Raw genomic sequence first — 57,671 nt, forward strand, 5'->3', positions numbered from 1 at the left:
GTTCCCTCCCCTTTACAAGGGGAGGGTTAGGGTGGGGTAAAAAATATTTGATACATCAACCATAACTTTCCAAACACCCTCTAAGGAAGCACAAGATAATGGATTTTGAGCGATTCCTACGGAGCGCTTCGCTATCGCACTAACCCAATATTAGCGAACTGACAAGTCAGCGCTTACGCTATCGCAATTAATCACAGTTAAGGAAGCACAAGACAATGGATTTTGAGCGATATTGCTTTTCTCAAAGATGTTCAACGGTGAAGTTATAAGGTGCTTTACATTCTATTAACGCACCCTACAAAATCGGCTGGCCTGCTGGTTAAAGCTTACCAATGAGCTTGTCATATTCTGCGTGAGTTCCGATAGCGAAGCGCTCCGTAGGAATCCAAAACCAAGAAATACCGCTTTCTACCTCAACTCCTAAAGCCCGATAGTCTAATCCTGCTCGAACTGACCAGTATTTTTTACCAATCTTCTTGAAGTGTAATGATGGATGAAATGGATCAGCTTTCAAAAGTTCGTAACACTGATCTGCTGTTTCCTGAACTTGAGGGGATAACTCGTCATAGCATTTCCAAAATCTTCGCGTTGTGTAGTGCATCAGAGTTCTCGGCAATGTCCCGCTTTAAACTCAGCGATTCCTAGGTCGCGCTTCGCTATCGCTTCTTCTGCTAAAGCCTCCAATTTGCCGTCTGCGATGTCTTGTTCTAGTTGCTCGTCCCAATGTTGGTAGTCTACGTCTAAGATCCATTGCCTAAGTCGCTGAAATTGTTCTGGTGTAAGCGTTAAAATAGCTGCTTCAATTTGTTCAATGGTTGACATATCTGATTATAGTTTTTTGACTTCAATCACATTATAGCTTTGCATAGAGGAGCAATTCTAATTTTTACCCTGCCACTGAATATAAAACACACTCTGCACACATCTTTATTATTGATTTGTTTGGATATTGAGCGATTCCTACGGAGCGCTTCGCTATCGCATTAATTCAATATTAGCGATCGCATTTAATAATATTTAAGGAAGTACAAAAAAAGGAAGTAGAGCGATCGCACTCAAACCACAACTAGCGATCGCGAAGCGCGACCTAGGAATCGCTTACCCATGAGATCGCAGTTAATCCCAGTTAAGGAAACGTAAGAGCGATCGCATTAACTCAATATTAGCGAACTGACAAGTCAGCGCTTACGCTATCGCACTTAATCACAGTTAAGGAAGCACAAGACAATGGATTTTAAGCGATTCCTAGGTCGCGCTTCGCTATCGCATTTCCCCAATATTAGCGAACTGACAAGTCAGCGCTTCGCTATCGCAGTTAATCCCAGTTAAGGAAGCACAAGGAAATGGATATTGAGCGATTCCTATGTCGCGCTTCACTATTCACTATCGCACTATCCTAATATTTTTTTAACCTCATTGAGTACCTCATTTAAAAAAGGAGCATCTGATTTAATCACATTATCCTCACTTCCATCATGTTTATGATGAGGAAAAGTAGGGAGATTTAATTTTCGATGATGTTCAGTATTGTCATAACGAAAAATTAGTTTATTTTCTGAATCCATATATTGATAACTATACATTTTTCGATCTATGGAGATTTCAACATAGACAAATTCTCGTAAATGCAGCAAAGAATTATCTTCAAAATCAATTTTTCCTTTGATCAATCCTTCATATATTCCTCTTTTTTCACTTTCAATCTTGAATATTTTGACAATTTCTGAAGATTCAATTAAAAGCTGAATCTGTTGAAAATAATTTTCAATTAACAAAATCAATCTCCTCTATAGACTCTTTCATTTGTTGTAAATGTGTCAACATTCGAGATTCGCCAATCCATTCATCAAAATCAAAATTATGGGATAATTCATCATTATTAAAACGGGTTATAAATTCCTTTGTTGATAATTGATACTTGGTTTCCAATTCTATAATTCGTTCTTCTGTTCTTTTTATTCCTGCTATTACACTTTGTAATCTTTCTGATAAAGCACTTTCAATAATTCGTCTGAGGGAATCTGGATCTTTTGATCTTAGTTTGAGTTCAGCCATTATTTTTTCTCTTCTGATACTGTGCAGTCTAAAAGATGTTCTTGGGGTGAGTAGTTGTTATTCCTTTTTTTATTCTATCACTTGATAATCAAGACGGTAAATACAAGATCGGCGATCTGCTTGCAGCAGCGCTTCGCGATCGCTTACCCATGAGATCACAATTAATCGCAGTTAAGGAAGCACAAGGAAATGGATTTTGAGCGATAGCGAAGCGCTCCGTAGGAATCGCTTACCCATGAGATCGCAATTAATCGAAGTTAAGGAAGCACAAGACAATGGATTTTGAGCGATCGCTTTGATCGCTTTTCTCAAAGATGTTTAACAGCCCCGTTAGACTGTACCTCACAGACTGCTGTTGAAACGAGACTAAAGTCCCAAACAATAGCGAACTACGGTTTCTATGTCCTGCATTTTAGCATCTGAGAGTTTGCCAGAAGGCTGGCTAGGAAAACGCTTTAAATCAAGTGAACGAATTTGAAAGCAAAGAAATACTGTCTCGATTAATAATCTAGTTTCTTCAGGTAGACACCTCACATTTGTTGGATAGTTTTTGGTGATATTTGTTCCTTTTGTACCAACAACTACTGTAACAACTAATGGTAATTGATTAATAGCATCTACAGAAAGCACTAAAACAGGACGCTCTCCTGCTTGTTCTCTACCTTGAACTGGATTAAGATTGACGAAGTAAATTTCAGATCGCTGAACGCTCATAACCTTTCTATTCCATCCAGTTCAGAGATTTCAAACTCAGCATTAATTAGACCTATCTCTCTTTGGATCTCTGGATCATTTGCCATATCAGTTAAGCTTGTCTCAATCAAAGTCCGCATTTTTAATGTATTAATTAGTTTAGGGTCGTTTAGGCTTATTGGTTGGAATATCTCCTGATCACCGTCTACCTGATCAATCAACTCAGGCAATAAGACAATAACCTTAACACGACTGCCGTAAGGAAATGTTAATGCTTGGTCTAAATTAATCTGCCCATTTGTGTTTACTGTCCCTACTAACTCAACAGCTTTCATAAAGCCTCCTTTGTTTTTTGCATCAGTTAATCAAGTCCCCATATTTCTATTTAAGTTAAATTTCCTCCTGGTTGATCAAGAAAATGGAAATTGAGCGATTCCTGCGGGGCGCTTCGCTATCGCACTAACTCAATATTAGCGAACTGACAAGTCAGCGCTTACGCTATCGCAGTTAATCCCAGTTAAGGAAGCACAAGAAAATTTGCCCCTAAGAGAGTGTTACAATGAGACAGAGTGCAAAAAACTAGAATCTGTATCTGTCGTTGAACTTATGCTAACAACCACTCAGTTCGCTCCCATACTTAGGCAATTATCTCACTCCGATAAGCTTTTATTACTTAATTTCCTTGTAGCTGAGTTGCTCCGGGAGTCTGGTATTGTACCGATGTCTATTCAAGATGATGTCCATAGACAAGGTTTACATGACTCTTTTGAGGCTGCTGCCATTTTAGCTCAAGCATTAAAAGAGACACAAGAATTGACTCATGGTTAATAAAGTAAGATTTGCCTTCACTGAGGTAGATCCCAGTCTTGGAGCATTAAGTACACTTCCTTATTTACCACTGACATTAACGTATCAAAATCAATCTTTGAATGTTTCGGGTCTGTTGGATACTGGCTCTAGTGTTAATGTCTTGCCTTATGAAATGGGATTAGCATTAGGCGCAGTCTGGGAAAATCAAAGGTTGTCTTTGCCATTAGGCGGTAATTTAGCTAGATTTGAAGCTCGTGCATTAGTTGTGAAAGCCACTGTTGAACAATTTCCTGCTGTGGATTTGGCTTTTGCTTGGACACAAGATAAGTATGCACCGTTAATACTAGGACACATGAACTTTTTTCTTGCGTTTGATGTGTGTTTTTACAGATCTGACTTGGTATTCGAGATTAGTCAAAGGTAGTTTTATTAAGAATTGTTTCAATATCTTTCTCAGGCTCATCACAATCTTGAATTAACTTGAGAACTACTTTAGCACAAGCGAACTGCTTGCAGCAGCGCTTCGCTATCGCTTACCCATGAGATCGCAATTAATCGCAGTTAAGGAAGCACAAAAAAATGGATTTTAAGCGATAGCGAAGCGCGACCTAGGAATCGCACTAACCCAACATGAACGATCGCAGTTAATCACAGTTAAGGAAACACAATAAAATGAATTTTGAGCGATAGCGAAGCGCGACCTAGGAATCGCTTACCCATAAGATCGCAGTTAATCGCAGTTAAGAAAGCACAAGACAATGAATTTTGAGCGATAGCGAAGCGCTCCGTAGGAATCGCACTTACCCATAAGATCGCAGTTAATCACAGTTAAGGAAGCACAAGATAATGGATTTTGAGCGAACTGCTTGCAATATGACAATACAATAAATAAAAAATAAATTTAATTTCACCCATACTAACTCCATAATGCCTAATTATAGAAGACCTAATGTTTCTGGAGGTACATATTTCATCACACAAGTCACTTATCAAAGAGAATCTTGGCTCTGTACTGATATAGGGAGAAAATCTCTCCGAGAAGCAATAGAAAAAGTAAGGGAAAAATATCCTTTTTGTATTGATGCTTTTGTTTTATTACCTGATCATTTTCATTGTTTGTGGACTTTACCCCCTGATGATAAATATTTGTCGGTGAGATTGCGCCTAATTAAAACCTATGTTACTAAACATTATGGACAAGCATTAGGGGTTAATCGGGAGGTTTCTCAATCACGACAAAAGCGAGGAGAAAGTAATCTTTGGCAACGTCGGTTTTGGGAGCATTTAATTCGGGATGAACGGGATTTTGCGCTCCATTGTGATTATATTCATGATAATCCGGCTCGACATGGATTGTGTGAAAATCCCCAAGATTGGCAGTATTCCAGTATTCATCGGTTTATCGCTCAGGGAATTTATCCAACCGATTGGGGTAAAGATAGCAGAAAGGAAAAACCTCAAGGATATTGGGACGATTAGTAGGGTGCGTTAGCGACAGCGTAACGCACCGAAAATCAGTAAATAATTATACATAAGGTGCGTTACACTCCGTTAACGCACCCTACAAGATCGGCGATCGCACTTCGGAACAACAATTTAAGAAAGGATGACTTTGTTACGCTCATTGCGAGCTTGGTTTACATAAAACTCCATGTCGTTGATAATTTTCATTAAAGTATCCGCTGTAACCGCCTGATTGTTGAAATCTCGAAGTGTTGTCGCGAAACTAAAGAATGCTGTGGACAGCTTAGTGGCTTCCGTAGCAAGCGTTGTCATGGACGTTCCCGCCGTTCCAATTGTGTCTAGCTGTGATAGCGTCTCGTTCTGCGCCCGCAGACGTTCTTGAAAGGCTTCTACCACAATGCGCTGCGTCGTTGCCGCCTTGCCGACTTCATCGCGCATTTGGGTGAGTTGCTCGAATTTAATGACCTTGTCAACAGCCGTCAATATTTTCTTAATTTCCTTTATGGCTAGCTCGATTGACTTCTTCGCGACTGCAACCTCTGGAGCAGCGGCATCCCCCGGGCCAGCATCAAGAAGGCTCGACAGTTCCTCTTCATCTGGCAAGAGTCCAACAAGCTCTTCGGTCGGCCCACCCCGCGCTTTATCAACGGCTGCAGCTAGGGTATCATAGCGCTCTTTGAGGGTTTTGAGACGAGCGGACTCACGATCAACGTCTTGCTGTAGGCGTTCATGGTTTGCTGTCTCGGTGGCTATGGCATCCTTAAGTCGCACCTTGGTTTCTTTCCCAAATGTTGAGAGGCGATCAGCAGAGTCAGAAAGCTTAGTCGCAGCATTCTTAAAGTCTGTGAGGGTGGATGAGACTGCATTACTCAGCTTGCCTTGAAACTGTGCCCGTGCGGTGTTAGCTTGCTCAGTAGAAATTTTGCCCGTGCGTTGGGCTTCGTCAATCTCACCAATTTTTTGTAGATACGATTCGACTGCCTTCATGTTGTTCAACGAGGTTGGCAGCAAGGCAAGAGCGTTGCTGATCTCTTGATTAAGGTAGTCTGCTACAGTGGCGGCGAGCTCAAGGCGATCGGTAAAGTAGGAATATGCTCCATCGCTCACCGCACGAACGCTTCGCTTAATAGTTTGGACAGACTGTGCCACAGACTCAAAGTTCGGGATACTAGCTTTAGAATTGGAAAACTGCATAGTGCTCATGATGACCTTATCCTATGTTTGAAAAGTGTTTGGAAAGCGTGGCTTGTACGCGGAAATATATCGAGGTGAGCTTTCACTAGGAATCGTAGGTTTTTTTGAACTCCTCATAAGCCTTGTCAAAGACTTTCCCAAGATCGGTGCTCATGTCACCCACTTCCTTCCACGGGTTGACAATGCCTTCAAGGTCAGTAACAAAGGTCAGCAACATATCGCTGTCCTTGACTTGATTCCACTTATCAACCGATTGATCAATTCTTGCGATGATGTCAGTCCACAAGAAGTCGAGGTGCTCTAGGGACTGCTGAGCATCTAGGAGACGCATTCCAATATCTGTAAATTGGGTTGCAAACTGATTGAGTATGCCCTGTACCTGCTGTTTCCGCTTGAGATCGTTGGACTTGTCATCCTTTTGCTGGATTTTTGAGTTCATCTCGTTCCGAGCCGCCTCGGCCTTAGCGCCAAAAATGCCGCCTGTAATGGCGAGACCAATAATTCCGCCTGCGGCACCAGTGAATGCAAGCCCGACATACTTGTCGTAGTCTTTCTTCAGTTGATCGATCTCCTTTTCAAGGCTATCAATACTGTCTTGGAGTTCTTTGATCTGACCATCCAAATTGGCTTTCTTAGCCCGCTCTTTCTTGTCTACGATCGCTGGCTCAAGACCATTCACTGTTCTGTTGTCCGATAGGGTGCCACCAGAGATCTCGGTTTTGTAGTCACGCACTGCCATAAGCACCTTGAGCGTCCGTTGCTGCTGGTCGGCGCAGGTTGCCTTTAACCTTTTGATGACTTCTGGCAACGCCGTTTGAATTATAGCGTCCTTGTCACTAGAAATTGGGATTATTACAGTCGGGTCGTTGATGGTTTGCATCTGCTCAATGATATCCATCTTGTTGATGGTATTGATGACTTGGCCACCAATTCTAACGATGTCATCCGATGCGACTTTGAGGCTAGAAGCCTGCTCCTTCACCAGGCCCTCGACTGGTGTCCAGCGGTTAGCATGGTCAGTGATCTTTTGGTACAAATCGATGATTTCGTTAGGCTCAAGTCCAGGGATGCCTGTGCTGTTGCTGCCGATGTCTTTCGTGAACTGTTCGACGCTCTGCGGTAGCTTCCTGGCACCGCGGACATACAGCAAGATTTTGATTAGGTCGTCGGCAGTAAAGATGCCAGCTGCGCGACCGTCCTGAGTTTGACTGCCTGTAAGAAGCATCAGCGTCACGGACGGAACCTGTCCAGCCTCAATAGGTTTAGATTCAACAACAACCATTCTAATTTTTCTCCCAAAATATTCTGCTTACTCAATACCTTAGTCAAATTACGAGGGTGAGATGATAATGCTTTAACCATGAACTCCCGTTCCTCGCTCTTGCTTGGCAAAAACAATCACCCCTAAAAATTCCTTAAAGGTTTCCGACAAGGATTTTTTAAATGTATTGACGGTAGGATAAGGGTTTTAGATTCTAAACTACCTTTTCATCGAAACGCTTATATATGATTATTTTTGCCGTTTTTGCCAAAAATTATCAAGGCTCTTATTTTGGCAATAGTATTGTTACTATCCAGTAATTACTTAGCACATACCCCCTCTATAGTCAACTATTGTCAATACACGGAAAATTTCTTTTTTAAATCCCTATTTGGGTATTATTTAATACAGAGTTTTTCGCATAAGCACGCTTCATTTCAACTTCCAACTTCAACCTTTCATTCTCCATCCTTAACGCCAATATTTCATTCTTCTGCAACTCAATTAACCACCTTTGACTAATTACCTCACCAAAGGCTTTTTTCCGGTTTTCAATCCCAAACCATCTTTGATAAGTCTTTGTATGTTCATCAACTGTATGACCTAAATTATCTGCTGCGGCTTTAATTGGTATTCCCTGAAGATGCGCTCGAATCGCGCAACCATGCCGTAAATCATAAGGTTGAAACTCAATTCCCACCTTTCTAAACCATCTGGATATATCTCTCCGCATCCAATTAATATTTTGTACAGAGGCAATTTTTGCCACCTTTTGTTCTAAAATTTTTAATGGTTTGGGATTATGTAAATCAAATAATTCTATCCATTCAGGTACAAAAGGAATAACTTCTCTATATCCAGTTTTGGTATTTTTATTCACCTTCCAAGTATGATCTATATTTTGGGGAGACATCCACCAATTAATATCTGGTTGGACAAATAATTCCCTTGGTCTTAACCCATAAGTCGCCAACATTCCATATACCCAACGCCACATTTCCCAGGTGTCTATCTCATCACTAATGTTTGTATTTTTGCGGTTGAGGGCAAATTTTTCAAAGAAGTCAAAAGCCGATATTATTTTTTCATCTTCAGGAATTTCTCGATAAGCAGGAGTGACATGATCTCGTTTGACATCGAGTTGAAATCCTAAATTAAAGGTTTTAATCAAAACAGAACTTACCGCAATCAGTTCATTTTTTTTATTTCCCTGAAATGAATTAATAACTTCCTCAAAATTTTCTTTTGTGGCTAAATGGGAGAGAGTCAAGTTTCTTTTAATTACAGATATATAGTTAGCAAAAGTATTTTGACTAGTGATAGTTTTCTGACGAGTTTGATAATATCTTTCATCAAATGTATCTAATAATTCCCCAATTGTTTTTATCTCTTGCTTCTCTCTCGATTTAATTCCTAAATACTTCTCATTCCACTCGAAAGTATGACGAGCAATTAATTTACCCAACTCATAACTTTCTTCAATTGCAGTTTTTAATCCCTCTAAATTTGCGGGTATTCCTAGAGATAAATCATACTGCTTTTTTGTCTTACCTAAACTGTAATCTCCTGGCTTTAAAGGTAAGGTAGCTCGTAATTGGAGAGAATTGCCAGTTTGTTTAATACTAACTCTTATTCTCTCCCTTTTTAAATTAGTATTAGCTTCGACTAACTTCTGTTCAAAAACTGCTTGATACTGTAATTCCGTTGCCTTTATTTTCGTCATTCCCTATACCTACCGTCTGTGGTGTTCTGCGGCTCGAAATCTGCAAACATATCTGCAAACCAGTCCCTTGAGTCTGCATTTGCATCCTCATGTAGAGATGGGGGATAGGTTTCCGATATTACAGTACAGCTATTTTCAAGTAAATAGACCACAAACCGACCTCTCTCCAAACCTCTCTCCTGCAAGGAGAGAGGCTTTGATTTACCCCCCTTCCAGCAACAAAGGTTTTTCTTTTTCCCTCTCCTCTTAGGAGAGGGTTAGGGAGAGGTAGGGAAGGGGCTGGGGGTTAGGTCTAATAATAGTAGTTCAAATACAAGAAAACTGCTGTAAGTGTTAGGGATAAAAATTACCTTGACTCATAGAACCTCGCGGTAAGTGGGAAACTCAGCGGCTTTAGCCCTGAGAGGAAAACGGCACGTGCGATTAAAATCGCTGTGGTTTTTGTGGTACAATTAAATTACGAGTAGGAATAACTATCTACGTGTTGAAGCATCCTAGTATCGGAGAAATCCCGGCTCCCCTGAAACAACGGTTAGGTTTAAGTCCTAACGACAGTATGACGAGCAAGGAGCAAACAAAGGCAGGTTGCGGAGCGTACCGCGTTTTGGCTTAGTGATGGACTCCGAAAGTATTAGAAACAAAAAAGTAGATAGAAACCTAAGCTTGACTTAGAGTGACTAAGTAGACGAAGTTTGACGGTCGTAGCGAAAGTTTTACTCTGTCCGCAGAATCTCAGTGTCTTTAGAGGGTGTTTGAAAAGTCCCTCATGGTGTATCAAATATTTTCAGATCCCCCTAAATCCCCCTTAAAAAGGGGGACTTTGACTCTAGTTCCCCCCTTGCTAAGGGGGGTTAGGGGGGATCTGTAAGTGCCTAAAATCACAACCTAAAACTTTTCAAACAACCTCTTAGACATGAGAGTGTCAATCCCTAAATATTCCCTTATTTATAAAAGCTGAAATGGTGAAAATAAAATGTTCTGATTGAGCAAAATTACTTTAAAAATAAGTTACTCAGGAACATTTACAGCATATCACCTGTTGTCATAGCAGTTATATGGTGCCTGGTGGTGTGATGTGCGCCCCCACTTTAACTGATATTACCCGCGCCTGGGCAATTTTGGAATATTTCCGCACTAATTGGTTAGAACCAGTGTGGTTAGGATGTTCTTTAGAAAGATATGAAGAAATTCAATCTTATGAGGACTTTCAAAAGTGGTTAAATGAAGATGTTAAACATCGAGAATCTGACTTGGGTTTATATTGGAGAATGGGGTTAGATATCGGTTTGGATAGATATGGTGCGGGTGTGGGTAAATATGTGACTTGGGGTTATATTCCCCATGAGGATAAATACAATAAGCCCACTGTTGAAGGACGTAACGCTGCTGTGATTATGAAAAGTGGTGTTTATGATAGTTTTACTGATACTCATAGCTTGATGAATCAAGCATTTGCCCGTGAGAATTTAACCCATTCTTGGTATGATGAGGGTACAGAAGATTGGCATCCAAGCGATCGCACAACAAAGCCAATTAATCACAATCAAAAAGACTTCAATGGGGCATATTCTTGGTCAAGTGCAGTCCTCCACCAAGACTTAGGACGTTTAGAAGCAGGACCCCTCGCCCGTCAATTAGTTGCAGGGGGAAATCATGGGGAATCTTGGCAACATTATGACCCTTTTATTCTCGACACATTCAAGCAAATGGGTGGTGCAAGTGTTCATCTTCGGCAATTAGGAAGAGTCCATGAAATAGTGAAACTATATCGTCAAGCTGAACGGTGTTTAAGAGAGTTCAAATTAAACGATCCTTGGTATATTAAACCAGAAGAAAAAGATGGTAAAGGTTGGGGTGCAACGGAAGCCGCTAGAGGTGCATTATGTCACTGGGTAGAAATCGAAAAAGGCAAAATTAAAAATTATCAAGTTATCGCTCCCGGTACTTGGAATATCGGACCCCGTGACGGTGAAGGACAACTCGGACCAATCGAAAAAGCATTAATTGGAACACCAATTCAAGACCCTAAAGACCCCGTAGAAGTGGGTCATGTCGCCCGTTCTTTTGATTCATGTTTAGTGTGTACTGTTCACGCCCATGACGCGAAAACTGGGGAAGAATTAGCTCGTTTTAGAACAGCTTAATTTAAGATCCCCGATTTCTTCAAGAAGTCGGGGATCTATTTTTCGATAAGTCAGGGTTCTATATAATTGTTATGTGCAGTACAAAAGTTCCCAAATCAGTGGGTTAGTCTGAATTTTAAGGAATAATTGATAATTCCTAATTATCAGATGAAGAATTATCAATTAGGAATTACTAAATACTAAAAATGGTAACTAATTGTGTCTAATTTAGAACTACATCAATATCTTCCTCAACTTCCTGAAGCTGCATTGCAAGAATTTATAGAATGGTGTATGTTGGATCAGTCAACAGCCGCAGGATTAGAATTTAAACCCGATCAAAGTAAGTTAAAGAATTTAGCACCAGCGGATTATTCTAAGCAATTAGTTGACCAATTTATGAAGGTAAGACCTGACCCCATTAGAGCAGGTTTGGTGGCTGTAATTGCAGGGAAACAAGCCGATAAACACGAATTAACAGGTTTAGCTGCTGTGGTTGATTTTGTTTCTCTTTATGTTAAGTATTTAATTCCTAAAGATGGTAGTAATCCAGAAGAAGCTGATGCAATTTTAGCTAAAGCATCACAACATCAATATGAGCAACTTGTGGAAATTGCTAAAAAACATGGTGTGAGTGTATAGATTTGTAGGGTGGGTAATTCCCACCCAGAAAAACGCGGAAGTTAAAGTGATTTTTAGGTAAGTGAATTATAAACTTTTGTCTGAATCAGGATTTACAGGATTTAAGGATTTACAGGATGTTTATTTTTAATATTAGAAATGGGAATTTATGTACTTAACATGAATAAATCATCAATAAATAATCCTGTTAATCCTTTAATCTTGAGCATCCTGATTCTGACAATATGAGACTGGGAATTCATTCCCAGCGGTTGCTAAAGATGAAATTTTGGGAAAGCATCATAAAAATATAGTCGGCTTGAGCCGACTTTCGCTATGAGACTGGGAATTCATTCCCTGGCGGTTGCTAAAGATGAAATTTTGGGGAAACATCATAAAAATAAATGTTGGGTTTCCTTACCTCAACCCAACCTACTCTTCTACATCAAACCAAACAGGAGAAATATCATCAACCTGCCCATTATAATTAATCGTAATTTCCTGCCCTTCCCAAATATATTGATGAGCAACAATATCAATTACATTTTTAGCAAAATTCTTAATATAAACCGCATTGGGATGATAAGAATGATTAAAAAGAGAAGCAAAACCTAAACCTATTGCCCCGCTTTCTCCATGCCAACCAAAATAATAATTTAATAACACCGTTTTAGTAATTAACTTAACTTGCTGTTTAGGAATCACAATCACAGCGGCTCTTTCAATTAAATCTCCTTTAGCAAAATCTTGCTGGGCAAATATACCTCTACCTTTAGTCTCTGTATCACGAAATACTAGCATATTGCAATTATATCTGATGGGTAAGAATGATTTTTGACTAACCACTACAGATAAACGCAGAGAAAATAAACATCAGATCCCCGACTTCTGAGCATTGCTTGATAGTTTATGGAGACGATTACACAAGAAGTCGGGGATCTTGTGCGCTATAGCTACTATAAAGTCAATGATCAAAGATGTAGTCAAAATTTCCGTAAATTTTAATTTTTTGTGCAAAGTTGATAATATTCATGTTATTATAAATATCCCATGCTAACTATCATTGGCTGTGGCAATCTCAATCGGAATGATGATGCTGTCGGCGTAATTATCGTCCAACGTTTACAGCAATATCTCGCCCAAAATCCTCACCCCAACATCCGCGTTTTCGATAGTGGAACTGCGGGCATGGAAGTGATGTTTCAAGCCAGAGGTAGTGAAAAATTAATTATTCTGGATGCCAGTTGCACAGGTTCAGAACCAGGTGCTATATTTAAAGTCCCAGGGAAAGAACTAGAAGCACTGCCCGAACCTAGTTACAACTTACATGATTTTCGTTGGGATCATGCCTTGGCTGCTGGGAGAAAAATCTTTTTAGATGATTTTCCCCAAGAGGTGACAGTCTATTTAATTGAAGCTGCAAATCTGGATTTTGGACTGGAATTAAGTCCTGTTGTTCAACGTTCTGCTGATTTAGTTTTTGCCGAACTAATTACAGTTATCCAACAGAATGTTATGGCTTAATCAACAATCTCAAATCCCCAATTGCATCAGATCCAATCACGATAAACTGGCAACTCATCTACTCTCATTTCAAAGGGTACAGTTTGACTATCGGGAGGACAAACCCGGATTTTGGCACTGCTAACAATGCCATAAAGAACATTTGCCATAGGGACAATTTGTTGCAAAATTTGCCAGTTAGTAACTTGGTCAGGGCATTCAATTACTAAAGTCAAAATACTCGCGTGAGTTGTGGCATACCAACGACAATTAGACAACAAACTATGAATAATGCGATCGCATCCTTCATAAAAGTATTTGCTAATTGAATGCTCCAATTGTTGTCGAAGCATAATATCTGCTGATGTTGGCTGTATAGGGTGCTTATCATCAGCATGGAATTGATGTTCTCTTCTCGCCATTTCCAGTTATTTTCCTATTTATTTACCAATTGCCATTGCATACAATACGTCCTTATTGGTTTCTAGAAAGGCTTGGGTTTCATCATCATAGAAAGCACCAATACCACTACAATCTATTCCCCAATAGTTGCTAAATAAATACACTCTCTGTCCGACAAATCCGGCTAATTGCATAGCCGTTTGATAACTCAAATAGTCGGACACCTATTCCAAACGTTCTCCAAAAACCGTTCTCGGTCAGAATTAAATTGAGGATGTTCTAGCTGCTGCTGGTGACTAGGCTGTAAAGACGTTGTTTGATAGGCATCTTCAACACATTGATTAACTTGAAAATAGTCAGTACCACAGACAAAAGGAATAGGTAGCCTTAAGCGTCTGACTGGTTTTTCTTGCGCTTCTGGTGATATCACACAACTAGTAATAAACTCCTTATTCTCAAATCCCAAATCTGCATTGAGAATAAGTTTATCAAAATCAAAGCCTAGTTGTATGTTGTTTTCATGAAGATATGCAAAAAGCAGCGATAGCACCTAAATGGTGTCCGCTATCCAACAAACAATATCTCAAACTCCTGTCTTGATATTTCCAGCTAGACCTATGATAAACACAACTAACTAAAAAGATGAATCCGTTAATACATTTATTTGGTATAACATAATTATCCAATCCATCATCGCCTAATTCATAAATTAAGGTCAGACAATTATTCTCAACTTCTATATGGTAGATGCCATTTATTATGCCTTCTAACCCACGTATTTGTACATAAATTCCTGTCGGGTATAAAGCCCCCGCAGACGGATTTACCCGCAATTTATAGGGACTATATTGATATATCTTTTCTCAAGTAATAGCACTGGTTAACCACAAAAAAGTATGAATAGGATTATTGCGATTTAATTGCAGCCGGCGATAAAAATGAGGATAAACTTTAAAAGAAGTTGGTTGTGTAGCGGCATCTACATAATTAGGATAGACTAAAATTCATACCCTTAATCAGCAACGCCAGTTTTCAGCAACAGGAATGGTAATCAACTTATTTGTCAAATTGCAAAATTCTGTACTATAATAAAAGTGTGAAGTACATGGGGCTTTAACGGTTTCGACAGGTTGGCGAAAGCTACTCTGTGATTCAGGTCGAGAGCGAGTCATCTCTCGCAAATCAAAGACTCAAAAAAAAAGTAAATGCGAACAATATCGTAAAATTTGCTCGTCGGGAAGCTCTAGTAGCTGCCTAAGAAACCTCTAATAGGTTCGAGCGTCTTTAATTTGACTCCGTTAAGGATTAAAGACCTAACCCCCAACGGATGCTCCAACAAGCGTTCTCTGGTTGGCTTGAAGGCTAAGATTAAATCAGAGCATCCTACGTTCGGGATAATGAACGATTCCCGCCTTGAGGGTCAGAGAGGCTAAACCTGTGAACGAGTGGAGGGTTAATACCCAATTTGGACATGGGTTCGACTCCCATAAGCTCCATTTTCAATTTTCAATAATTTTTAAGCCCGCTAAACACTTTGATGTTAGGCGGGCTTTTTGCTATTTGGGGGATTTCTCAACATGGATATCCCGTTCCCAAATTATTTATTAGTACGGGATAGCGCTGATAGTTAGGCTTGCTTTAAAGCATCGCGTTTTTTCCGATCTGCTGTCAAAATATCTGCCATGACTATGAGTGCTTGCGCCATTTTTTCCAGGTTAGAACTGTATAGTTCTAAATCTTTGATGAGTTTATCTTCAGAGATATGTAACCCGTTAGAGATTGCTTTTAGTGCTTCAGCCCTTTGCTCATCTTTTTTGACAAGTTCAGGATCTGACTGGACTAATAATGCAAATAAACCAACGCCAAATAAACGACTATATTTAAAGTTGGAATTTGCGGCCACCGCTTCTAGTTGCTTTTGCAAATCTGCATCTTGATTGAGGGGACTTGCTTGACTTAAACTAGCAATCAAATCCTTAGCTGGTAAACTGGCAGCTAAAGCTTGCAATCTGGAGGCATCTTGTCGGTAGCTCTGGGGGTCTTGTTCCACAGCCTGACAGATTGCCCGAAAAATTGACTCTTTGTCCTGTTCTGGTTGGTAGCCATCCATGAAGCGGTCAAAAGTTGTGACAACGCCCAAGGCATAAATCGCATCGTAGCTAAAATCAACATTGACTGATAGTAGGTGCATTTCTACCATCAACTCTTCTACTACCCGGCGGTAAATAGTATTAATCGGCCTGGTATGAAGAGTGTAAAAGGTTCTTTTTGTATCAGATACTGTACGGACGTTATTCACAAAGAAAATTTTAGTAAAGACGTATTCCTGTTATCTAGTATGAACTAATCAGAGCTAATTAGCGAAAGTCAGATCAAAAAGGAGTTGATAAATCCTATGGACCAGTGAAAATCTGGTGCCGAGTCTCTAAAACCTGTTTTTCCGTCTCAAAGATTTCAAATACAGTATCCATCATTGTGACTTCAAACACCAGCTTGGCTTCTGGATGAACATTACAAATCCGAAAACTACCATTAACCCTATCAGCTTCACGCATCCCAGCTAATAAAGAAGTCAGCCCAGAACTATCAATAAAATTTACTTGGCCGAGATTGACAACAACATGAGGACTGTGTTTAGAAATACACTCCTGTAGCTTGAGACGAAATTGCCAAGCAGTAGTAATATCTAAGCGACCAGCGGGGGTCAATACCATAACGGTATGACCGTCTTCAGTTGTAAAGGTTTTTTGATCTATATTAATCACTGAACCGATACTTTTTTGCTAAGATTTGCTAATCAACACACTCACAAAGTGAGGAACTATCAATCCATATACAGAGGATGATACCTCACCCTTAGTGTAACTTAAATTCATAGTATTTGATGAAAATAACTGAGGATTGGGGATTGGGGATGGGGAAGAAAAATATTCTCCTCTGCACCTCTGCTCCCCTGTACCTCTGCTTATGCTTGACTTGGTTTCCAGTTTATCCAATCTTGCGGTTTTAGAAAAGTCTCATACAACTCAGCTTCAGGAGAATTAGGTTCTGGTTTGTAGCCATATTCCCAACGAACTAAAGGTGGTAGAGACATGAGAATTGATTCTGTGCGGCCGTTGGTTTGCAGTCCAAAAATTGTCCCTCGGTCATAAACCAAGTTAAATTCTACATATCTACCACGACGGTATAATTGGAAATTACGTTGGCGATCGCCGTATTCCATCCCCTGTCGGCGTTCCGCAATTGGCGCATAAGCAGGTAAAAATGCCCCAGCACAGTCTTGAACTAAAGCAAATATATCTTCCCAACTCCGTGACGGTAATTGACCTACCTGATTACTATAAATAGCTGCGTCCCCATGAGGATCCGGGCCGCGATAGATAGAACCTTGACCATCTTGGTAATCTAAAAATAAACCACCAATTCCTCGTGTTTCATCCCGATGTTTCAGATAAAAATATTCATCGCACCACCGCTTAAACACAGGATAATACTCAGGATGGTGTTGATCACAAGCTTGTTTAAAAGTGTTATGAAAATGTTTTGCATCTTCAGCAAAGGGGTAATAAGGTGTTAAATCCGCACCTCCACCAAACCACCAAACTGGACCTGCTTCAAAATAGCGGTAATTTAAATGGACTGTAGGTACATAAGGATTTCGTGGGTGCAACACCAAAGAAGTACCCGTTGCATAAAATCCATGTCCTGCTGCTTCTGGACGTTGGGCTAAAATTGAAGGAGGTAAATGAGAACCCCAAACTTCAGAAAAATTTACCCCTGCTTGTTCAAAGATCGCCCCATCCCGCAGGACACGCGATCGCCCACCACCCCCTTCTGGACGCTGCCAACTATCTTCCTGAAACGTCCCCAGACCATCTAATTTCTCTAAACCTTGGGTAATTTCATCCTGCAGATTCTGCATAAACTGACTGACTCTAGCCTGGGCATTCACACCAGGGAGAACATCAGATGAATCTTTTGAGATAGTGGGGGTTTGCGCGTTGGTTAACATAGATTCCCGAACCTAAAATTACAATTTCTAAACAATTACAAATTTTTGTTGTCAAAACTTCTCAGCAGCGAAAGTCACAAATCCGGCTTAATCTGCCAAAGAAGTTTGCTATTATCCGTCAAAACACCTTTAAATATCCATTGGCACGGAATTTACTCCAACTTACACATATCATATCTAAAGACCCGTTTTCACAGTTATAGAAATAATCTTATTATTCTCAATACCTTCGCCATTTTTTGCTTTGTTGGATTAAGCGACAGCGCAACAAATACGCATTTGTGGGGTTATGGCTTTGCCACACTATGGCTAACGCCTCCGTACCATTTGCCGTGCGAATGTAACCGTTTCCCAACCCAACCTTTTCAGATATGATCCAATTATGTATAAACAATTGATCAAACCAATTATCTTTGTAGTTACCAGCATAGTAACTGTCTTGCCACAGGTAAGTATTGCTGCACCAAAAGGGTTTCAATCCCCCAGTGGTAATATGTTTTGTGAGCTAATTCCAGGAGCAAAGAATAGTTTAAGGTGTGAAATCAATACTTCGCTAAAACCCAAACCGCCTCAACCTTACCCTGGATATTGCGGGTTTGATTGGGGAATGGGTTTTTTGTTACCTGCTGATGCTAGACCAGAAATTTTGTGTATTAGTGATACTGTCGCTGATAAAAATAAACCCGTTTTGGCTTATGGACGGACTTGGAACAATGGTGGTTTTAAGTGTGTTTCCCAAAAAACTGGTTTAACTTGTACTAATAGTAATGGGATTGGCTTTTTTCTCAGTCGGGAAAAATGGCGAGTATTAGGTCTTTCTAGACCTTAGTTACAAATCTGCCGCTTTTGAAAACCCTTAGCTTGTCCGTAATACACGGTTTTAAACTTCACCTGATTTGTCCCAGGATTGTAGAGAGTATATGTTGCTTCTCCTGGAGTCCGTCCTACATTTCCCACACCAATCACTTGACGAGGGTTAATATTGACAGTTTGTGGAGACAATTGATGATCAAGAGTAGTGATTTCACTGCTAATAGAACCAGCTTGTAACTGATACTGAAAAGTTAACCCAGAACGACCACAAAATAGGTTATTTGCTTGCATTCTTGATAATCTATCTAGCATTTGAATAGGGAGAGTATCGGGAGTAAGTTCATCATTTACACCTGCTGTCGAACCGTGTATTAATAAACAATCTAATTCAAAAAAACCAAAATCCAAGTTTCTCAACCATTGTACTGTCTGACGGGAAACACAATCCCACAACATCTGCACAGTATCACCACCATATTTTGCCAGTAATTCCGGTGCGTCTCCAGTCGGACCTAAACCATGTAAAATCAAACACTGTTCTTCCCACCATCCCTTACAAACCATTGGTTCTAATTCACCCCGTCGCGGTGATTTTACCCTTTCCACTAACTGTTCACATTCTCGCCTTGGACCGACTAAATCACCGATAATATATAATACCTCTATGTAACGGCTTTGCAGCTTAATATCAGCTATCACAGCTTCATAGGCTGGCAAATTTCCTTCAATTCCACTCAATATTGCCCACATAGTCAATTTTGGATTTTAGATTTTAGATTTTGGATTAGTTCTTTTATCTGGTACAAACATGAGTTGGATCTTCTGCCCGTTCAGCATACTCTAAGCCATGCGCTAAACGCCAAGCAAAGATTTCTGGTAATCCCTTTTCGATAATTGCTGCACAGGTTTTTTGATAATCATAGGTAACTTCCCGCAAAGTTACCCCTTGAGTATCAGTTTCATAAATTACATAAGTTGCATTTGGTCGTCCATGTCGAGGTTCTCCAACAGAACCAACATTAACAATCTTTTTCAGCGCAGATGAAAAGTTAATTTTCCGTGATTCTGCTGGATTATTAACCTGAACTTGTAACTCACCAGCATTAAGATTACGAGTATAGGGAACGTGAGTATGTCCACAAAATAGCACATCTGCACCTGTGGAAAGTACCCTTTCTAAAGCGACAAAAGCATCCAATTCAGGTAATAAATATTCATGGTTGCTATGGGGACTACCGTGAACAAAGGCTAAGTTTTGCCATTGGAGACTATGGGGTAAATTGGCCAAAAATTCCCGGTTTTCCGGGTGGATTTCCTGATTTGTCCATTGGTGAGCCTTTAGTCCTCTTTTTTCTGCCAATATTGAAGGATAACTACAATCACAAGCATTCAATCCTTCCACAATATCTTTATCCCAACAACCAGCGCAGGTAGGAATATCCAAGGAGCGAATTTGGTTAATTACCGCATTAGGGTGGGGTCCATATCCCACTAAATCACCAACACAAAATATTTTTTCAGCTTTTTGATTGTCAATATCTAATAATACAGCATCTAAGGCTTCGTAATTACCATGAATACATGACATGACAGCTATTTTCATACTTGTTGACCTTCTAATAAAATTTGTTGTACTTGTTGTTGATATTGAAAAATCATGGACTCAGATAAACAGCAATCTGATAATGTTGCTTTTAAAGCGGTTTCATTTAAGTTTTTTCCGGCTATTTCTATGCCACTAAATCGCTGAGGTCTACCTTCTAAATACCTTGGTACGTTTAATTCTAAAAAGTCTGTTTGGGGAACACCAGAGACAAAATCACAGGAAAGAGAACGTCCATCATTAACATCGAAAATTGCCTTAGCACGGGTAACAATCCCATAAGCGCCGTGAGTTATTTCATACCAAAATTCATCTAAACTATTTTCATCAATTACTTGCCCCGTAGTTTCTACCCGCCATAAATTTTCTACAATTATAGTTGGAACTGGTGCGCCATAGATAATTTCATCTGCCCAACTATCATATTCAGAGTTTTTTAACTCCTCTGGAATAATTGCTATAGCGTGGTAAGTGAGATGATCTAATATTTTTGATATCCTATTTAACTCTAGATAAGAACCTAATTCAACATAAACACTATCTGCTGTGGGAATGTGATATAGAAATTCAATTTCTTGACCATCACCAAATATTTTCAGATCAGGAAATTCAGTAGCTATTTTAGTTTGATCAATGGGAATATTCCCCGTTCCTGGAGAAAAATAAATTACTTTTTCAATAGATTTAATATCTCGAATTTGTTGACAGATCCAGGTAGTTTTTCCAGATCCAAATAATCCAGCGACAACGGTAATAATTGGTAAAGTCATAATCAATATAAATTATAATTTATGAGGTAAAATTCCCACAGAATTAAAAAAACAACTTCTTACTCCAGTATGACAGGCAATATCACCAACTTGCTCAATTTTGATGAGAATTGTATCACCATCACAATCATAAAAAAGCTCTTTTACCTTTTGAATATGTGTAGATGTTGCCCCCTTATGCCACAACTGAGAACGGGAACGACTCCAATAATAAACTTCACCTGTAGCCAGGGTTTTTTGAATTGATTCTGCATTCATCCAAGCCATCATTAAAACAGTACCATCGAGATAATCTTGAGCTATAGCTGGAATTAACCCTTGCTCATTAAATTTCAAATTTCCAATCATGATAACTTATCCCTTTTTATCTGCGTTTATCTGCGTTTATCTGCGTTCAAATATCAATATAATGTAGAGATAAAAAATCTCTTATCTCTACATCACACAAAGCCTATTTAAAATTAGCACTGTGGCGAATTAAATTCATAAATTCTTCACGAGTGCGTGCGTCTTCAGAAAACACACCACGCATAGCACTGGTAACAGTCCAAGAACCTGGTTTTTGCACTCCTCTCATCACCATACACATATGAGTTGCTTCAATTACCACTGCAACCCCTTGAGGTTTGAGTAAACCTTGCAGTGCATTAGCAATTTGTAAAGTCAGCCGTTCTTGCACTTGTAAACGTCGAGCATACATTTCACAAATGCGGGCAATTTTTGATAATCCTATGACTTTACCATTAGGAATATAAGCGATATGAGCGCGGCCAATGATTGGTAATATGTGGTGTTCACAGGAACTGAAAAGATCAATATCCCGGACTAAAACCATTTCATTTGCATCTTCTGTAAATACTGCTCCATTTAGCAGTTCATCTATAGATTGATCATATCCACTTGTAAGAAATTTTAACGCTTTAACAACTCTTTTGGGAGTATCTTTTAATCCCTCACGGTCTGGATTTTCTCCCAATCCAATCAACAAAGTGCGTACAGCTTGTCTCATATCAGCTTCTGTTACAGTTGGTAATTCTTGCTGATATAAGGATGAAATGTCAGCAGTAGAATTTAGCTCTGGACGAATAGATAAAGTCATTTTTTTAGGTTAATTGGGATGATTTATGAGCAAAGTTAATAGTTTCATAAACTATATCTATAAATAGCTATTAACTAAATTTGATTTGATGAATTTGAGAATTAATGAAGACTTTTAAACTAAAATAACAAACATTCGTTAAGTTTTGTATGAATCTCACTAGCCTCCAATTTTCTACCAATAAAAACTACCTGATTTTTAGGTTGATTAGGCCATTCGTCAGCGTGCAAAGTGTAACGAGGTCCACTGAGTTGAAAGATATGACGCAACTCACTATCACTAAACCATAAAATTCCTTTAGCACGAAATACATTTTTCGGTATTTCTTCAGTCAAAAAATGCTCAAATTTATGGACATTAAATGGTTTATTACTTTGGAAAGAAATTGAAACAAACCCATCATTATCTAAATGATCGGAGTGATGATGATGTTCATGTTTATGGTCATGTTTATGGTCATGTTCATGTTCATGTTCATGTTCATGTTCATGGTTATGACGATCTTCATCATCAGTGACAATATACTTATGTATTGGTGTTAAACTCACATCTAAAATCAATGGTAAAGCAACTTCACCATATTGAGTATGTAAAATTTTCGCTCCGCTTTTGACATCATGGATAAAATCTTCTAATTCTTGTATTTTTTCTGGCTTCACAAGGTCTATTTTATTGAGGAGAATAATATCTCCATAGGTAATCTGTCTTAAAGCTGCTTCACTATCGAAATGTTTTTCATCAAAGGCTTCAGCATCTACCACTGTAATAATTGAATCTAGGTTAGTTAAATCCCTCAATTCTGTTCCCAGAAAAGTTAAAATGATTGGTAAAGGATCAGCAACACCTGTAGTTTCAATAACTAGATAATCAATGGGATCTTCTCTTTCTAGAACTCGATAAACTGCATCAACTAAACCATCATTAATTGTACAACATATACAGCCATTACTAAGTTCCATCATAGCTTCATCTACAGAAATTAGTAATTGACTATCAATGTTAATATCACCAAACTCATTGACGAGGACAGCGACTTTTAAATCTTGTTTGTTTTGAAGAATCTGATTTAAAAGCGTAGTTTTACCACTTCCTAAAAACCCTGTAATTATACTTACTGGCATTCCGCGTTTGGGTATTTCAGGAATTGCATTTTTTGCGTTTAAACTGATTGTATTCATCTGAAAATCTGGGTTTTACTTGACAAAAAAAGTACGGTAAAAGTGAATTTTTAAGACAAGTTTTTCCTTGTCATACTGAATAAACTGACCATAGCTAACAAAAATGATAACCGTTATCAAGTTAACACAAAAAAAGTCTGAATGTAAATGATTTTGTCATTTATTTGCCAAAAAATCTTTGCCACTTCCTGAATAGAACCTTAACTCAACATCAAAGCCACTTCTTTGGCAAAATAAGTTAAAATTAAATCAGCACCAGCCCGCTTCATACTGGTTAAAGTCTCTAAAATCACCTTTTTCTCATCAATCCAACCATATTGAGCAGCCGCTTTAATCATGGCGTATTCACCACTCACGTTATAAGCTGCGACTGGTAAATTTGTAGCTGCTTTTACCTGACAGATTATATCTAGATAAGCTAATGCGGGTTTGACCATAATGATGTCTGCACCTTCAGCAATATCCAATTCAATTTCCTTTAAAGCTTCTTTCGCGTTAGCTGCGTCCATTTGATAGGTTTTTTTATCGCCAAATTTGGGGGCAGAATCCAAAGCATCCCGGAATGGTCCATAATAGGCAGAGGCATATTTTGCGGAGTATGCCAAAATCCCTACATTGATATAACCTTCAGCATCTAAAGCCGTGCGAATTTCCCCAATTCTACCATCCATCATATCAGAAGGGGCAACAAAATCAGTTCCCGCTTCTGCTTGGGAAAGTGCCATTTTTACTAACACTTCTAAAGTTGGATCATTGAGAATTTTGCCATTTTCATCAACCAAACCATCATGACCATGAGTAGTAAAAGGGTCAAGAGCTACATCAGTAATAATCAAGATTTCCGGGACTGCTTTTTTAATAGCTTTAACAGTTTCCTGGATTAATCCCTCTGGGTTGTAGCTTTCTGTACCTGTGTCGTCCTTTTTATCTTCTGGGATAACCGGGAAAAGCGCAACAGCATTAATTCCTAACTGTGACACTTCCGCAATTGCTTCCAGGAGTAAATCTAGAGAATAGCGATAACATCCTGGCATAGAAGCAATTTCTACTTTTTCTTCTTCCCCCTCCATAACAAACATGGGATAAATCAGATCATCCACACTTAAAGTAGTTTCCCGTACCATTTTCCGTAAAGTTTCAGTCCGACGGAGACGACGAGGACGCTGAGAAAGATGCAAGAGGTTATCCGTAGACGAGTTTTCAGACGACATAATATAACTCACCAAAAATGATAATCATTATTATAAATCATCTTGTACAAAACCCAAAAACTGCCCGAAAATGGCCAAGAAAAAATCCGCATGAAGACGGCTGAACAAAGATTCTAGTCCAACTTTCACCAAAAATACAAAATATAACTCTTCCTTTGCGCCTTTGCGCCTTCGCGTGAGATAAAAAATTTAGACTCCCGATCAAAAAAACCGGGAATCATCTCCACTAAGGAACATCAATCGGAATCAAACCATTTTCCGGCACATAACCAGAAAAACAACCATCATCAGAAGACACCAAAATCAACCGCAGAGGATAATCTGGAGGGACTTGCAAATCAGCCCAGGGTACTGCTATTTCTAAACAAGAACCTAACGCAACTTGGGCGCGAGTAGCACGAGGATACCATAAATGATCGTCTCCTGCTGCTCGAAACTGCACAGATTGACTGAGTAAATTCACTTCTAAATGATGGTGAAATAGATAATTTAAAGGTGCGCTGTCCGGTACTTCTGCTAGAGGTATGGAACTATTCACCATTGTTCTATCTGGATAATACCAAAGTAGGTGTAAATCTGGTGGTAAATCCTGACCGGGAACAGCGCCAGTTTTAAAATCTACTCGCACATAAAAATTCAAATGGTCTACCCCATACCATAAACGTTGAATAGTGCTGCTATTGTGCATTGTTCCCCTTGCACCACCAACTTCAATGCGTCCGGCTTTATCCCAATCCTGTTCATCACCTTTACCATCTATGATCGGATGAATAAAGCCTTGTGGTTTATGGTCTGCACGGGCTTCATGGATTTCCAGCGGAGTGTGCAGATATGGGGGTATGGGTTCATTTAAGGCTTTGTAAATGCCATAGAGATGTTCCCGAAATAATTGGTCAAAAATGGCATCTTGATTGGAAGAATGTCCTTCTCCAAACCACCAAAACCAGTCTGAACCTTCAGCAGCGTATAATGCTTCCCAAGCTGCGGGATTGTTTTCTTCTGTGGCTTCGGGATGATTTGCTAAGACTTGTCTGGCTGCGGTGAGATAGTCCCAGGCGCGGTTTTTAACTGGATCGCCGATCCATGTGGTAAAATTGCCATCTACCCAAGAACCGCTATGGAGTTGTGCAGCGGGAATAGTTGCGGTGGGTGGGTGTTTTTCAATGAATTCGGAAACAGTGACAAGTTTGATATTGGATTGATTACTCAAACTTTCGTATAATGTTTCTAGGAATTCTTTCCCATCTTGGGGATAAAATTCCCAACAATTTTCCCCATCTAGGGCAATTGTAACTAACCAAGGTTGATCGTCGTTACTTTCTTTTTGTTGTTTAGCAATAGCTTGCAAATGTCCCACTAAATCTGCTGCGGCTTTTTTTGCTGGCATAGACCCGTAGGTAAAGCCAATTAAATCTGATAGTCTATGATCACGGAAAACAATCGCCACTTCACCTGCTGGAGTTTGCAGACGATAGGGACGATAAAGTAATTCTGGTTCTTGGACATTTCCCGCAGCGTCACGATGAAAAAAGTGTTTTAATGACCAACCTAAAACGGCTTCATCTGAACAAATCCATTTAAAGCCTTGTTTAATAATATACGGTAAGATTTCTGGACTAACGGACTGTTCGGAAGGCCATAAACCTCTAGGATCTTGTCCAAACCTATCTATATATAAATCCCAGGATTTTTGTAAATGTCGAGGAATATCTTCCACCCACTGAAACCGCTGTTTGGGTAATGTCATTTGTGGCACAGCTACCCGTCCGGCGTTGGTATCAGCCAATAAAGGTAAAATCGGGTGAGTGTAGGGAGTCGTGGTAACTTCTAATTGTCCACTGTCCTGCATTTTCCGATGTTGGGGAATAATCTGGCTGAGAATTTGCCGTTGTTTGGAATAAATGCGCTGGCGATCGCCTAAACTAAAATTACGTCCTTGTGCTAACCATGCAGCAATTTCTGGATCATTCCAGAATAAAGGATCAATCCAAGCTAAATTATGCCAAGCTAATAAATCACCATAATCTGATAACTGCCAATTTGCTAAACACCAACTTTGTCCTTGTTCCTGTCTTTGATAATATAATTCGGCATAACGAGGATGAGGATCAATCAAAGTATGATGGTTAGCATCAAAGAAATGTTGAACAATAAACTCCTTTTGTTCACGAGTCAACTTTTCTACCGGCGTTAAACTAGCAGTTAAATAAGGGTCAAAAGCCGTACCTGCAACATAATCTTCTATTTGCAAGATTAATGAAGGCACTAAATTCACAGTTTGGTGCAACTTAGGATACTTCTCTAACAATAATACTAAATCCAAATAATCCTTAGTTCCATGTAACCGTACCCAAGGCAAGCGATATTGCTGACTAGTCACCAAAGAACTACCATTCTCAGGAGACTTGTACAACGGTTGATGTTGATGCCAGATAACCGCAACGTGCAAAGGATGAGACATAGAGTTTTTTAAAGAATAGGGAACAGGGAAGAGGTAGGGAAGGTATAGGAAGGTAGGGGAGGTAGGGGAGGTAGGGGAGGTAGGGGAGGTAGGGGAGGTAGGGGAGGTAGGAATAAGATTTTTCCGACTGACAACTGACAACTGACAACTGACAAAATAAATGTGTAGGCTAGAATTACGAAGCTTTTAGTCAGAGGAAGGGAGTATGGATAGTAACAATTGGTTGCAACAGTTAATGATGTTGGGTATTGGCACAACTTCTTTAGTTGCAGACAAACTGAAAGAAGTCAGTGATGAACTGGTTAAAGACGGTAAACTCAATCCTGAGCAAGCTAAGGCGGTAATGGATGATCTTGTTACCCAATTACAGTCTGAACAAGGTAATTGGGATGAGCAAATGCACCGACAAATGCGGAATATGATGCAGGACTTGGGAGTTGCCCGTCAGTCAGAAGTAGATGAATTACGGGGAAGAATTGACCGTTTAGAGCGTCAGGTTCGGGATTTGGAAAATAAGCTGTGGCGCTAAACGGTCATTTCTGATTTAAACTAATTTGTGTTCTATCGGTAATCTGATCATCAGTAATTAAAACAGAGAGGGCTGATTTTGAAAGGAATTTTCCTCAGCGTGGTGTTAATGCTGGTATGTGTTGGTGTTTTAGTATTTACCCAAATTAGTGGTCAAAAAGATACTGCAATCGGTAATTCTTCCCCAACACAACCAACCACCACTGTCACTCAAGAAAACAATACTCTAATCAAGAGCAATACTATGTCTGAAGCTAAAGTTGTTACTACCGACTCTGGATTAAAATATGTGGAACTAGTCGAGGGAACGGGCGCAATTCCCCAAACTGGCCAAACCGTTGAGGTTCACTATATCGGTACTTTAGAAGATGGGACTAAATTTGATAGTTCGCGCGATCGCGGTAAACCCTTTAGCTTTAAAATTGGTGTAGGACAAGTAATTAAAGGTTGGGACGAAGGCGTAATCACTATGAAAGTAGGTGGCCGTCGCCAATTAATTATCCCTGAACAATTAGGTTATGGTGCCCGTGGTGCTGGTGGTGTGATTCCCCCCTACTCTACTTTAATTTTTGATGTGGAATTGTTAGGCATTAAATAGGTAGATAGACACAATATATAAGATTGGCGGACAGGATGCCCACCCCACAAAAGTTATATATTTATTGTGGGGTCGGCTTCTAGCCCGCCATAGTCCTGGTTAAAAAACATATATTACCGTGAGGTTTTATGAATACTGCTTATTTGGACGAATCATCTTCCTTTAGCTTTGACTTTCTTGCACCTCACCCCAGCCAAGATGCTGATTTACTCCAACAGCTATCTTTTATTCCTGGGTTGAAAGAAATTCTCATGTTACGTCAAGTTCACGCTCTAGAACACGCTACGGTTTGGGTATTAGGGGACAATAAAAAACCCTATTCACCACCAGGAACAAGCACTAATACGCAATTAGATGATGAATTATTAGGTGGTTTGTCTACCGAACAGGGATTTTTTCTATATGGTGATGTGAATATTAATGATTTGCGCCGCGCGGTAACATTAGCTAAACATCGTCTTACCAGTGGAGAATGGGATTTAGCTATACATCCCCGTTGTGGCACAAATGTATCTGTGGCTATGTTATTAACTGCTGGACTATCGGTAACTGTACCTTTTATGTTGCCGTTTCGACCAATTGAACAACTTATTGGCTTAGGTTTAGCAGCAATGGCCGCAGCGGGAATTGCACCGGATTTAGGAATGCTCACTCAGCGTTATATTACAACTTCTATCCCTTTTAATTTGGCTGTTGAAAATATTACTATTGCTCGTGATTTTTGGGGAAAGGAAAGTCATTTTGTTAAGGTATCTTGGGAAAAATAGGAGTTAATAAATCAGGAGTTAATAAATCAGGAGTTAATGAACCACAAAGGAACGAAGAACACGAAGGAAGAAGAAAGAAGGAAGAAAATTTAATATTTAGTATTATGAAAAAGCTTTACTTTTTAGTTCCGGGGACAGATGGTAAATTTGCTTGTGGTGGTCTTTGGGCGGAGTTGAAAACGGTTACTTTAGCTCAACAGATTTGTGCTGCTGAAGTAGTTACTTATCGTCAGCGGGAATCAGGTAAATTGTTTTTAGACGATTTATTGCGAGAGGAAAATTTAGATGATGTAATTTTTGTGATTAGTTGGGGATTTGATGTTGGTAAACTTGCATCTAAATTGCAAAAATATCATGTAATTTATCATGCTCACAGTGCAGGTTATAAGATTAATTTACCATCAAGTATTCCCATAATTACAGTTAGCAGAAATTCTCTAGGTTATTGGGGACAACAAGCACCAAATTCTCTAATTTATTATTTACCTAATCAAATTAGTCAGGAATTTACTAATTTACATCAAAATCGAGATATTGATGTTTTAGTTCAAACGCGGAAATCCTCAGAATATTTAATTAAGTCATTAATTCCAGCTTTAGAAAAAAAATGTAAGGTGTTGGTTATTGATAGTTATGTAGAAGATTTACCAGCTTTATTTAATCGCACTAAAGTTTATCTTTATGATTCGGCAGAATATTGGAAATTACAAGGAGTTAGCGAAGGATTTGGTTTACAACCAATGGAAGCATTAGCTTGTGGTTGTCAGGTGTTTTCTAGTGTCAATGGGGGATTATCTGATTATTTAGATCCAGGATTTAATTGTTATAAAATCGCTGGTTATGCTTTGGAATATGACGTAGATAGAATTTTGAAAGTTTTAGCATCTTCTACATCATTGACTTTATCTGAAAATGTATTAGCAGAATATAGAACTGAGAATATTATCCAACGCTTGCGGGTAATTTTAACAGAAATTAATGATTTCTTTACTCATGAAAATAATTACTCAAATCCAATTGCCAATTTGACAAAAATCCGGTTAGCAAAATTGTTTATACAGAGAATTTTTGGTAAAATTAAAAAGAAATATTTACAAAGTAATTAAGGAATCATGAATAGACGATTATTGGTGACAGGGGGAGCTGGGTTTATTGGAGCGAATTTTGTCCATCATTGGTGTCAAGCTTATCCAAATGATAAATTAGTGGTATTGGATGCTCTTACCTATGCTGGAAATCGCCATAATTTAGCATCAGTTGCAGAAAGAGAGAATTTCCGGTTTGTCCAAGGGGATATATGCGATCGCTCTTTAGTTGATAAATTACTCTTAGCAGAAAATATAGATACTATAGCCCATTTTGCCGCCGAATCTCACGTTGATCGGTCAATTACTGGACCTGCTGCATTTGTCCAAACTAATGTAGTAGGAACTTTTACTCTTTTAGAAGCTTTTCGTCAACATTGGGAAGCAAAAACACAACCTGATAATTACCTATTTCTTCATGTTTCTACAGATGAAGTTTATGGTAGTCTCACTGCAGATGAACCAGCGTTTTCAGAAACTACAGCTTATAGTCCCAATAGTCCTTATTCAGCCTCAAAAGCTGGGAGTGATCATTTAGTTCGGGCTTATTATCATACTTATAAATTACCGACAATTATCACTAATTGCTCTAATAATTATGGTGCTTTTCAATTTCCCGAAAAGCTAATTCCTTTGATGTGTATTAATATTTTAACTGGTAAAGAATTACCTATTTATGGTGATGGAAAAAATGTTCGAGATTGGTTATATGTAGTTGATCACTGTCGGGCTTTAGATGTGGTAATCCATCAAGGAAAACCAGGAGAAAATTATAATATTGGTGGTAATAACGAAGTTGAAAATATCAGTCTGGTACAAAGTTTATGTGAAATCATGAATGAATTAGCACCAGATTTACCAGTATATCCAGCGGAAAAATTAATTACTTTTGTGAAGGATAGACCTGGACATGATCGAAGATATGCTATTAATGCCAACAAGCTAAAAACAGAATTTGGTTGGACTCCATCCGTGACAATTAATGAAGGGTTACGTTTAACTGTAGAATGGTATCTGAATAATCATGATTGGTGGAAACCTTTGTTATGAGAAATTCGTCAATTACTAGCCAATCCTTAATTCTTCTTAATAATGAATAGGAAATTTGGATTGGAGTAAATTTCTGACAGCTACTTCTAAATCATTTTCTTTAAGCAAAGATTCTCCCATAATCACTGTTTGGACACCAGCTTCAGCAACAAAGGATAAATCATCAGGGGTTTCTATTCCTGATTCACTGATGACTAAAATTCCTAGGTTTTGAAGTTGCGATCGCCTAGCTGCCAATAATTCCTGAGTAGTGTTAATATTGATATTAAAATCACTTAAACTCTGGTTATCAATGGAAACTATCCTGACATCTTCTAATGCGAGAACCCTATCCAAATCATTTAAGTTATGAACTTGGATAACAGCATTCATCCCTAAGTAGTGAATCACTCGTAAGAAGTTTTGTAATTGCTTATCTGTCAGAATAGCAGCAATTAATAATATTGCATCTGCACCAGCGGAACGGGCTAAATAAATTTGGCAAGGATCAATGATAAAATCTTTGCAAAGTAGAGGTATTCCTACGCGATATCTGATAGCACGAAGATGATCAAACCCACCATGAAAAAACTTTTGATCAGTGACAACAGATACACAAGATGCTCCTCCTTTTTTATAAGCCTGAGCAATAGTAACTGGATCAAAATCTGGTCTAATTACACTATGATAAAGTGATGCTTTTTTCACTTCTGCAATTAAACTAGGTTTATAAATACTCAACTGCAAAGCCGTAAAAAAGTCCCGGACAGTAGGAGCAGCAGTTAACTGACGTTGCAAGGAAGCCCAAGACATATCTTTTTGTATTTGTGCAACTTCTAGTTTTTTCTGCCACACAATTTCTTGAATAATTGCTTGCATTTGATGATTATAACTTGTGGTTGGGTAGATCATAAAATCGGCATGATAGTCATAAATTTTTATTGATGAATCTTCACCTTTCCTTCTTATTTTTCAGAAAAAATTCTCACAAATCCATGTTTAAAACGCAACTACTTTAATTTCAAATCAAACCTGTCAACTTTGCTGATAGGTGGTTAATTTTGCTGAGAATTACCAAGCAAGCAGTTAGTTTTAAGTAATCTGATATAAGTACGATAGGGGATATAGTCCATAGGGTTGTAACCAGCAAATTGTAAAACTAGAACACAAGCCCAAGAATATTTACCAGATATAATCGCTTTGATTATTTGCTCTATTTGTTCAGTCTTGATTTTTTTGTGAACAGATGAATTATAATCGTTAAAATTTTGACTCATAATCTGCACTCCTGTTGGTAACAACAATCATCCAATTTTTTTGAAGACTTTCCTGATACCTATCAGCAAAGGCTTCTTTTTAAGACTACCGAAAATTACCCTCCTAATACATGAATTATTTTTTGATTAACTTGATGATTTTTTCGCTCTTATTTTTTACATTTAATTAACGTGTAAATTTAACGGGAATAATTATATAATATTTTTCTCTTTTTTTATGTTAATTTTTTTATTTTTTCAGTTGCGTGGCAAGCAAGGGGTTTAGAAATACTAAGCCCCTCCGGGATACTTTTCAGTTAAAAATCCCTACTGACTAATAAAGGAAAATGTAGAGTAAAATTTTAGATATTGATTTGCTACATCCAATTTAGAAAATTGAAGATCATTAGCAGTTCTATTTACAGGCTGTTCTAAAGTAGAAATAATGGCTTGTGAGAGATTTTTGACAGTATCACGTTCAACATCAAAATAACAACAGCTAGAACTACCAATTTCTCTAAATATGGGAATATCTGAGCAAACTACTTCACAAGAAAAATATAGAGCTTCTGCTAATGGTAAACAAAATCCTTCTTGAGATGAAGCGGCTACAAAAATTTCACATTTTTGATATAACCAACATAATTCATGGTCTTTAATTGCATGAATTAGCAGCACTTGATCTTGAAGAGATAGATGCTGAATTTGATTAACTAAACTCTCTGTTTCTGGTCCTGTACTACCAACAACTATTAGCTTAGTCTCATCTTTTAAATAACCATTTTTCTTTAAAAAAGAAAATGATTGAATTAACAAATCTATATTTTTATTTTTTCGATGTTGAGCGACACATAACAGAAAAGAATCATGATCACTAATATCTAAATTATGAGGTGGTTCAGCAACAATATTACTAAAATCCACGTAATTATAAATAACAGCAATGGGTTTGAGTGTTTGAGTTTTGGGAAAATAGGAATTAAGACTGCTTAAAGTAGATTTAGAAACACAGGTAAGACCATCACTATGTTCTATACATTGTTTTAAAAACAAGCGATTAAAGATCACATTTGGATATCCAAAAACCTCTGGTTTTTCATAAGGATACAAATCGTGAATTGTCGAAACAACAGGACAAGGAAAAAGTGGTCGTAAAAAAGGAAAAGGAAAAGATAAATGGACAATATCAGGACTAAACTGCTTTACCAACCTTGGTAAACCAAATAAAAACCAGATATTTCTTGCCAAGGAACTATTTTTAATATCTACAGTAATTAATTGAATTTTTGGGGAATGAAAAAATTGTTCAAAGTAATCTTTCTGCCATGTTCCGACAATTAAAGTCACCTTGCTAACCTCTGGAGTATCAGCCAAACATTGAGCTAGATTTGCAGCGTGTCGGCAAACACCCGTTGGTTTTGTTGGTCTGTGTAAAGCAGCAATTAATATGTGCATATTATGAAAATGGGAAAAATTAATTAGTTAAATTTAGGTTCAAAAAACTTGAGATATAACGTCAGTTTGTGATACCTTCTTGCTGGCAATCTCTAAATAAAGTTTGTGCAAACGCTCTCCCACAATCTGCCAACTGTAGTTTTCATTGACTAGTTTCCGACCTGCCTGACCCATACTCACTATTAGTTCTGGGTTTTGAACTAAATGAATCATTGCGGCCGCTAAATCACGGACAGCTTGATATGGTTCATTAGCAGTAATCTTAAAACCAGTTTCATCTGTAACTTGAACAGCAGGTCCCCCTAAATCTAAACAGATGATAGGACGACTTGCTGCCATTGCTTCCATACAGACCCACCCACCAGAATCATGTAAGCTGGGATGAACTAGCACATGACAATCTTTTAATAAATCTAAAGCCTTTTCACGAGGCAACCTACCCCAAAATTTAACTTTTTTAGCAATTCCTAAATCTGATGCCAAAGTTTGCAGGTGATGCCATTGGGGTCCATCTCCCACAATCCAGTATTCTGTATTCGGTAGATTTGCTTGAGCAAAGGCACGCAATCCTAAATGAAAGCCTTTCCAATGCAAAAGTCTACCCATGCTAATAAATTTTACTATTGGCTCATTAGGGATTTCATATTGATTTAGATGGTCTATGTCTGCCGCTGATAACCCTGATTCCGGCAAAATATGCACATGATTCACACCCATTTTATAGAGACACTGGGCTGTATCTTTAGTTGTGGCTCGGACTACAGCACTTCTTTGAGCAGTCAGACGGACAAAGGGGTCTTTTTCTCCTAGCCAGCGAGCGCCGCTACGAGCAATTTCGTAAATTTTGCCATTTAAGCTAAAATCTTGCCAAAAGCTTGCTGGTGCTGATTCTCCACCACCTACAGGACCCCAAACTAGGGGAATGGGCAGGAGTGAGAGGAAGCAAGGACTGGAATACTTAACAAAGGTAACATGATGGCTCAAGTCAAAGCCAATTTTCTGATGTAAGTCACGGGCGACAAAATAGGCTTGAATTTGCCAGAGGTAATAGTGAAACTGCATTCCCCCAGACTGTCCCCAGCGTCGGCTATCTTGCCAAAAGGGCAAAGTAAAGTAAACAAAGTGAAGATTGGGAATGGGGTGGCGTGCCAATTCTGCGTTAATAATATCCTGACTTTCATCGGGTCGGGTGAGTACCCAAACTTCATGGTATTTAGCAGCTTCGCGGGCAATATTCCAACCCACACCAGGTTCAGAACCCATACCAGGTTCGCAGGAGTAAGCAGATATTAAAATCTTCATAGGGAATTAGTAATTGGTAATTGGGAAATTCTTTCTCTCTCTTGCCTCTGTCGTATCTGTTTCTTCAGTTGTCGTTCTTGCCATGCTAGTCCTAAAATAAAGGCGATAGAAAGCATGAAGCCGGGTTCTTCCATTTGAGTAAAAATCAAACCCATGACGAGAACAGTTAGTAAAGTAACTTTTAAAGAATCATCTAGACCAAAATGTTGCCAAGCTAAGTAGGATAAAAATAGGTATGTACCTACACCCAAAAGTCCTAAATCTCCCCATATTCCAGCCCAACCAAAAATGGGCATGAAAAGAGTAGAACCCATACAAAGCCAAGAATTACCACAAAATTCCATTGCTTCCTGACTAATTGGATTGGTGGTAGCACCTAGTGGTCCGAGTATAGACCAATAATCTCTAAGAAACCATACTCCTAAACGGCTTACAGTATGTCCTGGACCAAGACCCAAGAACCAATCCAGAGGGGATTGATAATGAGATAAAATAGAACGCACTGAGTAGAATTTGGTATACCAAGCATAACCATCAGATCCGTAAAGTTCCGGTCGCGCCCAGGCTGTAAATGCGGCAAATGCTTCTAAGTTTTGTACACACCAAAGAAATCCAAATCCGAAGATAGCGATCGCACTCAGCAATTTTATACTTTTACCAATATCATGGGAATTTGCTAAAACTAAAAGACCCCAGGCGATTAGATATGCAAGCAGAAGTTGTTTGGAATCAGAAAATAGAATCTGCCAAAAAGCAGCGATAATTACCGCGATTCTCATCCATAATGGAAAAGTTTTTTCATTAGTGAAGAAGTAAAGAGCAAAAGCAATTGATACCGAAGCTGATACATAATTTCCCGCCCCGGAAACGAAAAAGACTCCACCGCATCCATCCGTGCCATTAAATCCGTTAGCATAAAGTTTCCCCGCATCAATTAGAGGTTTCTGGACAGCAGCGAGGACAAAGTTAATCACCGCAGACCACATCAGCCATTTCTTGATGCGGGTAATAGATTCAGCAGACATGGGAATACAGACGATGGACACGAGGAAAATGAAGGGTTCGCAAAGCATCATGAAAGAGACAATGGCGTTAATTAAGCCTGTGTTATTCCATAATGCACTAGCCAACACGGCGACGAGAAAAATGAAAATTCCCAATAAAAAAGAATAGGTAATCGCAATTTGTTTGTGATCTTTAGTGCGACTTGTGAATAATACAACTCCTAAAACAAAGGGAACAACTGCGAAGTGAGCAAGGTTAAGGATGGAGGGAGCGCGAGTAATTGAACAAAAAATTCGGGAGTAGAAAACTACAGAGAAAGCGATGATAATTAAGCTGGTATTATCAATTACTCCATTTTTTTTATGTTTTTTAGTTGTAGGTGACTGCAAATACATAATTTGCTTATTAGGGGAGTTCGGAATAAATGTATAGGAATCCGGTTTGATTCCTGATAGCGAAGCGTTCGTAAGCTACTCAACTCAAACGTGCCAGTTTTCTAAGTAAGGATGATTTAAAAAATCGCATTTTTGACTTTATTAACTATTTTAATCAAACAATGGCTAAACCTTTTAAGTGGACATACGCAGGTAAAGTTCTGGCTATTTAATGGTCATTTTATTTACGCCGCACTGTACTAGCATCTGGTAAGATGATTCAAGCGTTTCTCGAATATACTACCTTCAAGAACTGCAACATAATCAGCTGTTCCCCGTAAATAAGTTCGATCATTGAATAGTTCTAAAGCCTCTATTTTGAGAAAGCTTTTGTAAATCCTAAAAATTCTGTAGTGATGATCGTAAAGAAGCTTAACAACAGGATCAGAAGAATTGCAGTCATGATGCCGCTCAAAAACAATGCTTCCAACTCGACCTGCATCAAGAGAATTTTTCATTCCTTCAAATACTTCAAGCTCATGACCCTCAACATCCACTTTACAGACAGCTACTTGGGATATACTGTTATCCTTTAACCAAAGATCAAAAGTAGTAACCTCAATTTCAATTTTTTCATTTATTGAGTTATGATTATTATCATCTTTTATTATATATGCTCCTCCAAAATGTGTTCCTTGTACCGTCATCATCAATTGACCAGAAGAATTTGAAAGGGCTTTCGGAACTAGGGTTATACAAGAAACGTTATTTGCTTTCAAATTTTCCGTAAGACATACTTGCAAAATAGGAACTGGCTCAAAACAATAAATATGCCCTGATGAACCCAAATAAGGCAGAATTTGGAAGGCCGTATCGCCAATATTAGCTCCTATGTCGCAGACGATCTCTCCTGGTCGAACCAGATAGCGAATCATAGAGGTGATCCAAGGCTCAAAGTCACCAAACCAAAATAAGTTCTTAATAATATAGTCTTGACCACATGGGTATCCGATGTACTTTATGCCATTCTTGGCTTCAAAGGCTCCAAAGTCACTTGGTACATCGGGTAATATACTCAATAAACTTGCCCGCGGTTGCTGGAATGGATAATGCCTAGTGAGTGTACGTAGAGAAGATAAAATCATAAGTTAACTCCTAATGAAATTTTTTGGGTGGTGCATAATTGAAGTACAAATTGGAATTTTTTAATTCTGTATCTTTGATTGGATAAAACGCACAGACAAATGAGATGTGCAATTTATTTTGCATGATTACTTAACTAATCAAAGATATATCTCATATACTCATTCAAAACTACTTCATCAGAAAATTCTCTTTCCATTAATTTTCTGCTATTCTGCTTCATTATTGCTAGTAAATCCTTATCTTTAATCAGTAATGTTAGCTTCTCAAGCAGTGCTGCTGGAGAATCACAAATATAGCCATTTTCACCATTTTGAATAACTTCAGAGGCACCCAACGCATTTTTTGTTGTGAGAATTGCCAACCCAGCACAAGCCGCTTCTCCTAAAACAGATGGATAACTATCACAGTTAGTTGGCAATACAAAAATATCATGACTTTTGTACAGTTCAATATGCTTAGGTTGTCCATATTCAACATTTTTTTCTATGGTGATGCCCGGATGATATTCAATAGAAAAACTTGTTACCATTGTCATTTTTAAGCCCGGTTTATAATTTTCCTTAAACCACTTTAAAAGTACATTTCCCCCCTTACGCTGGAAATCTCCTCCTACAAAGAGAATACGAACTTCTTGATCTCCACGCTGGGAACTGGGTGTAAAGAGTTGGAGATCAAAACATAAAGGTAATTTAACTTTTCTCAGCTTACTGTCAGGGATGTCATAGTCTTTAGCTATTTGCTTGACTATAGCATTTGTTAATCCAAGTACATATCTTTGTGAATTCAGAATCTTTTTATGAATGTGTGTTAACCAACCTGGAGACGTTGAGATTTTCCAGATTGGCTCATAGAGTTTTCTAGTCCAGTCTGTAACTATATAACTTCTATTATTTCCAGTAGCAAGATATCCAAATAGTGCAACAGATACTCCAATAAATAAGACTTTTCGCTCCTCCCGATTTGCTTGGTGTATAATCTTATGAAGTTTTCGTGACTCTCTAATTCGGGAGATAAATAAGGATGCATAATGTATAGTAAAAATAGATAGTGAATGCGGATGACGAGGAGTTCGCTGAAAACGGAAATTTTTTAAGTTTATTTTAAATCTATTTTGAAATACATTGATGCGTGGATGCAAATTAAGAGGAGTTGGTACAAAACGAAAAATTTTGAGGTCTATTTCAGGTCTATTTTCAAAGAGATCAATAAAACGCTTTTCAAAGGTTGTACTACCAAGATCAACGGGAAAAGTAACTAACAAAAGTTTTTTCATTTCATTACCTCAAACAATGTATATTTCTTCATCTTCTAAACCAAAAAAATATCTATTATTTAACAACATTTAGTTTTGCTTCTAAATGTCTTGCTAAATCGGATGAAATATTCCCTATTGAACGCTCTATGTAATGTTCTTCAAATGAAATAAAATCGTTGCTTACTAACTCTAATGATTGTTGTATTGCTGTTTCTAAATCAGATTCATTTTCATAAGAAATTCCAACTTGAGTAGGGTAATTTATCTGATTATTCATTAACGGAAAATTGGGGCATAAGACAAAAGTTTTAGTTCCAATTGCATCCGCAGCAACACCACTACATCGGTAAAAATATTTCGATTTTTCATAATTTAAAATAATAATATCACATTCTGCCAATGTAGTATAATAATCATCTTTTTTAGAAGTGTTAACTAACTTTATGCGATTTTTATCTATATCTAATTGAGTAAATGATGATAAATCATCAGTTCCGATAATCAGGATAAAATCTGTACTTTTTTGGATTTTCAGCAATAATTGTAACGTTTTTTCCATGTTCTTTCCTTGTCTAAATTTTCCAATTAAGCCGATTTTTTTCTGCTGATTTAATTCTCTGTTAGATACATTAAGTGATTTTGATTGAACAACAGGATGAAGCAAAGATATATGTTTATCTATGTCTTTATCGCTAAAGCCAATATCTTTTAAGATCATAGATGTCTCATTTAAAATAAATTTATAATTTAGCCGATTGTAAAGTTTTAACATGAATCTTGATGATAAATTATCAAAGGCTTGTTGAATATTGTGATGAGTAAGTACATAAACATTTTTTGTTGTAAATAGGGAAAAGCAATAGGTAAAAATTAAAAATTCATTTGAAAAACCATGCACAATTATTACTTGTTTGTTCTTGTTTATTCTAATCTTCTTGCCCATATCTATATGGCATAAAGTTAAACCAATTGCTTTAAATAATTTGCAAAGCAGCGGATTTTTAATAGATGGTAAAATGTGAGGTTCTTGTCCTGTGATAATAGCTATGTCAAGAATTGACTCCTTAGCTACCTGATTAAATACTTGTAAGTGATTGCAATCACTCATTATTCTTTCTCCCTTAAATATTAGAGGTAAATTTTTATTTTTATGTGGCTAGTATGTGTATCCAATTTATTTAGAATAAAAAAGGCTTTCAGACTAAACTATTGTTTGTAACTACGAATTTTGACTGTTGATTTGTTAACTGCTCATAAATTGAAACCAAATGTTCTGCTGATTTTTGCCAAGTCAACTGTTTAGCTCTCACAAATCCCTGAGCAATCAACTTTTGCCGATAAATGGAATTCTGTTTGAGCTTAACTACAGTTTCAGAAATAGCTTGGATATCCATAGGCTCTAGAAGAATCCCCGCATTAGCCACCACTTCCGGCATTGATGAGACATTAGAAGTAATTACGGGTAGTCCGCACGCCATTGCTTCTAAAATTGTTAAACCAAAACCTTCATAAAGAGATGGTGCTAAGAGAACATCGGCTGCATTGTAAACTTGAAGCAGAATATTTTTATCAGCAATACCAAAATCAAGAATGTCTTGATCAAGATTATGTTCTTTGATAAAGGCTGTTTGCTCTGCCATAAATTTGCCTCCTGAGCGCCAAAGACGCACTGATATTCCTCTCTGTTTTAGAGTTTTTAGCACTTTTAAAACAGTAATGATGTTCTTTCGTTGGTGAGTTGAACCAACATTAAGTAAACAGATTTCTTCAGGTAATCTCTGATATTTTTGCCGAAAATATTTTATTTCTTCTGATGGTAATGGCTGAAACGATGCTTCAACTCCGTTGGGAACTACCACAATTTTATCTAATGCAATACCCAACCTTTCATGAGCATCCTTAGCTGTATTTGAGGAAACAGCAATGACACAATCAACATAACACATTCCTTTAACTGAAAATTGCCAAGATGCCATACTGAAAGCGGGAAAACGGGATTGTCCTTTGAGAATTTCTGGATAGACAAATTGCACTAAGTCGTGACAGGTAATAATAATAGGTTTGCCTTTCTTTTTCAACCAATAGGCAACATGAGCATTGGTATGATCAATAATGTGATAAATGTCTCCTTCTACCTGACAAACTTGTTGGGGATGATGCCAATAGCGTTCGTAATACTTGCGGATACCAGTGCCAGAGTGCCACAGGTTTTCTTGGCTTTTGCTCCAAGAATGGGGTGCAACCTCGACAATTTCCCAATTTGGACGGATTGCCTTTAATTCGGTAACTAAATTGTCAGCATAGACATCCATACTCAGAGCAACACCAGGTTCTCTACGAACAATCACTAACCGCATTGCATATCTCCAAATAAATTGATTTGATATCTCCACACAAGCAATGCCTATCTATTAGGCAAAGATTGAAAATTTTCGACGAGTTCCCAATCTTTGTCTAGTTTCAATTGCAACTTGATAACTCTTCTCCTGTAAATCTCCAATGCGCTCAAGATTATATTCCTGTAAAATTCGCTCACGAGCAGCTATTCCAATCTGAAAGCGTAGTTCTGGATTCTGCAACAGTTCGATCGTAGATTGAGTAATTTGTTGTGGGGAATTTGGTGTTACTAATCTTCCGCAAGCATCAGTGTTGATCATTTCAACCATACCGCTAGTAACACTGCCAATCACAGCACAACCAGCAGCCATTGCCTCTAAGCAAACTAAAGGGAAGTTATCAAACAAACTGGGAAAAATGCATACATCTGTCTGACTAAGCATGAATGGGATTTGAGTGTTGGGAACGGGTCCAATGAATTCGAGTGAGTGGCAATAAGGATGTAAAAGTTTTTCAAGATACTGCTGCATATTTTGCTTAGGATTAGGTGATTGCATTGCTTGTCCAACAAAACGAAATTTTGCATCCGGGCAATGTTTTAGGATATCTGGAATTGCTTGAGCAAGTTCGAGTACACCTTTTCTAATTTCCAAGCGCCCAACAAATGTGACAACCTGACTGGCTTTTTGTTCAATGGGAATACTTAGCGTCTCAGGAGAGGGAATATATGGAAGTGGAAAGATGTGTACTTTTTGGCGATCTAGTTTCCATTGCTTAATCAACAATTCACCAATCAGATTTGAGGGGGCAGCAATTACATCAGCATCATGAGCATGGCTCTTCTCAATGTTCTCAATCGAATGGGGATTAAGCCATTGATGGCAGGCACCAAGCTTCGCTCTGAGCTTGGGGAGAAACTCCGTTATGGTCGCTGCTTGAACCTGACGGAAAATTCCATTAGGAGTGTGAAGCTTGACGACTAGGGGAAGCTCAGGAACAAGGTGGATTCCTCCAGCCGCTTCAGCACCAAAGTCGGGTCCTTCTAAGACATCAAATTGAACTAAAGCATGATGTTTGGCAAAAACTGGAGCAATTTCGTGAGGAAATAGCTTTCTATTCTGAACTTGAATCCGATGAATCCTGACACCACTTGCTTCAATTTCCACACCTGAGCGATGGTGACTTGCTGTAAAAACTTCTACCAGATTTCCTCTGTTTTGCAACATATTGGCGGCTTGCCCCACATAGGTGGCAATCCCCCCACCTCCAGTATCTGGCGGGTAATCGTAGCTAATGAATGCAATCTTCATCTCTAAGCCTCTACTAAATTTCCAATAAATCAACTATTTTTGTGGATTTCAAATTTCTCGATATTTTTGATGCCAATAAATTTTCAAAACCTTGCAGTTTGAATTTTTCGAGGTGTCCTTAAATTCAATTTTCAACAAAGAAGATTCTTATCTATCAGATCAAGTAAGCGAGAAGATTTGTTTGTTGTAAATTTTCTAGCAAAGAAAAAGTCATAGTAACTAAAAGCTCCGCGGATTAATGATGTATCCATTAGGTTGCACAATTCTTTAGACATTCGCTGTTCGGTTGGTTTTCTATTTAAAGACAAGTCCTCAAGAAACTCATAATCATCTTCAGCAAAAATTCTCCCCTCAAAGTTTAGCGTAATATTTGAAACTTCGTGAGGCCACCTAATTTCATCTCGAAACCCTCCTGCTTTTTCCAGAAAAGGAGAGTTAGCTACAACTGTATGGAAAAAATGTTCATCAGGTGCGTGAGCATATTTATAAAAATTTATAAAAACTGGATTTTCTTCTAGATATTGCAAAATGAAAGCTGCACATTCAGGAGTAATTGCCCACCATTGGCTACCCCAAACTATTGAAACATTGTTTAGAGGCTTTTTTGTCACTCCTAAATGGAATATTTTTTGTAATACTCGTCTCAAGAATCTATCATTATAAAAAGGTTGGAAAGGTTCCATAAACCAGTAGTTAGTGAGTCGTTCTTTTGAGGGGAATGGTGATTCATTGAGGTCAGTAAGCTTAATAAATTCTCTATCAGGATTACTTTGCAAAAAATCATAGAATGTGGATACAGGTTTAATCGGATAATCAGAACCAGAGAGCAGCACCAAATGTGAAAAATTTTCTTTGGCAGCCAATGCAGCTTTAATAAGAGTCAAAGTTGCTTTGATCATTGTAATCCCTCCCCAATAGACTTTTATTCTCTCGGAAATAAAATCTACTGACTTCATTTCAGCAATATGTATATAGCTATCAATGTTTGTTTTTTGGTCTAAATGGATAAAAATATGAGCATTATAATCAATAGATTTGACTAATCTTTCCAAGTGAATTGGATCATGATGAGCTAACACTAAGTAGGCTATCTTAACCATGAGAGAAACTCCTTAACTGACAAAAATGCCAATTTAAATTTGAAAAATAACAGATTCTAATGATAGCTATCTTCAACGCCTTGTTTGATTCGTTCTATCACTTTCAAAAAAGCTTTGACTTCGCAGTAGATATCTTGTCCGTAAAAGACTTCTTTCGACTTTGTGCTGTACTGCTTGCGAGTCTCAATATCAATCATTTCTAGCATCCTGTCTGCTAAGACATCAGAATTACCACAAGGATAGACCAGACCATTGTAACAATGCCGAACTGTATCGTTATACCCCCAATTACCACAGCGATCGCTCAAAATAGGTGGACAACCTGAGACCATTGCTTCTGAAACTACAAGGGGATGAGGATCGATCCAAGATGTGACTACAAAAACATCCATCGCTGCATAGTAAAGCGGAATTTTGGTTTGATTCACAAAACCAAGGTTGATAACCTCTCCATTGCGAAGTTGACTAAGACGTTGATTAATCTCGGATTCTAAGTCACCTCCACCAATCATGATTCCTCTGACACGCGGATCACGTTGATGTGCTTTTTCTATAGCTTCAATAAATTCAAAGGGATTTTTCCGCTCTATATATTTACCTGCAAAACCATAGATTAAAGTATCCTCATTCCAACTAAGGTCTCGGCGAATTTTCCGAATTTCGTCTTGGTTTTGCCTAATTGATTGCTCAAATCGTTCACCATCTACGGGGTGACACCCACGGACAATTTTTTCGTCTGCAACACCATAATGACGCAGGTGGATTTCATTATGGTCGCCGCATGAAAGCCAATAATCTGCTAAGTTAAGCATCCAGGGGTAAAGAATCGCCATCATAATTTGCCGCGAGCGACTATAGCGACAATCGGACATGATGGTTGCATCGTTCTGCATGATTAAAGGAATGCCACGAAGTTTACACAGCAGAGCAGTTAATCGGTAAGAGTAATTAACAAAACTCTGCATAAAAATGGCATCTAAGTTATCTAGAGTGAGACTATTGAACAACTCTGGGCTGATAGCGTTCTTTTTTTGTTCGGATGGTACTCTTCCAGAAAAATCTTTGAGGTAATCATACTCGTAGCCACTCAATAAGTCAACATCCCAAGGTTGAGAATTTCCACCCAGTAGAACGTCACCACTCGCTTGGTTTTCATTGCACAGATAAAATACTTTGACTGAAAGACCCGCTTGTTCATTGAGCTTTTTCCATAGAGGACCGTGATGTTGAGTTGGATGGGTAAAAACAACGCCTAAACGAAATGGAGTCTTCATAAATCTGAATCTTTGATCAATAATTATTGGCGGCTTATTTAACTAATGTGCGAATTTTAATTAATATCCGATCAATTGTTTTTGGACGAAGGTGGGGAGCATATAACCAGGTAAAACCCAATTTTGCTAGTGGAACTGGCATCAGTCCAACCCAGAGAAAAAAGATGCTATAAATACATCGTTTCTGCCAGTTAAAGTCAGAATATTTCCAGAGAGACCGAAACCCCCAATAAATAAGTTGAAGTGAATTATCTGAAACAACAGGATGGACTTGAGGTTCTAGACGCAGCGATGCTAAACGTGACCACAAACGACCCAGGGATCTCTTTTCCAAGTCATTAGGAACTTCTAGACCGAACTCCTTAGCGCGTTGTAGCAGCAGAGAAAAGTTTTGCAAGTCATGTTGCACAAATCGGCGAAATCGGCTGCCGGAAACTGATGTCAACGCCCATTGGTTACTGTTGTGAATGCGATATAACCCAAGTGGTTCTTCAATGCCCACAACCTCACCATAAAATGGTGTTGAGATCATCAAATAGTCATCTGCTGTGGTCTTATAGTCATCGGGAATTGGGAAAACATTAGTTAGAGCAGTTCGACTGTAAGCATTACCACTCATGGGCGTACTTGTATAGCCACTGGTTTGGAGCAAATGTCGCCATACCTCTCCAGAAGATAACTTCGCTTCAGTCGTAGGAATGTAATATCCTAATGGTTGCTTTTCGGTATCTACGACTTGTAAGCGGTAGTGAACTTTGCCAACTCCCGGTTTCCATGCCTCTACAACCTGCTCAACTGCATTAGGCAAGAGACAGTCATCAGAATCAAGAAAAAGGATAATATCACCATGACTGGATGCAAAGCCACTATTTAGAGCCGCAGCTTGTTTACCGTTTTCTTGAAAGATGGGAATGATGCAATCGCCATATCCATCAATAATATTACGGGAATTGTCAGTTGAACCATCATCAACAACAATAATTTCAGTATGAGGATAGGTTTGGTTAATGGTGCTATTAATTGCTTCTGGGAGAAAGCGATCGTAGTTATAATTATTGATGATGATGCTAACAATTAACTTCTTATCCATAACTGTAACGCTTATTAATATTTCGGTGAATAGGAGAAACAGCTAAAATTTTTTAGGAGAGTAGTTGCTTTTAAGGTGAGATAATTATGAAACTAATCAACTATTTGAGTGAAGGACAAGCCTAAACGGATTGGTCTAGGTAGGTAAGTAATACTCAGCCTTAGTACAGCTTTCCAGGATAGAAATAAGCGTAACGATTCTTTAAATAATTGCCGAGCTTTTTCAATGTCGTTAAATTCCAATCTAGCCCTGCCACACCTATACAGCATATATGCTAACTGCTGTTCAATAAACTTTTGCCATTCAGGAAAGTAATTCGCTTGCAGCAAACTACGGTATATGAAAACTTCTGGCTCAAATTTATCAGCAGCCAGTCTAAGCGTTTCCATCTGGGGATGTGTTCTATAACGAGTTAAACGTTCCGCAACATAGTAAAATGGCTGACCACTGACTGCTAGTAAACAAGTAATCCAAAAATCATAAGCTCCAGAAACATTAGTAACGAGTAAATCGGTATCTAGAAACTCTTTTCGGAAAACAGATGCCTGTACAAGGGGAATTGTTTTGTTGAGCGCGAGATCGGTTGTGTTTCTTAACTCACCTTCAGAAAGTTTATCTCTTTTGAATATCTTTGTATTTCTATCGGTTTGTTGCATATCAATTTTGCCATCTTGAAGCATGATCCAATGATCGCTAAATGCTAATACGCGTCCAGAATCTTGCTCTAATGGCAATACTAGTCGAAACAAGAAATTAGGTTCCCAATAATCATCATCATTGAGAATAGCCACATATTTCCCTCTTGCTTCCAATATGGCAACACGGAGATTTAATGCTACACCAAGTCTCCGCTTGTTAGATCGATAACGAACTCGATCTGGTCTACTAACTGATTCGCAAATAGTTTTTGCAGCTTCGCTATCTGCATCGTCTGTAACAATAATTTCATAGGACTCAAATGTTTGTGCTAAAACGCTCTCGATAGCCTCTCGGATAAACTCAACTCGTTTAAAAACAGTGACAATGACTGTTACCAGCGGTTCCATATTACTTAATCCTCTTATTATAGGCTCTTATTTTGTTTGGCAAAGGTATTGTTGAAGGAAAACCAAGAGTTTTTTAGCCGCCCGAAAACAGTGATTTAGATATTGCGGAAGACTTAAGGATGGGATGTTTAGGTAATCCAATTCAACCAGGTGGAAGAAAGTCAGATAAAACAGATTGTTGATTATTCCAAGGTTCGGGGCGAACTATCAACTTATCTTTATGCTCTGATAACCAAGCACCCCACCAACTAAAGGTGCTGTTTGCAATCACAAAATGCTTACATTGACTCATTAAATACAAGGATTTTGCAGGTGTAAATCCTTCCACATAAATAACTTGACACGGAGATAATTTTTAAATCGGATGAAAAATGACATAATTTCTTATCTTTCTACAATCACTTCCTGGTAACTGCCTGATTTGAGAATTCGACCCTGTTCAAGTTGATAAATACAATCGCAATGCTCAATTGTGGAAAGACGGTGAGCAATAATAATGATTGTCTTACTACCAGCTAAAGCTTTTGTTGCTTCAGTAATCAGATGTTCTGTTTCAGTATCTAAAGCGGCGGTGGCTTCATCAAAAACCAGTATTTCTCTTTCGTGATAAAGCACCCTCGCAATTCCAACCCTTTGGCGTTGTCCTCCTGATAAAAGAACTCCCCGTTCACCAATAATAGTTTTCACTCCATCTGGAAGTTGCTCGACTACCTCGCCAAGTTGAGCCATTGCAATCGCTTTCTTTAATTTATTTTGGTCAATTAAATGATCAGCAACCCCATAAGCAATATTTCGCTCAAGGGTATCATCAATCAAAAATATAGATTGGGGAACATAGCCAAGCATATTTTGCCAGGCGCGTAAATTGCTATAAATTGAAACTCCGTCAACTTTGATATCTCCAAATTCAGGGATAAAAAGACCCAGAATAACATCAACCAAAGTGGTTTTACCAGCACCAGACTTACCAATTAGTCCAATAGACTCTCCCTTGCGAATAGATAGGGAAATATCTTCTAGTACATTTCTTGTAGTGTTTGGATAGTGAAAAGTGAGCTTATCTAAAATAACTCTATCAGAAAACTGAAATGTTTGCTGCCCTTTTGGCAATAATTTGTTAGAAACTCTAGCAGAATCAAAGTTACTTATCAGCTTTTCTTTTTCCAATTCTTTAAGGTCAAAGAATAGCTGATCAAGAGAATAACTGTTACCTCTAATTACATTAATGCCAGAGATTAAATTTCCAACTGCTGGTAGCAGACGAACCGAAGCGAGCGCAAAAATTCCTAAAACCCCAGTCAGATTTTGCGTTTTATCTTGATTTAAGGTGATAAATAAAAATGTAAAGCCTATTAAGAAGCTCATCATTAATGGCTCAAGTACAAAGCGGGGAAGATTACCATAGGATGAAGCTAAAGTGTTACTTTTGGCATAAATTTTTGATTGCTCCTCCATCTGATCCTCAAAATAGGATTCGCAACCAATAATACGAGTTTCTTTCAATCCCCCTAATCCATGATTTGTAATCCGAATCATCTCCCCATAAGCATGAAACCCCTCTTTACTCCAACGAGCTAAACGGTCTTTCATTGGATGCAACAATCCAAAAGAAATAAGTAGCAGCACCGCAATAAGAATTAAAGCGATCGCATTAGTTTTGATTAAAAGCAGCATTAATGCCAGGACGATTACAGTATTAGAGATAAATGTCAAAGATGTAGATACTACACCAATAGAAACGGCATCTGTTGTGTTAGTGATATTCTGAATAAGTGTTGCTGAATTAATCTGTAGGTGGTAGCCATAAGGAGCTTCGATATATGATTTTAGGAGTTTACAAGATAGTTCTCTTTTTAAACTAGAGCTAAATTTGAACACTGCTTTTTGAGCATTAAAAGCCAAGAATGCTTTTAGATAAAAGGCAATAATAACTACAGATCCTAGAATGATCAAAAATTGCTGCTCAGAGTTAAAATGCAACTGTTTGTAAATTAAATCTAACCAGTAAATACTTTTGATTGCATCTGGACTGACAGCGATCGCAATAAATGGAGAAATCATTCCAGTTCCAAAAACTTCTAAGCCAGAAACAAGGATGAATAGGAAAAGCATCGCTATCAGCGACTTATGATTTCCTTTTGTGATATATAACAGCTTGGAGAGAAAATGAGTCATTAGTGCTTAATACCTGATGAATTTGATTTATAAAAAGAGGTATCTAAAATTAGGTTATTCAGAAAATTGGGGAATCTTTCTTTATGATTTATAGAACCTATTTGGTATCTTTTACGATGTAGAGAAATCAAACCAAAAGGTGAGGTAAATATGCTCAAGTAGCTTGACGGATGAAGAGTGGTTAATCATAGAACCGCCATTGCCAAAGAAAAAGCTGACTCGTCCGCAGACATGGACTAAACGAGAAATCTTAAAATCTTAGATGGTATTTTCTATCAACTCAGAACCGGATGTAATTGGGGAGACTTACCCAAAGATATGCCTTTCTACTTAATTATGTACGTGTACAGACTAAAGGATTTTGTTTTTATATGTGTACCAAATGGTCGCGCAATTCTCTGATAGCAGAACGGCAAAGCCTAAGAATTTTTTTAGGTACTTGCCTATAATCTTCACCATGGCTGTGAATTAACAAAAGATAGTGGTATATTAAGAAGACTTTTATTTGTTTTGAGTTAGCTGCACTATAAACAACGTTCTTGATTGATCTTAAAGTAGCTTGTCTTAGACTTGATTGACTTATAGTGGCAGATTTATTAATTATTTTCCAAAACTCATAGGTTTGCTGATGGATTCGTGTCATACCCTTGGGCGTGTTGCATAAGTTCGAGTATACACCTCCTTGATGAATGCGATAAACACTCATTATCTCATTGAGATATCTTATCTTTCCGTGTTGTGCTGCGATTAGGTATAGTCCATAATCTCCAAAAGGAAGAGAAGCAAACCAATCAGGCAGATTTTGAATCAAATTTGTCTTGATTACAACTGAAGCAGTTGCAATATAGTTGATTCCTTTAAGGAGGTTATCCAAAGTGCTAACTTCTGGGGTTAAATCATCACTATTTAGTCGATTTTTTTCGGGATAATACTCATTAATAACTGCGGCGTTATGAAAGCAAATGGCAAAGTCAGGGTTAGCTTCCAAAAAATCAACTTGTTTTTGCAGTTTAAGAGGATCTGTCCAATAGTCATCACCGTCACAGAGGGCAATATACTTAGATTTGGGAGTGGTAATTAAGTCAATACAATTTTGTGCTGCTCCTACATTTTTTTCTTGTAAAATTAGTTTTATCAAGTCAGGGTATTTATTCTTGTACTCTAATAAAATTTCTCTTGTACCATCTGTCGAAAAATCATCTGCGATAATTATCTCCCATGCAAAATCAACTTTTTGCACAAGGAACCCATCAATTGCTTGTTTTATGAAGTTCACATGATTGTATGTTGTCGAACAAACTGATAGTAAAGGAACATCCATCTTATTTACCCTTTTCACACATTAAAAAAATACTTGAACATAAATCAGGATATTGTTGTCCCAGTTGATAACAACCTTCCAAATATTCTGGGGAAATTATATCTGTACTTAATAATCTATCCCATTGAAAATTGGCAAGTGCTTTAAAAAATATTCCAGAGCGGTGAATTACATTTAACCCAGCAGCTTTTGCATCTCTTTCTAGAGTATCAAATGTATAGGTAATTCTATGTCCATGTTCTGCTTCTGCGGTTGTCACGGCTGAATTATGACTTATTGAACCCATTTTCACCACTATTTGTCGTGAAGGTGCATTTGCATTTGGACAAACTAAAAAGAACCTGCCAGTATCAGATAACCATTCATCATTGATTCTTTTCATCACCAAAATTGGATCATCAAGATGTTCTAAAACATGAGTTAATACAATATTTTCATATTTGCTTGGAAGAGTAACAGCTTCAAAGGTCGAATTTATAAATTTGACTTTTTCTCCAAATTCTTTTTTGGCAATATCAATAGCTTCATTTGATGCTTCAACACAGGTAATATCTTTAAAAATAGGTAACAATCTCCTCGTAAGATCTCCCTTAAAACTTCCTAATTCCATTATATTGCCTACACGAAAAAATGGAGTAAATGACTTAATCATGAAAGGATGAATTACATCTAAATCGAAATCATAAATATATTGGTGATTAGATGTGTCTTTCCATTCTTGGTTGTAATCTCTGTTTGTACTCATAGTTTTAAACTCCAGTTACTATTAATCTTGTCCTGGACGATAAAAACGATTTTCTGGTTTCTGATACCATTCACCAAGTGTTGATGGAGTTCGAGAAAAGAAACCTATTACTTGTTGTAACCGAGAACTCATTTTTTCTAATTTATCATACCCTACAGCCCTTGGGTAATCTAACTGTTGTTTCATAAATGGTTTTGTCAAAGTTATAGTTATTGCTCTTCTGTCCTGATCGGTTTTGTTAATCCCTGCTGCGTGCCATAAATTTGAATTAAAAAATAAAATATCTCCTTTTTTGCCTAAAGCTCTATCCGATATATCATAAAATTCTTTTTCAGTTGGTTTTTCGTCCTGCTTATGAGATCCAGATAACAGATAAGTAGCTCCGTTCTCCAAAGTAAAATCATCCAGCATGATTAACAAATTAAGCATCAATGGAAATTCACCTGAAAAAAATCGGACATCTCTATGAATATTTGCTACATAAGACGGCTTTTCAGGTAGATTTATAACACCTCCATAGCTATTAAGAATAAAATTGCCATTGAAATAATCTTTAATAAAATTAAATATTTCTGATTGGCATATTTTATCAATCACGTTTATATAAACCATCTCATTAGATGCAATTAAATGATGAACTGTTCCATCTGTAACGGCATCTATACCATTTTCAATCTGAATCTTTCTACACAAATCATAACTTCTTGCAAGAGAGAGATTAATTTTATCAACAAACTTATCATCGAAGACAGAATCTATGATAGTAAATCCGTATTCTAGTAAACTATTTTTATGGCTGTTCATGATTATTTGCTCCATATATGTCCATGAATTCCTCTCTTAAAATACCTAAAAATATTTTATCAACAAATTCACCATTCCTAAAGTACCAATTTCTTAAAACACCTTCTTTTTTCCATCTACATTTATTCATGAATAGATTCAAAGATGGCTGATTATTGGCAATAATAGTTGTTTCTAATCTATTTAATCTTAATTCATTAAAGGCATAATTCATTATAGCCACAACTACATTATAACCGTATCCTTTACCCCGATAGTTTTTATCCAATAATAAACCATGTTCAGCATTACCATCCTTATAATTGATATTAATAAGATTTGCCATTCCAATTGGAACATTATTTTCATTGAGAATGATAAATCTTTGATTGTTAGAATTACATGAAAGAGATTTATACCAAGTTTGTTGATCATTCATACTAGTTGGAAAATGCCAACCTCCAAGCATATATTGAATTTCTGGATCATTTGCCCATACTTGAAGTTGTTTTAAGTCTTCTGCTTCTATAGCTATTAATATAACCTTTTCACCGTGAATGTTCATTCAATTCTACCTTTAATATTGTTCAAATATAATCGTTACTATTTTGCTTAAATCATCTTCAGCATATCTTTGATCTATTGGTAGATGAATTATATTAGTAGTAAATTTATATTCAATATTATCTTCATCAACCCAATCCAAAACATTAGACCAATATTGTGCTGTATATACTCTATTTTCAATCAAGATTTTCCTAATAGTTAAATCATCTGTATAAAATGGATAAACCATAGGAACTTGATCCAAATTGAGTTTAAAATCTATTTTATTTAAATCTTTTAGAGCAATATATAAATAATTATAATTGTCTCTCCTACAAGCAGCAACATCTTGATAGTCTATTGAACTCAGCATTCTTTGAGTCAACTTTGACATCCTCAAAATAGGCATATTAGACAATGATTTATCATTGTTTATAAAGAATGAATAACCATTTTCTGCACTCACATCAACTCTACGAAGGAGGTGTGCAAACCTTCCATAAGAAATATCTTGTTCCAATTCTCTTTGAATAATCTTAGTAGTGTATAAATATGCTCCATCAGCAACACCAAAGAACTTTCGAGGTGAATAAAATGTATCAGTATCTTCTAAAGGTTCTGCATAAAAGGCTTGGGCATTATCTATGATTAAATTAGCACACCTCATTTTTAAAGTATAGATAAAGTCATCTTTAAGCCCAAAGTAATTTGTATATAAAAAACATTCGTCTTCTTTAATTAAAGAAAAGTCAAATATGGGTTCAAATTTTTCATTAATAAAATAGAATTCATGCAATAAACCTAATTTTTTGATCGGTTCTAATAGAGCATCGCAAGTGTAATAAGGTAAATATATTTTCTTGTAAAATTTTGATACCAAGATATACTCTAAGGCATTTCTTCCAGTATTTAAACGGATAGCTTCAGAATGATATTCATTTTTCTTATCAAGTTCCAAGCCAAAATATCCACCTATTGCATTCATATTAATTCATACTCCTGTAGCATTTCTCTTGTTTTTTCAACTGAATTAAACATTAAAACATCAATAATTGAAAGCCAAGGAACAAACTGATTTTCAAATTGTTTGTATTCTACTAATTTGGGTTTGATAAAAGATAATGTTATACCATTTTCTTTAAATACATCTTTTGAGTATAATGTCTCTCCTCCAATTGAATTTATGTAATGTTTCGAGTCCAAGCATTTATTTATAGCAATAACTCGTTCTTCTCCTTTCAATGTATTATCTTTATCAATTTCTGAAGAAATATAAAATTGTGTCCCTATATCTAAATAATTGCAAATCAGTATTAAGCTTTGTGTGATCATATCTGATATATTCAGTTCGTCAGTCAATAGTATACACTCTAATAATTTTTTGGTATTTGAGTAAAAGGGAGCTTTTGAGTAAGCAGAGTCAACTATTCTGAAGAATTTTTCTTTATCTTTATCGAACTTATTTGTAAAATATCTCTGATTGATGTTCAAAAAACTAGAGTCGTTCTTGATGCTAAATGTAAATAGATGGGCTTGTGTATTTAAGAGAATTCTGTTTCTATTTATCCACCCACCTTTTATATACTGTACATCATCATGGATGATAAATTTGTCTACTGTATTTATAAGTTGAAAATATCCAAAGTACGGAAAAAGGTATGGTTGCATTATTGCCAGTTTCATAATTATTCAGAATCTCTATTTGTCTCTTTGATTTCGTTTGCAACTACAATTTGAATAATTTGACATATTTTACTAATATCATCTTCTGAAATCGTTGTTCCTGTCGGCAAAACCAGAACCCTTTGCGCTAATTTCTCTGTCTCAGGTAGCAGCAAACCCGCATGAGGAAAATAAGAGCGATATGGTTCCATGCGATGACAACCAGGATAAAAATATCTCCTAGCAATCACATTCTCAGCATGAAGAATCTTAATTAATAAGTCTCGACTAACCTGAGTCTTCTCCTCATCTATATCCAAGATAATATATTGATAGTTATGCTTCTCAGATTCATTGACTGGAAATAATGATATTTCTGGAATGTTAGCTAAACCCTCTTGATAATAATGATAATTACGGCGATTGACATCAATAAACTCTTCCATACTTTCTAAAGAAGTCAACCCCATAGCGGCTGATATCTCGGACATTTTACCATTAGTACCTAAGTAAATGACCTTATCAAAATCAGAAAAACCAAAGTTTTTCATCAACCGCAATTTTTGATTTAACTGATCATCATTGGTGACTATTGCACCTCCTTCAAATGTATTGATAAATTTAGTAGCATGAAAGCTAAATACCTCCGCAGAACCAAAGTTACCAATCATTTTTCCTTGATGAGAACAGCCAAAAGCATGGGAAGCATCAAACATTAGTTTGAGTTGGTGCTTGTCAGCAATTTCGGTCAAAGATTCAACGTCACAAGGCTGTCCCCAAACATGGACACCCATAATCCCTGATGTATGCGGTGTAATTAAAGACTCTACTTTCTCCGGATCAAGGGTATGGGTTTTAGGGTCAACATCACAAAAAATCGGTGTAATCTCTTGCCATTGTAAAGCATGGGCTGTGGCAATAAAGGTAAAAGAAGGAATAATTACCTCTTCCTTTAACTCTAAGGCACGAATGACCAACTCTAGGGCGATAGTACCGTTACAAACAGCGATACAGTGCTTAACTCCTAAATAATCAGCAATCCGCTGTTCAAAGTCTTGCACAAATACCCCATTGTTAGATAACCATCGGCGATCTAACATATCATTAATCCTGTTGAGAAGAATATCTCGATTTCCAATATTTGGACGACCTACAAATAGTTTTTCTTTAAATTTTGGCTCTCCACCAAAATATGCAAGTTCAGAAAGTTGATTTATCATTGGATTTATTCTCAGGAAGATAAGTAAATTAGGGTACTTTAATAGTCAGATCACTTCTCAACTACGTAAAGAACTGATCTAGGATGTATCCCATGCTTGTCAAAAGTTTCATAACCAAAAAAGTTAACATCTAGTTGATGAACTAAAAACCCTGTTTTTTTGCACCTACATTTTTTAAAACTAGACTATGTTGTAAATTAGCATTGTTGCATGGTTTATTGTAGACAAATTGGCAGAAGGTTTGTAGGCTTGCGAATCAATACTTGTCGGTTAAGCTCAAAACGATAATAATATATTTACCAAATTGAAAGCTTCAAGATATTTGCCAAATTGTCCACTTTAACCCATGAAACAGTGTTACTTTACAACTTAATCAACTGTTTAAGTTGTTGAAGTCAAATCATGTCCAAATATTCTGATTATTTTATCAATACCTGTGCAATTTTTTTGTGGGTTGGGTTTTACTTTGCTCAACCCATAAATTAAGGCTTTTTTGAATTTGGCAAAGATATTGAATTAAATTAGAAATTATCTAAGGTTTGAGATGAGAAAAAAACGCTATTCTCTGCAAAATTTAGCTCAAATAAATGAACAGCAACGTCAATCTAAGCCTTTGATTTATAAAGTTCCATCTGAAGAAGGTAATGAAGGTGGATTGAACTTAGGTGAAGTATTAGCAGTTATTCGGCGCAGAATACCAATAATTATCATTGGCACAACTACCATTGCGGCTGCGGCGATAGGATTGGCTTTGACTAGCACTCCCACTTATGTCGGTAAATTTGAACTTTTAACTGAGCCGATAACTGCTGAAGATAAAGTTGCACGAGACGATAGATCAAAAAGAGATGAGACTGCTAATAAAATTGATGAAACTAAGTTGAAGATTTTACAAAGTCCTAAATTGATGTCTCCTCTCACTCAAAAAGTGCAAAAGCATTACCCAGGTAGCAGCGCACCTCAACTCAATATCAACCTCCTACCCAATACTCAAATTTTAGAAGTTAGTTATCAAGATAGCAACCCTAAAAAAGTTTTGTTTGTATTAAATCAAGCATCTGAATCATACTTAAAATACAGTTTAGACGAACGCCAAACAGAAACTAAATTGGCAATTAATTTTGTGGAAAAGCAATTGCCGCAACTATTACAGAATGTGGAAACCCTCCAATCAAAACTACAAAACTTTCGGCAAAAATATGGCATTATTAATGCTGAAATTCAAGGACAGCAACTTGCTAATCAATTTGATCAAATTGTCCAAAAACGGGTAGATAATGAAATACAATTGACTAGAACTCAAGCACTTTATAATAGTCTGCAAGAACAGTTGCAATTAAAAAGTCATGAAGCAGAGGCTATTTCAGCCTTGAGTGAGTCTCCTGATTATCAGAAGCTATTGAGCCAACTTCAAGATATAGAAGCTACAATCGCCATAAAATCATCTCAATATACAGAAAATAGCCCAAATATTCAAACCCTGCTCATTCAAAAACAAAATTTATTGGCTTTAATTATCAGGGAAAGATTGCAGATTTTGGGCATAAAATTTGCAAATACAACTATGAATTCTTTGTATTCAGCCCCACCAAATTCGGCTCGTTTGCGAGAAATTCAAAAATTCCTCGATACGACTAAGCAAATTCAATTATTAAAAACCCAAATCCAATCTCTTAGTCAAGTTGAAAGTTCTTTGCAAGAGCAGGTTAGACAGTTTCCGGCTCTTATTCGTGAAAAAGATGATTTAGAAAGACAATTAAAAATTGCTGTTGATAACCTCAATCACTTTTTAACTGAGCGGGAAAGATTACGCATAGATTCAGCCCAAAAGCAGATACCTTGGCAGATACTTACTCCTCCTAGTCAGCCGGAGAATCTTGCACCGAGTCCCATCCGAAATTTAATTTTAGGAATAGCTTTGGGGTCATTATTAAGTACGGGATTTGCCTTATTTATAGACAAGCTTAATAACGTTTTTTATAATATTGAAGAAGTGAAAGATAAAACTAAACTACCAATATTAGGGAACATTCCTCATATTAAGTTTGCTAAAAGTGGTCAGCCTTTTCAAAACCATAATACCTCCAACTTTTGGGAATCTTTTCGCTCTGTTTACACAAATATTTCTCTGCTCAATGGTGATAATAATATCCGCTCTCTAGCAATTATTTCAGGTGATGCTGGAGATGGCAAATCAACAATTGCTTTTTACTTAGCTCAGACAGCAGCAGCTATGGGTAAACGGGTGTTACTGGTGGATGCAAAT

Annotated in this window: 56 protein-coding genes, 1 other RNA gene and 3 pseudogenes (1 of these 60 running past the window's edge); 14 read left to right on the forward strand and 46 right to left on the reverse strand. The window is 37.5% G+C overall.

Annotated features, from left to right (window positions below; translation table 11 throughout):
- Positions 1-319 precede the first annotated feature (319 nt).
- The 6 genes from FJR06_RS17530 to FJR06_RS17555 form a co-directional block, all read right to left on the reverse strand.
- Complete coding sequence (locus FJR06_RS17530; RefSeq protein ID WP_015079373.1) at positions 320-601, reverse strand: hypothetical protein; 282 nt, start codon at positions 599-601, stop codon at positions 320-322.
- On the reverse strand, positions 601-822 hold the full coding sequence (locus FJR06_RS17535; protein ID WP_015079372.1) for a hypothetical protein: 222 nt from the start codon (positions 820-822) through the stop codon (positions 601-603). The genes FJR06_RS17530 and FJR06_RS17535 overlap by 1 nt, the downstream gene beginning before the upstream one ends.
- A 569-nt stretch (positions 823-1,391) precedes the next feature.
- Positions 1,392-1,775: a DUF6516 family protein gene (locus FJR06_RS17540; protein ID WP_015079370.1), complete on the reverse strand. Its 384-nt coding sequence runs from the start codon at positions 1,773-1,775 to the stop codon at positions 1,392-1,394.
- Positions 1,765-2,055, reverse strand: a complete 291-nt coding sequence (locus FJR06_RS17545) for a hypothetical protein (RefSeq protein ID WP_015079369.1) — start codon at positions 2,053-2,055, stop codon at positions 1,765-1,767. Before FJR06_RS17545 ends, FJR06_RS17540 begins: the two co-directional genes overlap by 11 nt.
- A 366-nt stretch (positions 2,056-2,421) precedes the next feature.
- Positions 2,422-2,769, reverse strand: coding sequence for a type II toxin-antitoxin system PemK/MazF family toxin (locus FJR06_RS17550; RefSeq protein WP_168651916.1), 348 nt, complete (start codon positions 2,767-2,769; stop codon positions 2,422-2,424).
- The gene (locus FJR06_RS17555) at positions 2,766-3,083 is read right to left on the reverse strand and encodes a hypothetical protein (protein WP_015079366.1); all 318 of its coding nucleotides are present in this window, start codon (positions 3,081-3,083) and stop codon (positions 2,766-2,768) included. The genes FJR06_RS17550 and FJR06_RS17555 overlap by 4 nt, the downstream gene beginning before the upstream one ends.
- Before the next feature lie 271 nt (positions 3,084-3,354).
- Here FJR06_RS17555 and FJR06_RS17560 point away from each other — a divergent pair, with 271 nt between their 5' ends.
- The 3 genes from FJR06_RS17560 to FJR06_RS17570 all read left to right on the forward strand — a co-directional run bounded on the left by FJR06_RS17560 (position 3,355) and on the right by FJR06_RS17570 (position 5,037).
- Entirely contained in the window at positions 3,355-3,576 is a 222-nt protein-coding gene (locus tag FJR06_RS17560; protein ID WP_015079365.1) for a hypothetical protein, read from the forward strand.
- Positions 3,569-3,982, forward strand: a complete 414-nt coding sequence (locus FJR06_RS17565; RefSeq protein WP_015079364.1) for a hypothetical protein — start codon at positions 3,569-3,571, stop codon at positions 3,980-3,982. Before FJR06_RS17560 ends, FJR06_RS17565 begins: the two co-directional genes overlap by 8 nt.
- A 503-nt stretch (positions 3,983-4,485) precedes the next feature.
- Entirely contained in the window at positions 4,486-5,037 is a 552-nt protein-coding gene (locus tag FJR06_RS17570; RefSeq protein WP_015079363.1) for a transposase, read from the forward strand.
- A gap of 117 nt (positions 5,038-5,154) precedes the next feature.
- On the opposite strand, the gene FJR06_RS17575 is transcribed toward FJR06_RS17570, so the two are convergent.
- The 3 genes and pseudogenes from FJR06_RS17575 to FJR06_RS17585 all read right to left on the reverse strand — a co-directional run bounded on the left by FJR06_RS17575 (position 5,155) and on the right by FJR06_RS17585 (position 9,250).
- Positions 5,155-6,225 (reverse strand): alpha-xenorhabdolysin family binary toxin subunit B, encoded by a 1,071-nt coding sequence (locus FJR06_RS17575; protein ID WP_168651917.1) that lies wholly within the window; start codon positions 6,223-6,225, stop codon positions 5,155-5,157.
- 76 nt (positions 6,226-6,301) lie between these two features.
- The gene (locus FJR06_RS17580; protein WP_168651918.1) at positions 6,302-7,498 is read right to left on the reverse strand and encodes an alpha-xenorhabdolysin family binary toxin subunit A; all 1,197 of its coding nucleotides are present in this window, start codon (positions 7,496-7,498) and stop codon (positions 6,302-6,304) included.
- Between the two features lie 358 nt (positions 7,499-7,856).
- Positions 7,857-9,250: pseudogene (locus tag FJR06_RS17585) on the reverse strand (site-specific integrase).
- A gap of 993 nt (positions 9,251-10,243) precedes the next feature.
- Between FJR06_RS17585 and FJR06_RS17590 the strand changes: the two are divergent.
- A pseudogene (locus tag FJR06_RS17590) lies at positions 10,244-11,344 on the forward strand (nickel-dependent hydrogenase large subunit); the annotation flags it as partial.
- Between the two features lie 198 nt (positions 11,345-11,542).
- Positions 11,543-11,965, forward strand: a complete 423-nt coding sequence (locus tag FJR06_RS17595; protein WP_015079359.1) for a hypothetical protein — start codon at positions 11,543-11,545, stop codon at positions 11,963-11,965.
- A gap of 411 nt (positions 11,966-12,376) precedes the next feature.
- On the opposite strand, the gene FJR06_RS17600 is transcribed toward FJR06_RS17595, so the two are convergent.
- Positions 12,377-12,745 carry an SET domain-containing protein gene (locus FJR06_RS17600; RefSeq protein WP_168651919.1) on the reverse strand — a complete coding sequence of 123 codons (369 nt, stop codon included), beginning with the start codon at positions 12,743-12,745 and terminating at the stop codon, positions 12,377-12,379.
- 249 nt (positions 12,746-12,994) lie between these two features.
- On the opposite strand from FJR06_RS17600, the gene FJR06_RS17605 reads away from it, so the two are divergent.
- Positions 12,995-13,468, forward strand: a complete 474-nt coding sequence (locus FJR06_RS17605; protein WP_168651920.1) for a hydrogenase maturation protease — start codon at positions 12,995-12,997, stop codon at positions 13,466-13,468.
- 26 nt (positions 13,469-13,494) lie between these two features.
- On the opposite strand, the gene FJR06_RS17610 is transcribed toward FJR06_RS17605, so the two are convergent.
- Together FJR06_RS17610 and FJR06_RS17615 are read right to left on the reverse strand one after the other, a co-directional pair.
- The gene (locus FJR06_RS17610; protein ID WP_015079356.1) at positions 13,495-13,869 is read right to left on the reverse strand and encodes a hypothetical protein; all 375 of its coding nucleotides are present in this window, start codon (positions 13,867-13,869) and stop codon (positions 13,495-13,497) included.
- 18 nt (positions 13,870-13,887) lie between these two features.
- A pseudogene (locus FJR06_RS17615) lies at positions 13,888-14,841 on the reverse strand (SagB/ThcOx family dehydrogenase); the annotation flags it as partial.
- Positions 14,842-14,956: 115 nt separating this feature from the next.
- Here FJR06_RS17615 and ssrA point away from each other — a divergent pair.
- Positions 14,957-15,348, forward strand: a transfer-messenger RNA (tmRNA) gene (gene ssrA / locus FJR06_RS17620).
- Positions 15,349-15,476: 128 nt separating this feature from the next.
- Here the strand turns inward: ssrA and psb29 are convergent.
- From psb29 to hemF, 3 genes are all read right to left on the reverse strand, one after another.
- Positions 15,477-16,148, reverse strand: coding sequence for a photosystem II biogenesis protein Psp29 (psb29, locus tag FJR06_RS17625; RefSeq protein ID WP_015079355.1), 672 nt, complete (start codon positions 16,146-16,148; stop codon positions 15,477-15,479).
- A gap of 94 nt (positions 16,149-16,242) precedes the next feature.
- Complete coding sequence (locus FJR06_RS17630) at positions 16,243-16,614, reverse strand: STAS domain-containing protein (RefSeq protein WP_015079354.1); 372 nt, start codon at positions 16,612-16,614, stop codon at positions 16,243-16,245.
- A 200-nt stretch (positions 16,615-16,814) separates the two neighbouring features.
- A complete protein-coding gene (gene hemF, locus FJR06_RS17635) occupies positions 16,815-17,861 on the reverse strand; it encodes an oxygen-dependent coproporphyrinogen oxidase (protein WP_015079353.1) in 1,047 nt (348 codons plus the stop codon).
- 382 nt (positions 17,862-18,243) lie between these two features.
- Here hemF and FJR06_RS17640 point away from each other — a divergent pair, with 382 nt between their 5' ends.
- Entirely contained in the window at positions 18,244-18,690 is a 447-nt protein-coding gene (locus FJR06_RS17640) for a DUF6636 domain-containing protein (protein ID WP_015079352.1), read from the forward strand.
- Here FJR06_RS17640 and FJR06_RS17645 read toward each other — a convergent pair.
- The 8 genes from FJR06_RS17645 to FJR06_RS17680 form a co-directional block, all read right to left on the reverse strand.
- A complete protein-coding gene (locus tag FJR06_RS17645; RefSeq protein WP_041457798.1) occupies positions 18,687-19,430 on the reverse strand; it encodes a hypothetical protein in 744 nt (247 codons plus the stop codon). The genes FJR06_RS17640 and FJR06_RS17645 overlap by 4 nt on opposite strands.
- 37 nt (positions 19,431-19,467) lie before the next feature.
- Complete coding sequence (locus tag FJR06_RS17650) at positions 19,468-20,277, reverse strand: metallophosphoesterase (protein WP_015079350.1); 810 nt, start codon at positions 20,275-20,277, stop codon at positions 19,468-19,470.
- Positions 20,274-21,047 (reverse strand): hypothetical protein, encoded by a 774-nt coding sequence (locus FJR06_RS17655; protein WP_015079349.1) that lies wholly within the window; start codon positions 21,045-21,047, stop codon positions 20,274-20,276. The genes FJR06_RS17650 and FJR06_RS17655 overlap by 4 nt, the downstream gene beginning before the upstream one ends.
- 12 nt (positions 21,048-21,059) lie before the next feature.
- Positions 21,060-21,395 carry a phosphoribosyl-AMP cyclohydrolase gene (gene hisI / locus FJR06_RS17660; RefSeq protein ID WP_015079348.1) on the reverse strand — a complete coding sequence of 112 codons (336 nt, stop codon included), beginning with the start codon at positions 21,393-21,395 and terminating at the stop codon, positions 21,060-21,062.
- A gap of 103 nt (positions 21,396-21,498) precedes the next feature.
- Positions 21,499-22,146: a GTP cyclohydrolase I FolE gene (folE, locus tag FJR06_RS17665; protein WP_015079347.1), complete on the reverse strand. Its 648-nt coding sequence runs from the start codon at positions 22,144-22,146 to the stop codon at positions 21,499-21,501.
- A 119-nt stretch (positions 22,147-22,265) separates the two neighbouring features.
- Positions 22,266-23,324, reverse strand: a complete 1,059-nt coding sequence (locus FJR06_RS17670; RefSeq protein ID WP_015079346.1) for a GTP-binding protein — start codon at positions 23,322-23,324, stop codon at positions 22,266-22,268.
- Between the two features lie 200 nt (positions 23,325-23,524).
- Positions 23,525-24,535: a porphobilinogen synthase gene (hemB, locus tag FJR06_RS17675; protein ID WP_015079345.1), complete on the reverse strand. Its 1,011-nt coding sequence runs from the start codon at positions 24,533-24,535 to the stop codon at positions 23,525-23,527.
- A 226-nt stretch (positions 24,536-24,761) separates the two neighbouring features.
- The gene (locus tag FJR06_RS17680; protein ID WP_015079344.1) at positions 24,762-26,996 is read right to left on the reverse strand and encodes a glycosyl hydrolase; all 2,235 of its coding nucleotides are present in this window, start codon (positions 26,994-26,996) and stop codon (positions 24,762-24,764) included.
- A 205-nt stretch (positions 26,997-27,201) separates the two neighbouring features.
- Here FJR06_RS17680 and FJR06_RS17685 point away from each other — a divergent pair, with 205 nt between their 5' ends.
- From FJR06_RS17685 to rfbB, 5 genes are all read left to right on the forward strand, one after another.
- Positions 27,202-27,525: a phasin family protein gene (locus FJR06_RS17685; RefSeq protein ID WP_015081007.1), complete on the forward strand. Its 324-nt coding sequence runs from the start codon at positions 27,202-27,204 to the stop codon at positions 27,523-27,525.
- A 78-nt stretch (positions 27,526-27,603) separates the two neighbouring features.
- Complete coding sequence (locus FJR06_RS17690) at positions 27,604-28,122, forward strand: FKBP-type peptidyl-prolyl cis-trans isomerase (protein ID WP_235081861.1); 519 nt, start codon at positions 27,604-27,606, stop codon at positions 28,120-28,122.
- A 128-nt stretch (positions 28,123-28,250) separates the two neighbouring features.
- A complete protein-coding gene (locus FJR06_RS17695; protein ID WP_015081005.1) occupies positions 28,251-28,889 on the forward strand; it encodes a DUF6391 domain-containing protein in 639 nt (212 codons plus the stop codon).
- Between the two features lie 104 nt (positions 28,890-28,993).
- Positions 28,994-29,995 carry a glycosyltransferase gene (locus tag FJR06_RS17700; protein ID WP_015081004.1) on the forward strand — a complete coding sequence of 334 codons (1,002 nt, stop codon included), beginning with the start codon at positions 28,994-28,996 and terminating at the stop codon, positions 29,993-29,995.
- Positions 29,996-30,001: 6 nt separating this feature from the next.
- On the forward strand, positions 30,002-31,024 hold the full coding sequence (gene rfbB / locus FJR06_RS17705; RefSeq protein WP_015081003.1) for a dTDP-glucose 4,6-dehydratase: 1,023 nt from the start codon (positions 30,002-30,004) through the stop codon (positions 31,022-31,024).
- A gap of 36 nt (positions 31,025-31,060) precedes the next feature.
- Here rfbB and FJR06_RS17710 read toward each other — a convergent pair whose 3' ends face one another.
- The 23 genes from FJR06_RS17710 to FJR06_RS17820 form a co-directional block, all read right to left on the reverse strand.
- On the reverse strand, positions 31,061-31,972 hold the full coding sequence (locus FJR06_RS17710; RefSeq protein WP_305727983.1) for an indole-3-glycerol phosphate synthase TrpC: 912 nt from the start codon (positions 31,970-31,972) through the stop codon (positions 31,061-31,063).
- 86 nt (positions 31,973-32,058) lie between these two features.
- Positions 32,059-32,280: a HetP family heterocyst commitment protein gene (locus tag FJR06_RS17715; RefSeq protein ID WP_015081001.1), complete on the reverse strand. Its 222-nt coding sequence runs from the start codon at positions 32,278-32,280 to the stop codon at positions 32,059-32,061.
- 306 nt (positions 32,281-32,586) lie between these two features.
- Positions 32,587-33,714, reverse strand: coding sequence for a glycosyltransferase family 1 protein (locus tag FJR06_RS17720; protein ID WP_015081000.1), 1,128 nt, complete (start codon positions 33,712-33,714; stop codon positions 32,587-32,589).
- Between the two features lie 39 nt (positions 33,715-33,753).
- Positions 33,754-35,016 (reverse strand): glycosyltransferase family 4 protein, encoded by a 1,263-nt coding sequence (locus FJR06_RS17725; RefSeq protein ID WP_015080999.1) that lies wholly within the window; start codon positions 35,014-35,016, stop codon positions 33,754-33,756.
- A complete protein-coding gene (locus FJR06_RS17730; RefSeq protein WP_168651921.1) occupies positions 35,013-36,410 on the reverse strand; it encodes a hypothetical protein in 1,398 nt (465 codons plus the stop codon). The genes FJR06_RS17725 and FJR06_RS17730 overlap by 4 nt, the downstream gene beginning before the upstream one ends.
- A 245-nt stretch (positions 36,411-36,655) precedes the next feature.
- Positions 36,656-37,540: an FkbM family methyltransferase gene (locus FJR06_RS17735; RefSeq protein ID WP_168651922.1), complete on the reverse strand. Its 885-nt coding sequence runs from the start codon at positions 37,538-37,540 to the stop codon at positions 36,656-36,658.
- Between the two features lie 134 nt (positions 37,541-37,674).
- Positions 37,675-38,814: a glycosyltransferase family 4 protein gene (locus FJR06_RS17740; protein WP_168651923.1), complete on the reverse strand. Its 1,140-nt coding sequence runs from the start codon at positions 38,812-38,814 to the stop codon at positions 37,675-37,677.
- 55 nt (positions 38,815-38,869) lie between these two features.
- The gene (locus tag FJR06_RS17745) at positions 38,870-39,904 is read right to left on the reverse strand and encodes a hypothetical protein (RefSeq protein ID WP_168651924.1); all 1,035 of its coding nucleotides are present in this window, start codon (positions 39,902-39,904) and stop codon (positions 38,870-38,872) included.
- Between the two features lie 88 nt (positions 39,905-39,992).
- Positions 39,993-41,153 carry a glycosyltransferase family 1 protein gene (locus FJR06_RS17750; protein ID WP_168651925.1) on the reverse strand — a complete coding sequence of 387 codons (1,161 nt, stop codon included), beginning with the start codon at positions 41,151-41,153 and terminating at the stop codon, positions 39,993-39,995.
- A 54-nt stretch (positions 41,154-41,207) separates the two neighbouring features.
- Positions 41,208-42,443, reverse strand: a complete 1,236-nt coding sequence (locus FJR06_RS17755; protein WP_015080993.1) for a glycosyltransferase family 4 protein — start codon at positions 42,441-42,443, stop codon at positions 41,208-41,210.
- Positions 42,444-42,574: 131 nt separating this feature from the next.
- On the reverse strand, positions 42,575-43,543 hold the full coding sequence (locus FJR06_RS17760) for a glycosyl transferase family 14 protein (RefSeq protein ID WP_015080992.1): 969 nt from the start codon (positions 43,541-43,543) through the stop codon (positions 42,575-42,577).
- A 56-nt stretch (positions 43,544-43,599) separates the two neighbouring features.
- Positions 43,600-44,817, reverse strand: a complete 1,218-nt coding sequence (locus FJR06_RS17765; RefSeq protein ID WP_168651926.1) for a glycosyltransferase family 4 protein — start codon at positions 44,815-44,817, stop codon at positions 43,600-43,602.
- Between the two features lie 34 nt (positions 44,818-44,851).
- Positions 44,852-45,907, reverse strand: a complete 1,056-nt coding sequence (locus tag FJR06_RS17770) for a glycosyltransferase family 2 protein (protein WP_168651927.1) — start codon at positions 45,905-45,907, stop codon at positions 44,852-44,854.
- A 92-nt stretch (positions 45,908-45,999) separates the two neighbouring features.
- Entirely contained in the window at positions 46,000-46,953 is a 954-nt protein-coding gene (locus FJR06_RS17775) for a glycosyltransferase family 2 protein (protein WP_168651928.1), read from the reverse strand.
- Between the two features lie 142 nt (positions 46,954-47,095).
- Positions 47,096-47,281 (reverse strand): alpha-1,2-fucosyltransferase, encoded by a 186-nt coding sequence (locus FJR06_RS17780; protein WP_217359791.1) that lies wholly within the window; start codon positions 47,279-47,281, stop codon positions 47,096-47,098.
- 56 nt (positions 47,282-47,337) lie between these two features.
- A complete protein-coding gene (locus FJR06_RS17785; protein ID WP_168651929.1) occupies positions 47,338-49,128 on the reverse strand; it encodes an ABC transporter ATP-binding protein in 1,791 nt (596 codons plus the stop codon).
- 367 nt (positions 49,129-49,495) lie between these two features.
- Positions 49,496-50,449, reverse strand: coding sequence for a glycosyltransferase (locus tag FJR06_RS17790; RefSeq protein ID WP_015080986.1), 954 nt, complete (start codon positions 50,447-50,449; stop codon positions 49,496-49,498).
- Between the two features lies 1 nt (position 50,450).
- On the reverse strand, positions 50,451-51,194 hold the full coding sequence (locus tag FJR06_RS17795; RefSeq protein ID WP_168651930.1) for a bifunctional 2-polyprenyl-6-hydroxyphenol methylase/3-demethylubiquinol 3-O-methyltransferase UbiG: 744 nt from the start codon (positions 51,192-51,194) through the stop codon (positions 50,451-50,453).
- A 21-nt stretch (positions 51,195-51,215) separates the two neighbouring features.
- Positions 51,216-51,998 (reverse strand): phytanoyl-CoA dioxygenase family protein, encoded by a 783-nt coding sequence (locus tag FJR06_RS17800; RefSeq protein WP_168651931.1) that lies wholly within the window; start codon positions 51,996-51,998, stop codon positions 51,216-51,218.
- A complete protein-coding gene (locus FJR06_RS17805) occupies positions 51,985-52,542 on the reverse strand; it encodes a GNAT family N-acetyltransferase (protein WP_015080984.1) in 558 nt (185 codons plus the stop codon). The genes FJR06_RS17800 and FJR06_RS17805 overlap by 14 nt, the downstream gene beginning before the upstream one ends.
- A 12-nt stretch (positions 52,543-52,554) precedes the next feature.
- Positions 52,555-53,508 (reverse strand): hypothetical protein, encoded by a 954-nt coding sequence (locus tag FJR06_RS17810; protein WP_168651932.1) that lies wholly within the window; start codon positions 53,506-53,508, stop codon positions 52,555-52,557.
- Positions 53,505-54,206, reverse strand: a complete 702-nt coding sequence (locus FJR06_RS17815; RefSeq protein ID WP_168651933.1) for a WbqC family protein — start codon at positions 54,204-54,206, stop codon at positions 53,505-53,507. Before FJR06_RS17815 ends, FJR06_RS17810 begins: the two co-directional genes overlap by 4 nt.
- Positions 54,207-54,208: 2 nt before the next feature.
- Positions 54,209-55,405: a DegT/DnrJ/EryC1/StrS aminotransferase family protein gene (locus FJR06_RS17820; RefSeq protein WP_168651934.1), complete on the reverse strand. Its 1,197-nt coding sequence runs from the start codon at positions 55,403-55,405 to the stop codon at positions 54,209-54,211.
- A 544-nt stretch (positions 55,406-55,949) separates the two neighbouring features.
- Between FJR06_RS17820 and FJR06_RS17825 the strand changes: the two genes are divergently transcribed.
- Positions 55,950-57,671 carry the 5' portion of a tyrosine-protein kinase domain-containing protein gene (locus tag FJR06_RS17825; protein ID WP_015080980.1) on the forward strand. The gene runs 474 nt beyond the window's last position, so 1,722 of the gene's 2,196 nt are visible here — the first part of the coding sequence; it begins with the start codon at positions 55,950-55,952; its stop codon lies beyond the right edge, outside the window.

This window comes from Dolichospermum sp. UHCC 0352 (genome assembly GCF_009711925.1).
In the GTDB taxonomy this organism is placed as follows: Bacteria; Cyanobacteriota; Cyanobacteriia; order Cyanobacteriales; family Nostocaceae; genus Dolichospermum; species Dolichospermum lemmermannii.

Coding starts and splice junctions, on each gene's coding strand:
- rfbB (WP_015081003.1), top strand. CDS start 30,002: ATGAATAGACGATTATTGGTGACAGGGGGAGCTGGGTTTATTGGAGCG.
- FJR06_RS17820 (WP_168651934.1), bottom strand. CDS start 55,405: ATGATAAATCAACTTTCTGAACTTGCATATTTTGGTGGAGAGCCAAAA.
- FJR06_RS17575 (WP_168651917.1), bottom strand. CDS start 6,225: ATGAGCACTATGCAGTTTTCCAATTCTAAAGCTAGTATCCCGAACTTT.
- FJR06_RS17570 (WP_015079363.1), top strand. CDS start 4,486: ATGCCTAATTATAGAAGACCTAATGTTTCTGGAGGTACATATTTCATC.
- FJR06_RS17715 (WP_015081001.1), bottom strand. CDS start 32,280: ATGAGTCAAAATTTTAACGATTATAATTCATCTGTTCACAAAAAAATC.
- FJR06_RS17800 (WP_168651931.1), bottom strand. CDS start 51,998: ATGAACAGCCATAAAAATAGTTTACTAGAATACGGATTTACTATCATA.
- FJR06_RS17790 (WP_015080986.1), bottom strand. CDS start 50,449: ATGGATGTTCCTTTACTATCAGTTTGTTCGACAACATACAATCATGTG.
- FJR06_RS17770 (WP_168651927.1), bottom strand. CDS start 45,907: ATGGATAAGAAGTTAATTGTTAGCATCATCATCAATAATTATAACTAC.
- FJR06_RS17650 (WP_015079350.1), bottom strand. CDS start 20,277: ATGAAAATAGCTGTCATGTCATGTATTCATGGTAATTACGAAGCCTTA.
- FJR06_RS17765 (WP_168651926.1), bottom strand. CDS start 44,817: ATGAAGACTCCATTTCGTTTAGGCGTTGTTTTTACCCATCCAACTCAA.
- FJR06_RS17565 (WP_015079364.1), top strand. CDS start 3,569: ATGGTTAATAAAGTAAGATTTGCCTTCACTGAGGTAGATCCCAGTCTT.
- FJR06_RS17745 (WP_168651924.1), bottom strand. CDS start 39,904: ATGAGTGATTGCAATCACTTACAAGTATTTAATCAGGTAGCTAAGGAG.
- FJR06_RS17805 (WP_015080984.1), bottom strand. CDS start 52,542: ATGAACATTCACGGTGAAAAGGTTATATTAATAGCTATAGAAGCAGAA.
- FJR06_RS17550 (WP_168651916.1), bottom strand. CDS start 2,769: ATGAGCGTTCAGCGATCTGAAATTTACTTCGTCAATCTTAATCCAGTT.
- FJR06_RS17600 (WP_168651919.1), bottom strand. CDS start 12,745: ATGCTAGTATTTCGTGATACAGAGACTAAAGGTAGAGGTATATTTGCC.
- FJR06_RS17680 (WP_015079344.1), bottom strand. CDS start 26,996: ATGTCTCATCCTTTGCACGTTGCGGTTATCTGGCATCAACATCAACCG.
- folE (WP_015079347.1), bottom strand. CDS start 22,146: ATGACTTTATCTATTCGTCCAGAGCTAAATTCTACTGCTGACATTTCA.
- FJR06_RS17610 (WP_015079356.1), bottom strand. CDS start 13,869: ATGGCGAGAAGAGAACATCAATTCCATGCTGATGATAAGCACCCTATA.
- hemB (WP_015079345.1), bottom strand. CDS start 24,535: ATGTCGTCTGAAAACTCGTCTACGGATAACCTCTTGCATCTTTCTCAG.
- FJR06_RS17720 (WP_015081000.1), bottom strand. CDS start 33,714: ATGCACATATTAATTGCTGCTTTACACAGACCAACAAAACCAACGGGT.
- FJR06_RS17700 (WP_015081004.1), top strand. CDS start 28,994: ATGAAAAAGCTTTACTTTTTAGTTCCGGGGACAGATGGTAAATTTGCT.
- FJR06_RS17815 (WP_168651933.1), bottom strand. CDS start 54,206: ATGAAACTGGCAATAATGCAACCATACCTTTTTCCGTACTTTGGATAT.
- hemF (WP_015079353.1), bottom strand. CDS start 17,861: ATGTTAACCAACGCGCAAACCCCCACTATCTCAAAAGATTCATCTGAT.
- FJR06_RS17725 (WP_015080999.1), bottom strand. CDS start 35,016: ATGAAGATTTTAATATCTGCTTACTCCTGCGAACCTGGTATGGGTTCT.
- FJR06_RS17755 (WP_015080993.1), bottom strand. CDS start 42,443: ATGAAGATTGCATTCATTAGCTACGATTACCCGCCAGATACTGGAGGT.
- FJR06_RS17535 (WP_015079372.1), bottom strand. CDS start 822: ATGTCAACCATTGAACAAATTGAAGCAGCTATTTTAACGCTTACACCA.
- FJR06_RS17750 (WP_168651925.1), bottom strand. CDS start 41,153: ATGCGGTTAGTGATTGTTCGTAGAGAACCTGGTGTTGCTCTGAGTATG.
- FJR06_RS17555 (WP_015079366.1), bottom strand. CDS start 3,083: ATGAAAGCTGTTGAGTTAGTAGGGACAGTAAACACAAATGGGCAGATT.
- FJR06_RS17695 (WP_015081005.1), top strand. CDS start 28,251: ATGAATACTGCTTATTTGGACGAATCATCTTCCTTTAGCTTTGACTTT.
- FJR06_RS17670 (WP_015079346.1), bottom strand. CDS start 23,324: ATGAATACAATCAGTTTAAACGCAAAAAATGCAATTCCTGAAATACCC.
- hisI (WP_015079348.1), bottom strand. CDS start 21,395: ATGATTGGAAATTTGAAATTTAATGAGCAAGGGTTAATTCCAGCTATA.
- FJR06_RS17735 (WP_168651922.1), bottom strand. CDS start 37,540: ATGATTTTATCTTCTCTACGTACACTCACTAGGCATTATCCATTCCAG.
- FJR06_RS17560 (WP_015079365.1), top strand. CDS start 3,355: ATGCTAACAACCACTCAGTTCGCTCCCATACTTAGGCAATTATCTCAC.
- FJR06_RS17530 (WP_015079373.1), bottom strand. CDS start 601: ATGCACTACACAACGCGAAGATTTTGGAAATGCTATGACGAGTTATCC.
- FJR06_RS17785 (WP_168651929.1), bottom strand. CDS start 49,128: ATGACTCATTTTCTCTCCAAGCTGTTATATATCACAAAAGGAAATCAT.
- FJR06_RS17685 (WP_015081007.1), top strand. CDS start 27,202: ATGGATAGTAACAATTGGTTGCAACAGTTAATGATGTTGGGTATTGGC.
- FJR06_RS17640 (WP_015079352.1), top strand. CDS start 18,244: ATGTATAAACAATTGATCAAACCAATTATCTTTGTAGTTACCAGCATA.
- FJR06_RS17580 (WP_168651918.1), bottom strand. CDS start 7,498: ATGGTTGTTGTTGAATCTAAACCTATTGAGGCTGGACAGGTTCCGTCC.
- FJR06_RS17655 (WP_015079349.1), bottom strand. CDS start 21,047: ATGACTTTACCAATTATTACCGTTGTCGCTGGATTATTTGGATCTGGA.
- FJR06_RS17545 (WP_015079369.1), bottom strand. CDS start 2,055: ATGGCTGAACTCAAACTAAGATCAAAAGATCCAGATTCCCTCAGACGA.
- FJR06_RS17740 (WP_168651923.1), bottom strand. CDS start 38,814: ATGAAAAAACTTTTGTTAGTTACTTTTCCCGTTGATCTTGGTAGTACA.
- FJR06_RS17795 (WP_168651930.1), bottom strand. CDS start 51,194: ATGAGTACAAACAGAGATTACAACCAAGAATGGAAAGACACATCTAAT.
- FJR06_RS17760 (WP_015080992.1), bottom strand. CDS start 43,543: ATGGTTAAGATAGCCTACTTAGTGTTAGCTCATCATGATCCAATTCAC.
- FJR06_RS17605 (WP_168651920.1), top strand. CDS start 12,995: ATGCTAACTATCATTGGCTGTGGCAATCTCAATCGGAATGATGATGCT.
- FJR06_RS17810 (WP_168651932.1), bottom strand. CDS start 53,508: ATGAATGCAATAGGTGGATATTTTGGCTTGGAACTTGATAAGAAAAAT.
- FJR06_RS17775 (WP_168651928.1), bottom strand. CDS start 46,953: ATGGAACCGCTGGTAACAGTCATTGTCACTGTTTTTAAACGAGTTGAG.